The sequence below is a fragment of the Liquorilactobacillus hordei DSM 19519 genome, from assembly GCF_019443985.1.
GTDB lineage: Bacteria > Bacillota > Bacilli > Lactobacillales > Lactobacillaceae > Liquorilactobacillus > Liquorilactobacillus hordei.
The window spans coordinates 57,672-115,342 of the sequence record NZ_CP049303.1; the positions used below are offsets into that span (position 1 = coordinate 57,672).

Here is a 57,671-nt window from a genome sequence, read left to right on the forward strand (position 1 = left end):
CTGGCTCACAATTCCAAGTTTGGCAGCCATGTACTGCAGTAACATCGCGATCAAACTTGAGATTAAGATAACGGAAATTAGTAAATATTGAAAATTTTGTCCACCAGTAATAGATGTCGACCAGTTACCTGGATCCATATACCCAACAGCAACCAGTGCTCCAGGACCAGAATATGCAAATAGTGTTCGAATGAATCCCTTACCTTTTGGTACTTCAACAGTACCATTTATTTCTTCGAGTGAAGGACCATTAGCATATTCAACTAATTTATGCTTCTTCTCTTGAGTGTTATCATTGCTCAAAATTTTTACCACCTTTCAGATATTAAAGTAGAACCAGAATGTATTATACACCTCAGTTCACCTAATTTGAACTTTTTTTTAGGCTACCCATAAAAAATATTTTATTATAATGACTTTTTCCATTGATATTCGCTTAAAACTAACTTTTAAAAGCCTTAAAAAAAGTTCTGCAAATTAGTTGGTGAATTTCTTCGTAAGCCAATTTACAGAACTAATAAATAAATCTACACTTTCCACAGGTACTACCGAGTGAACAACATTTTTTGCAAGAACCTAGTAGTTAATTAATAACCCCCAATTCTATTTACTTAATTTTTAACATTTTTTAATGTCAGGTATACTAATGATAATTCTACCTTTATTTCTCACTTTCCCCCAGTTTTTAACTGCATATTCAACTTCGTCCAATGAAAGTTTTCCTACTGAAAAAGTTCCAGCAATATTCCAATCGGTCAATAATTGTTGCCACATGTTCTTTTTTTCTTCAAGCGTGATATTTACCGAATCGATTCCAATTAGTCGGATTCCCCTTAAAATAAAAGGAAGTATACTAATATTTAGATAATTACCAGCAATATTGCCACATGTTGTAACCACACCTCTATAACTAATCCATGGTAGTAAATTCTCCAACACTACACCACCGACACAATCCATTACATAATCAAATTTTTGATGAGTCATCGCTTTTTTTGTTTCAAGTTCTTTTCGCACATATATATGCTCGAATTTGTTGCTATAACTATCTCGTTGTTCTTTATTCCTAACAAGCACCGAAATATTTTCCATTTTCAATTTCTTCAAAATGGCCACAACTATGCTCCCTACACCCCCAGTAATGCCTGTAACAAGTATTTCGGAGTCTTTCTTTGCCCCTGCCAAAATGATTTCATTTACCGAAAGAGCAGCTGTCAAACCTGCTGTTCCAAGCGACATCACATATTCTAATAATGTATCTTGCTCTAGCTTTATTAACCATTTTGCAGGTACTCTTGCATATTCAGCTAATCCCCCAGTATGAGAAACACCAACATCGTAACCCGTACATAATACTTTATCTCCTACTTTGAATTGCTGATTACTGGTTTCAACAACTACACCGCAAAAATCCACTCCTGGAATCATAGGATATCTTCTAATTACGCCTGCATTACTTTGAAAGGCCAAAACATCCTTATAATTTAATGAAGAGTATGCAATTTTTACGATTACATCACCTTCAGACAGATCATCAAAGGAAATTCTTTTTAATTCTGATTGCACCTCCTGTGTATCAGCATTCTTACTAACGACTATTGCGCTAAATAATTCATTTTTCATTATTCAACCCCCTTTTGTAATAATTTCTGTTTGCTACTTAAATTATTTTTCTAATCTGTTCTTGTAATCTTGGAATTACATCGGTTAAGAACCAAGCATTTTTCTTGAGCCAAATATTGTTACGGGGTGACGGATGTACAATGGGAAAATATTCAGGTAAGTACGTCGCAAAGTTTTGCACTGTACTTGTTATCGTTGTTTTAGGTGTTAAGTCTAAATAATATCGTTGAGCATAGGCCCCTATCAAAACTGTGAGTTGAATATTTGGCATTTGTGCCAATAATTTTGGATGCCATTTTTCTGCAATTCCCTTTCTTGGTGGCTTATCACCAGACTTGGCTTTTCCAGGAAAATAAAAGTCCATTGGAATAACTGCAATCTTCCCTGAGTCATAAAATGTTCCTTTATCTACCCCTAACCACTCACGGAGTCGGTCACCAGAAGCATCATTCCACATAATACCTGAATCTTGGACCTTCTTTCCAGGTGCCTGACCAATAATTAATACCTTAGCTGATTTTGGTGCTGCGAAGATCGGATATAGACCTGCTGAAGTGTAATCCTTGTTCTGCTCGTCTTGAACAATATCATCATAAATACTCATTTTATTTCCCGCTCTCTTAGAATCTATATATTTAATTATACAATAGTTTCCAAAATAACTTATAGAATAACCCCACCATTACAACTTTTTTTGATTGAAATTATCGTATAAAAAATAGTGATATATCCATACTCTTTAATTCAAAACAATTTTTGTAACTTTTACCAAATATGATGAAACTTTAAAAATATAGTATAATATAATGTGCTTTTGTCTTTCATTTCTGTTTAATGGAAAGTAAATATTACTTATAAGCTTAGATATGAAGCTGCTGATGAGTATCCAAAAGCGATTCAATATAAAATATATTTTTTAAGAAGCTGTTATCTAACTACTGCATATAGTAGTTTAATTATGGAAAAAGAAGATCAAAAAAAGTTTTACAAGCATGCACCATTTTCAAACGTCCATCTAAGAATTTATCTAGCAATTATCTTAGGTCAATTTACAAGTGGTTACACTATTCAAGTTAGTGGTGCAGCGATTTCTGCTGCACAGAAATATTTGCCGCTTTCTAGTCTGTGGATTGGTTTGATTGGTTCTGGAACGCTAATTGGGCTTGCAGGTAGTCTCTTTGTAGGAAAAATATCTGACAACATTGGTCGAAGACGATTGCTTTTGATTAATATGTATGTCTTGACTGGGATTTCATTATGTCAGTTCTTTACTTCAAATCTCTGGTTAACATTTATCTTCAGAGTAATTGTCGGTTTAATGATTGCCATTGATTATACTGTTGGAAATACTTTGCTTATTGAATGGCTACCCTTTAAAGAAAGTGGAAAAATGCAAAGTCGCTTAGTAATTTATTGGACGTTAGGCTTCATTTTAGCTTATTTTTCTAGCTCTTTTATTCCCGATTTTGGAGCATTAACTTGGAAGATTATTATGGTTTCACCTGCTATTTTTCTGATAATCACTGCAATCTTCCGCTCATTCGCTAAATTACCATCATCACCTAGCTGGCTCGTTAATCAGGGTAAACCCAAAAAAGCACAAAAAGTCATTCAAAAGCATCTCGGAATTAAATGGGGAATCTCAAAAAAACAAAAACTGCATGCTGCTAAGGTTACTGAATCTTCTGCCAATTTCTCATGGACAATTCTTTTTTCAAAGAAATACATTAAACATACTCTAGTTGGTGGTGTCTTTTATGCTTCCCAAGCATTTTCGTTTTTTGGAATAAGTATCTTCTTACCCATCTTAATTTCTAAAATGGGCATATCTGATACCAATTTAGTAGGGTATTTATACAATGGTTGTATGCTTTTGGGTATTCTTTTAGGAATCAGAATTTTTGGTACTATTAGCCGAAGAAAATTCCTTGTCGGTGATTTTCTGCTATCCGCAGCCTGCCTCCTAATATTATCTTTATGGAGTTCTATTCCTAAAGAATTGGCACTATTTACTTTTTCTCTTTTCTCGCTCGCCTTATCAGCTGGTTTAGTAATGGACTACCCTTATACTTCTGAACTTTTTGATTCTCATATTCGTGGGACTGGAGTGGGAATGGTTGTAACGATAAGTAGGGTTGGCGCCGCCGCAGGAACTCTCTTACTTCCCGTTATTACCAATTCAGTGAGTGTTCAATTTTCAATGTTACTTTGTGGCCTAATTCTCCTATTCTCAGGAATTTTTTGCCTTGTTTTTGCCCCAGAAACATCAATCAAGTACAAGAAAAGTTAAGGCTATTGCCTTGAAAAATACATTTATTCGTAACAAATAGAGGCATTGAATCAAAAATTAACGTTTGACTCAATCCCCCTCAATAAAAATATTCTTCTCTTTGTCTTATTAATAATTTAGCTTCGCCCTGACTATTCGTTGAGGAATAAAAGAAAGTACAATAGCAACTATAATTAGCCAGCTTACGTCTCCTAGGCTTGGCAATGTTACATTACCTACTGCCATTTGTCGAATTAAATCTACTGCATGCGTTAATGGCGAAAACCAACCGATGTTTCGCAACCAAGGTGACACAGAGCTTAACGGGAAAAAAGTATTTGAGAACATATACATTGGTTGAATAATCAGCATACTAAAGTAATTAAGGTAATCTCTTGTGGGCGCTAATAAAGTAAATGTTAATCCCAAAAATCCAAATAGAGTACCTGTAATAAATAGAATAATTGGAATAAATATGACCAACCAGCTTTGTAAGATTCCCATAAATAGGGTCACTAATAAAAATAAAGTTCCAAAAATTGTACTTCGAACCCCCGCCCATAAAGCCTGACCTACAATAATTTCTTCTAGACTAATTGGTCCCGTACTCATCTCATAATATGTCTTGTCCAAATGCATCTGAATATAGGCATTGGTTGTGCTTTCAGCATTAGAAGCATTCATACCAGTCGCTGCTATTAGTCCAAGTGAAACAAAATTTAAATATGGCATTCCTCCTACATGACTAACAAAATGTCCAATTCCTAGCCCCATTGCTACCAAATATAAAATTGGATCAAATAAATTGAAGAAAATTGAAACCTTAATTAACTTCTTAAAACTCATCCAATTACGTTGTATAACATGCCAAATACCATTAACTGAAAGTCTGTTCAATTTCTTCACGCTCCTTCGTATATCCAGTTAGTCCAAGATACATCTCTTCGATACTTTTATACCCCTGCTGTGCAGGTAGTAACCTTGTTTGTCCGCTAACAATTATTTCCCCATGATTAATAATCATTACATCATCAGCCAATCGTTCAATTTCTTCACCATAATGTGATGTAATTAGTATCGCAACCCCATTTTTCTTTAGTTGTTCTAATTTATTCCAAAAAACATATCTTGATTGAATATCCAATCCTGTCGTTGGTTCATCCAGAATAATTAGTTCTGGATTGTTGACCAAGGCACGTGCTAGCACCAATCGTCTCCTCATTCCACCTGACAATTCATGAATTTCCTTTTTTTTATAATTTGAGAGACCTACAAATTTTAGTAAGCTCTCTACTTATTTAGACGGGCATCGAAATATGGAATTAATAAATATATATTTAAGGAGAATAAAAAATGAACGAGTTTCCTGACATTACAATAATCGCTAAAGCTCTCTCTAGTTCATCAAAGATGAAGATTCTCGACGAGCTGATGGATTATAAAGGTCACACAACAACCGAGCTTGCAAGAGCTAGTCAAATAACACCACAGACCGTAACTCATCATCTAAACGAATTTCTTAATAATAATTGGATTAGGATGGGAAAATCGGGCCGCTTTCATTATTTTTTTCTAACTAACACTGATGTTGCGCAATTGTTAGAACAGCTCAGTCCCATTTCACCACAAAAAAGAGCACGCTCATTACAGCGCACTCTTGATCTTGAAAAGGATGAATTATTCCGTACTTGTTACGACCATATGGCTGGTCACATTGGGGTACTCATTACTCGATCTCTCATTGATAAAAAATACTTAGACTCAACATTTCACCCCACCAAATCTGGGGGAACATTCTTAAAAGAAACCCTTGATATTGATATCCAAAACTTACATCATTTGAAGCGACAATTCACGACACGCTGTTTAGATTGGAGTGAAAGGCAACATCATGTAGGCGGTACACTTGGTCATGCACTATTTCTATCATTTGAGGAACAGAAGTTTGTTGTACCACATAAAAATATAAAGCGTGCACTAGTTTTAACCCCGACTGGTGATAACTTTTTACAAAAAGAACTGGATATAAAGTTATAAATAGTATAACTAGTTTTTGAAATTTTAAGCACTTTTTATTTAGATAATTTGCTCTTTTCTATTAAAAATTCTACTTAAACAAATAATAATTAAGACAAAAAATAACGTAATTATCCAACTAATTCTAATCCCAATAACCATTTTCTGAGATAACAGATTTATTATTGTTGATCCAATTGCTGTCCCACTAGCAATCGCAATATTTTTAACCATTCGTTGTAATGCACCCAAACTGCTCTGATTCTTATTATTACCAATCTGCATAATTGCAGCGATGCTTGCCGGTTGAAAAAAGCCCCCACCAATACCGTAAATAAATAAGAAAAATGTTATCAATATGGCTGGAGCCTGTTGACTTGAAAATGCTAAGCCTAATAGAGAAATTGCAATAATCCCTAAACCTAACAGACTAAACATTGAATTTTTATGTCCATCATTTAATTTGCCCGAAATTCTAGAAAAAATAACTAAACCCACAGGTGCACCCAAAACAAGTAATCCAGTTATCCCAACATTTAACCCCATCAACTCTTCAAAAATAAAAGGTGGTAACAAAAAAATCATAGCTGACGCAAAACAAAAGACTGAGGAACTTAATAATCTTGCGTTCGTAATTGAAAAAGTAGTAAACGAAAAAATACTAATCGGAAAACATGAGGACAACTATAAATCTATATATCTTCATCAAATTATTAGTATTCACACAGAGAGTAAAAAGATTATCTGCGAAGCCAAAGACGGTAATTTTAGTATTAAAAATAGAATCTATGAACTATCGACTTTGTGCCCAAACAAATATTTCTTCAAATCTCTAGTTCCGAAATTGTTAATATTACACAAATAAAGGAGTTTAGCTTGAGCCAGACTGGTGTTTATCAGGTCAATCTACTAAATGGTCGAAAAACTTATACATCTAGACGGTATGCACAAGCAATAAGAAAGGAATTTTTAAAATAAAAAAAATTATTCTGCAAATTTTATTTGGCATTACAGTGGGAATCTTTATCGGTTTTACAACGGCTTTAACTTTCTCTTTTATTTATCAAAGTAAGTATTTCTCCCCTTCAGCTCCTCGCTTTATTACATTTTTTTCTTCAAATACAATGGCAACAGCTATTTCAGCAATTTTATGGTCATTTATGGGAATTTTATTTAGTTTATCAAGTATGATTTTTGAAAAAGAAAACTGGAGTATCACTCGTCAGACAATCACTCATTTGATAGTTAGCTATCTTGGTTTTACTCCCTTGGCAATACTGGCGGGTTGGTTTCCGTTAACTGTTCTCTGGTTAATCAGCTATACAATCATCTTTTTAATCATTTATCTTATTATTTGGTCTATCTCAATGCTGACGGCAAAAAAAGAAATTGAAGAACTAAATCAATTAATTAGCAATAAAAAATAGTCACAGCTAACCACACTTTACTTCATTGTGTGGTTAATCGTGACTTTGGTAGATCAACAATTTATCCTAAAATCAAAATCTAGTTTATTTAAATACTTTTTGGTTAAAAGAACAACTATATTATCGCCATTAATCCGGCAGCCAAAATTCCTCCAACAAGCGGTCCAACCATTGGAACCCATGCGTATCCCCAATTAGGATTTGTTTTATTCGGTACTGGTAAGACTGTGTATGCCAATCGAGGTCCCCAATCACGTGCAGGATTGAGGGCAAAACCAGTTGTTCCACCTAATGCCTGACCAACAACTGTAATTAATAAACCAACTATTAATGGTTTCAGACCTTGCGTAAAATTGCCTAGATTTAATAAAGTAAAGATGAAAATAAATGTAGCGATAACCTCACTCAAAAAGTTGAAAGTAGGGTTGTTAATTGCAGGACCCGTGGCAAAAATTCCAACCGTATTTCCTTCTTCAACTGTCTTGGAATCCTTAAAATGAGGATAATATTGTAAAATAATAATAGCAGCGCCTAGAAATGCTCCTACGAATTGACCTAGTAAATAGGGTAGAACTTGATCCCAAGGAAAGAAACCAAACAATGCAAACCCAATCGTTACCGCAGGATTAAGATGTCCCAAAGAACCTAACGCTCCAGCAACATACACACCGAAAGCTACTGCTAGACCCCATGCAATCGAGATATACAACCAGCCTTGTCCATTAGCATAAGATTTTTTTAGATTAACGCCTGCGCCACACCCGACACCAAAAACAATTAAAACGGCTGTTCCGAATAACTCTCCCAAAAAACCATTCATTATGTTCCCCCCTTACTTAATCTTCAACGGAGCTAACTGTTGTTCGATATCTTTCAATGCAACATCTGCTTCTAATAGAGTAGCTGCAGTATAAGCACCTTCTATCAAAGCAACATCATAGATATTAACTTTTTTATCCGACATTTCGACAGCCAATTCTAAATTCATCTTAGAACTTCCTAAATCATAAAAAGCTAGTAATTCCTGAGCCTCATTTCGCTCAAATGCGTCCATAATTTTTCCTGCACTTGTACCTATCTCATTTTCATCAGTTCCCCCTGCAAATGTAATAGAGACATCCGCTGCAACTTGCTCCAACAACTTAGGTACTCCTACTGCCACTTCCGGTACATGTGAGACGATGACTATTCCAAATTTTTTTGTCATTTAATTCCCCCCGCTTCGATGAAACTCTCAAATAAATATTGGCTTGAAACAGCCCCTGGATCTAAATGACCAACCGAGCGTTCTCCTAAATATGAAGCTCTTCCTTTCTTTGCTACTAAATCTTTAGTCCCATTGGCTGCTTCTCTTATCTGCTCTACTGATAAACTGCTCTTTTCAAGAATATCAACAACTGGTGCCCATACATCAATCATTGTCTTATCACCAACAGTTGCCCCACCACGTTTTTTGATTCCTTCCAATGCATAACTAAATAACTCTACTGGTGCTTGTGTTTCGTCACATTTTTTAGCCATTTCTAAGAATGCCGTACCATATAATGGACCAGCAGCTCCACCAACTTTGCTGATTAAGGCCATCGCAATTGTCTTAAAAGTCGTTTTTAAATCTGGTTTTGTAAGTTTATCTAAGCTATCCTTGACCCCCTGCATCCCCCTCATCATGTTATTACCGTGATCACCATCACCGATTGGTGTATCGAGTTCACTCAAATATGCCTTTTGTTCACTAACTTTCAGGTAAAATAATTCCATCCACTTATCTACTATTTCAACTGTTATCATCATATCTCTCCTTCTACCATGCAATTGTTTCAACTGGATAATTTAAATAATCTAACCATTTATCATCAACAAGTTCAAAAATTGTCAAAGATATTCCTGCCATATCAATTGAAGTCATATAATTCCCGACTTTCATAAAAGCAGGTTCGATTTTTCTCTCAGCAAGCTCATTCAACAAATCATGACTAAACACATATTGTTCCATTAACGGAGTAGCACCCATTCCATTAACTAAAACAGCATACTTATGTGACCCATCAAGGTGTAGTTCACTATCAATTTTGGAGACTAATTCTTCAACTAGTTCATGTGATGTCTTAATCTTTTCTCGACGATACCCGGGTTCACTATGAATTCCAACCCCATACTCAATCTCATCATCAGCAAGTTCAAATCCAGGCTTCCCAACTTCAGGAACAGTTGCTGCAGATAATGCCACCGCAATTGTGCCAATATGAGGCAATACCTCTTTTGCAAGTTTTTCAATTTCTTCTAACGAAGCACCTTGATCTGCAGCAGCTCCAACTATCTTATGCATTAGTATCGTTCCTGCTACACCGCGTCTTCCTTGAGTATATAGGCTGTCTTCAACTGCGATATCATCATCAACAATGATTGACTTAACAGGAATATCGTCTAATTCTGCCATGTCACTTGCCATATCAAAATTCATAACATCTCCAGAATAATTTTTAATAACTAAAAAAACGCCTTTACCTGTGTTTACAGCTTTAATTGCCTCATAAATCTGATCTGGCGTCGGTGAAGTAAAAACCTGTCCTGCGACTGCCGCGCTCAGCATCCCCTTACCTACAAATCCAGGGTGAGCAGGTTCATGTCCGCTCCCACCGCCACTTACAATCCCAACTTTTCCATCCATTGAAGCCTTATTACTTCTCACAACAGCCTCAGTTTCAGGTATCTGTTTCACATACTGTGGATACGCTCTAACCAATCCATCGATCATTTCTGGCACGACATCTCCAGGATTATTAATTATCTTTTTCATCTAATTACTTCCCTTCAAAAATATCTTTCCATAATTAATGCACTTACAAGAATTTTAAGCACATCACTTATATACTCTTTTTTACCATATTCTCACTAATAATTGTAGTGAAAAGGCTTACCAAAGATCTCAAACTACACGACTTAGGTCACACTCTGTTATTCAATAAGCCATATCTGCTTAAATTTATATAAAATACAAAACAATTACATTTATCACACGATTCTTTTACAAGCGACAACTACACTTGACTTGTTCCTAATCAAAAATACTAAGGGGTAAGGCTATGTCTATTGAATTAATTAATATTTCGAAAACATATAATGGTTCGGATTTTATACTTTCAGATATTTCCGTCAAGATTGAAACAGGCGAATTCTTTGCCATTGTTGGCCCATCAGGCTGTGGTAAGAGCACACTTTTACGAATGATTGCAGGACTGATTCCCATTTCAAATGGTCAGCTAAAAATTGATGATAACGATGTTACCAACTTGCCTCCACAGGAACGTGCTTTAACTATGGTTTTTCAAAATTATGCTCTTTTTCCCTTTTTAAATGTTAAAGATAATGTAGCTTTCGGTCTAAAAGCACGAAAGATGGCTAGCTCTGAAATCAGTACACGTGTTGACCATGCTCTTGAACTTGTTAATTTAACCGATTTCAGTGATCGTAAACCAGGTGAGCTATCAGGAGGACAAAGGCAACGCGTGGCACTAGCACGTGCAATTGCCAGTGATGCTAAGATTTGCCTCATGGATGAGCCTCTTTCCAATCTTGATGCACAGTTACGTAATAAAATGCGTTCTGAAATTCGTGAATTGCAACAAAAATTAGGCTTAACACTCATTTATGTCACCCATGATCAAATTGAGGCAATGACCATGGCTGATAGAATTATGGTCCTCAATAATGCCAAAACTCAACAAATTGATTCCGCTTCAAATATTTATGACACTCCATCGAATACTTTTGTCGCAAGTTTCTTTGGCACACCACAAATGAATTTGCTTGCTCTAACCTTAAAAGGAAATAATGAGTTCTCTGATGTTGAACATAGTTTAAATTTTTCTGTAACAAATAGTCTAAAGGCTGGAAATTATCTGGTTGGTGTAAGGCCCAACTCCCTTTCAATCGATAATAATAGCAACAAAACAAATGCCGTAATAACCAACATTGAATACTTAGGAACGCGCTCAATTGTACATGCAAAACTAGACAATTCAATGGAAGTTCGAATTGAAACCAGTAACACAGAAACTCTATCAGTAACTGACAGAGTTTCTGTAAGGCTTACTGGAAATCATTATATTTTTAGTGCAGACGGTCAGAGACTTCTAAACACGAATGGAGGGTATACAGATGGAAACTCAAGTAAAAAACTCCAACTTCAACATAGTATCTAAAAAAAAGAAAAGTACCTCTTTGTCATTAGGGTATAATCCCTATGCAAAAGACAAACTTTACGCAGTATTATTTTTAGGCCCTTCACTTTTGGTCCTAACACTTTTTGTATTTTATCCAATGTTACGTACTATTTACCTAAGTTTTTTTCTAACAAATAACCTCGGGAAACCAACAGTCTTCGTTGGACTAAAGAATTATCTCTCGTTACTTTCTTCAAGTGCCTATCTCAATAGTCTGCTCGCAACACTTATTTACGTCGTTACAGTATCAATCTTCACAATTGCAATCGGTTTAGTCTTAGCACAAGCTGCCACCAGAAAAGTGGCTGGCATTAATTTTTTTAGAACTATCTTCTCTGCAACAATGGGTGTTTCTGTATCGGTTGCTGCAATCTTTTGGTTATTTATCTTCAATCCTTCAGTCGGTGTGTTGAGTCAGGTATTCACCGCTTTGAATCTGACACCTATTAATTGGTTAACCGAACCAGGTTGGGCAATGACATCAGTTGTAATTTCAACAGTTTGGATGAATCTCGGTTTTACTTTTCTGATATTCTTCGGAGCACTTCAATCTGTTCCGTACACACTCTATGAAGCTGCACAAATAGAGGGCGTTTCTAAAAATTATCAATTTTTTCATATTACAATACCCATGATTTCACCAACAATTTTCTTTGTCTCAATCATTACGCTGATTGAATCATTTAAAAGTTTTGGCTTAATTGATTTAATGACTGCTGGCGGTCCCAATAATGCTACAAATTTACTGGTATATCGTATATATCAAGATGCTTTCTTAAACGGAAACTATGGTTTAGCCAGTACTGAATCGGTAATTCTAGCGGTGATTATTGCAATTTTCACATTTATTCAGTTCAAAGTCCTTGAAAAGCGAGTGACCTACTAATGACACAATATAATAAGAAAGAAAAAACCCAACATATATTTCATTATTCACTACTAATTATTCTAACAATTTTTATTATTGTCCCCTTTTTATTAGGTTTTTGGACTAGTTTACTACCAACCGCCGATATCTCCAAAGGAGCACTTTGGAGTAATCATATTTCACTGGATAATTATGTAACTGCAATAACCCAGACACCAATTATCCGCTATCTCTTCAACAGCCTTTTAATCTCTTTATTAACAATGTTTGCTCAAATCATTTTCTGCTCAATGAGTGCTTATTCCTTTGTCTTTCTCAAGTTCAAAGGACGTGACTTACTATTTTATGTATTTCTTGCAACAATGATGCTTCCTTTCGAAGCTGAAGTAATTCCTAACTTTACAACAGTCCGTGATCTTGGCTTACTCAATCACTACGCAGTTATGATTATTCCATTTCTAACTTCTGCTTTTGGCACGTTTATGTTACGCCAAGCTTTCCTGCAAATTCCTGGAGAACTGAAAGAGGCTAGTGATATTGAAGGCTTATCGCACTGGCAGTATTACTATAAGGTCGTAATGCCCTACTCAAAAATCAGTGTATATACATTAGCAGCATACAGTTTTCTCTCAAGTTGGAATCAATATTTATGGCCTATGCTTACTACCTTTAGTGATAATTTTCGCCCTGTCCAAGATGGGCTTAGGCAGCTACAATCACAAGAAACATTCAATAACTGGGGCATGATTCAAGCAAGTGCGGCAATCATTATAATCCCTACTTTAATTGCTTTATTCTTTGGCCAACATTACTTTAAATCCGGGCTTAATGAAGGTGCAATCAAATGACAAGAAAAAAAACAATATTTGCTATCTTAACTATTATTTTTCTCGCAATAATAGGTTTCACTTTTTCACAAAAAAATAATGCAAAAGCTGACTCGCGTATTAAAATTGTCTTCTGGCATGAAATGACGGGTCCTGGACAAATACAGCTAAATAAATTCGTTAAAGAATTCAATGACTCGCAAAGTAAGTATGTCGTTGTTCCACAATTTGAAGGTAACTATAATGAAGCTGTACAAAAAATATTGAATACACACGGAACTGATGCTTCTCCCGCTCTCTTTCAATCAATGGATATTTCAACAAGCCAAATCTACCATTCTAGTTACACAACGCCAGTTCAAAAGTTTATTGACAAAGAAGGTTATGATACAAGCAAGATTTCCGCTGTAGCACGCGCATTTTATTCTAAGAATGGTACTCAGCTGTCAATGCCCTTCAATACTTCACAACCAGTATTATATTATAATGCAACACTGTTGAAGAAATATGGTATAACTCCTCCTCCAGTCAATCCAAGTTATAGTGATATTACTAGAGTAGCCACTGAACTCTATCAGAAGTCCGGGAAGAAGGTCAAGGGCTTAAGTGTTGAAATTTACGGTTGGCTCTTTGAACAATTTTTAGCTAATGGCGGTGAATCATTAGCCAACAACAACGATGGTCACTCTGGGGTACCGACTTCTGTTAACTTCTCAGGAAAAGTTGCCACTAAAACAATGCAATGGCTGCAAGAAAACATTAAAAGCGGCGCCTTTATGAACTTTGGTGCTGGCTCAAGCGCGTCTGCCAATGAAATGGCTGCATTTCTCTCGGGTAAACTTGGTATGTTTCTTCAATCCTCGGCTGATATCAGTCAATTAACAGCTGGTACCAAAAATAAACTAGGTGTCACATATTATCCTCATCCTGATGGGCAAAAATCCAATGGTGTTTCCATCGGGGGTGCTTCACTTTGGATTTCAAACGATAAGTCCAGTGAAGTACAACAAGGAGCGTGGAATTTTATCAAGTTTTTGATGACCGCTAAGAGCCAAGCCTCATGGCAAGTTGCCACTGGATATCTTGCATTAAATGAAGATTCACAAAACGAACCTGTACTCAAAAAGTTATATCAGAGTCAGCCAGAAGCTAAAATTCCAGGACAACAGTTGCGACGAACAAAACCTAACAACACAAACTCTGGTATTTTCATGCAAGGATTAATTCAAGAACGTACTCTAACTCAGACTGCCATGGAACAAATCTATAATGGCAGTAACATCAATAACTCGCTTGTTGAAGCCGAAAAAGCTATGAACAGTTATATAACTTCTAATAATCTGGCAAATAATGTCAAGCAAAAGTAATATTAAGGTAACATGATTAAAAGACACTCTAATATCGGAATAAAAAGAGATGGTGGGTCAAATTTAACTTTTGACCCACCATCTCTTTTTGCATCTTTGTGTTATCCCAAGAATTATTTTGGATTTCATTTCTATATTTTACAGACTCTTATATCCTATATGAAGGACAACTGCGCCTAAGCTAAATTGCTTATAAGTAACCTTCTGTAAACCTACTTCTTCAAACATCTCTTTCAACCTATTTGCAGAAACAAATTTTTTGGTTGTCTTCTGCAAATAATCATAATCAGCATAATTATTTCCCCGTACTTTAGCAATCACTGGAACCAGTTTAAAGAAAATATTCCACACACTCTTTACAAAAACATTTTGCGGTTGTGAAGTTTCCAAGCACGCCACAAAGCCACCAGGTTTCACAACCCTAGTCATTTCACTCAACACTTGACTTGCATCAGGAACATTTCTAAGTCCAAAACCAATTGTAGTTCCCGCAAATGAATTATCAGTAAATGGTAACTCCATTGCGTTTCCTTGTACTAAATCGATATTTTTTCTTTGTTCCACATCAATCAATTTTTTTTCAGCAAGTTTTAACATTTCTTTGCTGAAATCAAGCCCCGTAACATGCCCTTCATTACTCAATTCATTCGCTAAATCAGCTGTCCATGTTCCTGTGCCACAACAAACATCCAAGAGTTTCGAATCAACTTTTATATTGAGTCTCTTCATCGTTTCTCTACGCCAATTTTTTTCTAAGCCCATGCTAATCCAGTTATTCATTGAATCATATTCAGGAGCAACACGATCAAACAATGAATTAACTTTTTCTTCAGGTGTTTTATTTGTGAGTACCAAGTAATAGACCTCTCTTTTTCTGATATACTTTCCAGTTAATGCTATCACACTTTTGGAAGGCACAACATAATTAAGTAATATTATTTTCTAGATTTACTTGTATATTCAATCAATTTTATATCTATTTAAAATTGAATTAATACCATATATAAAGCAACACTTATTAACAACCATATCCTTGCTACTAATTTTTTTCGCTTTTTAATTTACTATTACGTATTAAGTTTTACGTTTTACCAACTTTTTTATTTATCGAAAAAGATATTGACATTTATTCATAAAGGATCTACGATAGTCTTGTGATAAAAAAAGTAACAAATATAGAGGGGTATTATGACAATCTTTAATGGATATGAGCAAAGTGATCGTGAACAAAAGCTGAATATTTTAAATTTACCATCACTTGAAGCAGAAGCAAAGAAAATTATTCCAACTGGCGGTTTTGGATATATTAGTGGTGGTTCAGAAGATGAATGGACATTACACGAAAACACAAGCGCATTCAACCATATACAAATTATTCCACGTGCCCTTACTAATGTTGATCAACCCTCAACTAATACTAAAGTTTTTGGATTAAACTTAAAAACACCTATTATGATGGCACCTGCAGCTGCCCAAGGCTTAGCACATTCTCGTGGTGAGAAAGCAACAGCTGAAGGATTAGCTGAAGTAGGTGGATTAATGGCACAAAGTACTTATTCCTCAACCTCAATTGCTGATACCGCAGCCGCTGGCAATGGCGCTCCACAATTTTTCCAACTATATATGAGTAAAGATTGGGAATTCAACTATAGTCTACTTGATGAGGCTGTTAAAGCTGGTGCTAAAGGCATTATTCTTACAGTAGATGCAACAGTAGATGGCTATAGAGAATCTGATATCATTAATAACTTCCAATTTCCAATTCCAATGGCTAACTTAGCTAAGTTTTCAGAGGGTGATGGTAAAGGAAAAGGAATTATGGAGATTTACGCAGCAGCAGCTCAAAAAATTAGTCCCGATGATGTTCGTCGTATCGTAAAATACACCAAATTACCTGTTATAGTTAAGGGCATAGAAAGTGCGGAAGATGCACTACTCGCAATTGGTGCCGGTGCGGAAGGAATTTATGTTTCAAATCATGGTGGTCGCCAGTTGAATGGTGGTCCAGCTTCTATCGATGTTTTACATGACGTAGCCAAAGCAGTTAATCATCAAGTGCCTGTTATCTTTGACAGTGGTGTTCGTCGTGGATCACATGTTTTCAAGGCTCTTGCAAGCGGTGCTGATCTAGTTGCTCTTGCTCGTCCCATCATCTATGGACTTGCTCTTGGTGGTGCAAAAGGAGTTTCTTCTGTCATCAATCACTTAAATGATGAACTAAAAATTGATATGCAATTAGCTGGAACCAAAACAATTGAGGATGTAAAAAAGGCAAAAATCCTCAGAAAATAGCTGATAAAGCAGTACTGATACATCTAGAATGTCGCAGACAAAACAATTTGCTAAATTTGTGCATATTGCATTTAAATACTGAATAATTAAATACAATCAATGATAAAGTTATGTCAAAAAATCAACTTTTGATCTAGCTTTTTTCTTTACATACACTTCCCACAAATATTAATACATAATTACTTTTCCTAGGAAACTTATATTTAATACTTAAATTCTAATCAATTACTTTATCTTCTCTTATTTTCTAACAAGATTTTTAAAAATAATTTAACTTGTTAATTGACAGGCAGTTCATAAACAAGTACGCTTAGTGCATATAAATAAGCATTTAGGAGGAGATTTCTATGATATTTCTTAGTAATGAAAAAATGAATATGTACTACACACGTTGCAAACACGTAAACATGCTTGTTTTATCATCAATCATGATTATAGAAAACTCTACCATCTAATTAATTCAAGTTGTTTAGAGTCCCTGATCATGATAAGATCAGTGGCTCTTTTACTTTACTATCGAAAACTACATCACTTGGGGGCTTATACATGAAAAAAGGGATTTTAGCATTATTCGGAACCATACTGGCTACTACGATTATACTGACCGCTTGTAGCAATAAACAATCATCTGCTAATCAACAAGATTTGACTGTTGCAACAAGTGCTGAAATGGCTACACTTAGTACAACCAAATACAGTGATACTACAAGTCTTGAAGCATTGCAAAACACTTTTGAAGGTCTTTATCGCTTTAACTCAAATAACAAACCCGTACTAGCTGGGGCTTCAAGCGTTAGTGTAAGCTCAGACAAGAAAACCTACACTTTTACTCTTAGAAAGAATGCAAAATGGTCAAATGGGGATGCTGTAACTGCGCAAGATTACGTCTTTGCATGGAGAAAGATGGTAGATCCTGCTTCAGCCTCTCCTAATTCACAGCGTTTCGCACCTATTAAAAACGGGGTTGACATTGCCGCAGGTAAAATGCCTGTCAACAAATTGGGAATCAAAGCCCTTAGTTCTTACAAGCTGCAAATTACACTTGAGTCACCTATCAGTTATTTTTCTGAACTTATGACAGGTGCACCTTTCTATCCACAAGATGAAAAAATTGTTAACAAATATGGTAGCCAGTACGGAACAAGTGCTTCCAAAACAGTTTTCAACGGGCCTTTCATCGTAACTAATTGGAACGGGACTAACTTAAAGTGGAACTATGTAAAGAATACTAAATACTGGAATAAAGATGCCGTTACTTTAAAAAAAGTTAAGGTTCAAGTTGTTAAGGATGCATCAACAGCTGCTAATCTGTATAAAACAAATAAATTGGATTATGCAATGTTAACAACAGATTACATTAAGCAATATCAGAAAACAGCAGGCTTTCATTCAAAAACAATTCCATTAATTGGTTATATGTCATTTAATACTCATCGCAAAACAACTGCCAATGTACATTTTAGAAAAGCTATTGCATTCGCTTATAATAAGGGTTCTTTAGTTAAAAACGTTCTGCACGCAGGCTCTGCACTAAATGGAATTGTTCCTAAAAATTTTGCTTTTAACACAAAAACTGGAAATGACTATCGTAAAGATGCTGGGAATATGTCCACGTATAATCTCAAGGAAGCTAAGAAGCAATGGGCTGAAGCGAAAAAAGAATTAGGCAAACAGAAAATTTCAATCGAACTGTTAACTTCTGATACAACTGATTCCAAACAAATTGGAGAGTATCTTCAAAGCCAACTTGAAACAAACTTACCAGGGCTATCAGTTAGTCTTCGTTCTATTCCATTGAAATCTCGTTTAGCAGCAACAACTGATTATGATTTCGATATCGTTTATGGAACATGGCAACCTGATTACGCTGATCCTGTCAACTTCATCAGTGATGGTGGTCAATACCACTTAGATGATGATTATAACAACAGTAATTTCCGTAGCTTATTAAATACAGCGGCAACAACATATGCAACTAATCCAACCAAACGCTGGTCAACTTTGATTAAAGCTGAGAAGCAACTGATTAAAACAGATGCATTCACTGCACCAGTATACCAAGGTGGGATGTCTTATTTGTTGAAGAACAAGGTTAAAGGACTACAAATTTCACCATACGGAACAGTATTATTCTATCGAAATGTCAAAATTAAATAATTAAAAAAACAGTTAATCAAATTAAAGTTAAGCTTTAAAAATTTGATTAACTGTTTTTTTATCTCAATACATTACAGTGTCTATTATATTATTCTTCAATATACTTAACAGCTGTCCCATATGCAGCTACTGACTGCATATCCTGTCCAATTGAGCCTGAGTCAAAACGCATCATTACTACAGCATCTGCACCCATTTCCGCAGCATTTCCCCGTAATCGTTCAACAGAAACTTGGCGTGATTCTTCAAGCATTTTTGTATAGTCCTTAATCTCACCACCAACAATATTTTTAAGACCAGCACCAATATTACGAAATACATTCTTCGATTGTGTCGTAACTCCAAAAACTTCTCCCAAAACTGTATATTCTTTTCCAGGAATATTCTCAGTAGTTACTACTAGCATTTTTCCCATTTTTTTACCCCTTCCCTATTCAATAGAATTGTAACATATTCTATATACTACGGGGTATCAAGAGAAGCCCGACAGTACAAATACAAAGTCGGGAAAATTTGAGGGCTAACTTGAAATCATGAATACAGCACCTGCTTTACTATAAGTAATTCAAAGTTAAACAAATCTTTTTGGCTTATGGAACAAATGTTTGTATGGGGTAAATAAAGAGGCTGAGTCAAAAGTAACTTTTGACGGCTCTAAAATATTGGGTGTTGATGAACTTCCATCAACACCCAATTTTCATGTACAATAAAAGGACAAGTTCCCAAATGCACCACCACATACCAACCAAAGTAAAAGTAAAGGCAAGTGAGAAAACATGTCCCAAGACTATTCTATCGAAAATATACTTCAAATCCAAGACCCAAATATTAAATGTATCAGTATTGACAATTCTGATCCCAAGAAACAAGTCATTCATGCCAAATTAACTTATTCGATAAAGCGCTGTCCACTTTGTGGCCAATCCCAAGTAGTCCGTTTTGGAACTAATTTGATCAACGTCAGGATGCCACCTATCAAAGAACGACCAGTTATCTTAAAACTGCTTAAACAACGTTATCTGTGCAAAAGAGGGCAACATACTTTTAGTGCTGAAACGTCGCTAGTTAAACCACACTGTCAAATCTCAGAAGATACCAAACAGATGATTATTCTACAGCTTACTAAAGATCGTAGTATTACTGATATTGCAGAGGAATTAAATGTTTCACCAGTGGCAGTTAATCGAGTACTTGATTCATTAGCGATTCAGACTAAGACCGCCTTGCTTACCTTACCAACTACGTTGTGTTTTGATGAATTTCGCTCCACTGGTCATCAGATGAGTTTTATTGCCATTGATGGTGATACACATCGGCTAGTTTCTGTTTTACCTAATCGCCTTAATCGAAGTATCCAAAATCACTTTGAAAGTAACTATTCCTTAGCTGAACGTAGGAAAGTTAAACAAGTAGTTATTGATTTCAATGCACAGTATCAATCCGTAATTCACATAATTTTTCCAGAAGCAAAAGTTATCGCCGATAACTTTCATCTAGTTCAAATGGGACTCCAAGCACTGAACCAGACACGCGTACAGTTAATGCATCGATTCACTCAAAATTCACGAGAATATCGAGTTCTCAAACATCACTGGCGTTTATTTTTAAAAACTTATTCTGGCTTAAATCAACGTAAACCACAATGGTTTGCGCATTTAAAGAACTGGTTCACCCAAGAACAATTAGTCTGGCAAGGTCTTGAGTTAGATTCAACCTACCAACACACTTACTTCGTTGCGCATTCCCTAGTTGATGCCTTAAGAAAGCGTGATTATTTAAAGTTCATTAAAACACTAAATCGAGCTGACAAAGTCAGCCCACAGCTTGAAACTACAATAAAGACCTATCGCAAATATCTACCATTAATTAAAAACATGATGGCAAGCAACTATTCAAATGGCCCACTAGAAGGTGTTAATCGCAAAATCAAACAAATTAAACGCACGGCATACGGCTATAGAAACTGGTCACATTTTTACACCCGGATTAGAATTGAATTTACGATTCGAATAAAAAAAAGAAAACCAATTCGAAAATGAATTGATTTTCTTTTAAAAATTTCCCATCAACAGCGGTTGACAAAGAGCCCTTTTGACCCAACCTCTTCTTCAATATATTATTTACTGTAATTAGGTGATTCCTTGGTAATCTGAACATCATGCGGATGAGATTCACGCAAGCCAGCATTTGAAATCTGAATAAATTGTGCATCATCCTGCAATTCTTGCAAGTGTGCAGCACCAACATATCCCATTCCTGCACGCAAGCCACCAACAATTTGGTACACAATATCCGCAAGTGATCCCTTGTATGCGACACGACCTTCAATGCCCTCTGGGACAAGTTTGTTAGCTTCATTTACACTACCTTGGAAATAGCGGTCTGATGAACCATGTTTACTATCCATTGCTCCAAGACTACCCATACCTCGATAGGTTTTGAATCGACGTCCTTGGTATATTTCTGTTTCTCCTGGTGCTTCGTCTGTCCCAGCCAGCATACTACCTAGCATAACAGCACTTCCACCTGCAGCCAAAGCCTTGACCACATCACCAGAATATTTAATTCCACCGTCGGCAATGATTGTTTTCCCATATTCACGAGCGACACTTGCTGCATCATAAATAGCTGTAAGTTGAGGTACTCCAACTCCGGCCACAATTCGAGTTGTACAAATCGATCCAGGCCCAATTCCGACTTTGACTACATCGACGCCAACATCATAGAGTGCGCGTGCAGCTGCTGCAGTTGCGACATTTCCTGCAATCAAAGTAGCCTTTGGAAAATGCTCACGAATCTCACTGATTTTGCGAATTACTCCTGCAGAATGACCATGAGCTGTATCAATTACAATCGCATCAACCCCTGCATCCAATAAAGCAGCAGCACGATCAAAAGTATCACTAGTAACACCGACTGCAGCTCCCACAAGTAAGCGACCATGCTCATCTTTTGCTGCATTCGGAAATTCAACAACTTTTTCAATATCTTTGATTGTTATTAGACCTGTTAACTTACCATCTTTATCAATCATTGGTAATTTTTCAATTTTGTGTTCTTGCAGAATTTCTTCTGCTTTTTTCAAAGATGTTCCCTCAGGTGCTGTTACAAGATTTTCTTTAGTCATTACACCATCGATCTCGACACTACGATCTGAAACAAATCTTAAATCACGGTTAGTAATAATTCCGACAAATTTTCGATTTTGCAATGTCTCAACAATTGGAACACCACTGATCCGGTATCTTCTCATTAAATCTTCTGCTTCTGCAACAGTATTCGATGGAGTTAGGAAGAATGGGTCAATAATTACTCCACTTTCAGAACGTTTAACCTTACGAACTTCGTCAGCTTGTTGTTCAATCGTCATATTCTTATGAATGACACCCAAGCCACCTTGGCGAGCCATTGCGATTGCGGTTGCCGACTCAGTAACTGTATCCATTCCTGCACTTATAATCGGGATATTTAACTTAATATTTTCTGCAAGTTGCACCTTCAAATCAACATCATTTGGTAAAACATGACTTTCAGCTGGAATTAATAAAACATCGTCAAACGTAAAACCTTTTTTCGCGAACTTGGTATCCCAATTAGACATTACAAAAACGCTCCTTTAAATTTATTTTTATTTTCTAAAATACAAAATATTCTTAATAAAATCAAGCATTCTCATGTATTTATTAGAATATTGTTGCTAAATAAACCTTCTTTAGCTTTTAACTTAGGAGTGAGTCATAAGTCAGGAAAGTTTGAGGATTAACTCAAAATTACGAACACAGCACGTACTTTGCTGTAAATAATTCGAAATTAAACGAATTATTTTGGTTTACAGAACATGTTTATACGAAAAAATAGAGAAAGGGGCTCAAAATTCAACTTTTGCCCCTATCTCAAGCTTAAACTTATATTCATTAATTAATACTATCCGTCAGACTTCTTAGCACATGATTTTCTTTACTAAAAAATAGTTCAGATAATTCACAGCCTACTTATCTAACTTCGAATGTTTCGATGTCTCAAGCATTCTGACATAAACAATCAAGCTAACAAAGACCGCTGCTGATACATAATAAAAGAACCAGCCTTCATGATTAATTGTTTTCAGCCATAAAGCAACATATTCAACTGTCCCACCAAAGATTGCTACTGTTAATCCATAAGGCAATCCAACGCCTAAAGCTCTGATTTCTGTTGGGAAAAGTTCAGCCTTAACAACAGCATTAATTGACGTATATCCACTTACAATCATGAGACCTGCCAGCATTAATACAAAGACACTGAATGGACTATCAAATAGCTGTAACCCCTTAAAAATCGGTACTGTTAACAATGTACCTAGAATTCCAAACCAGTATAGCAGTGGCTTGCGGCCTATCTTATCTGAAAGATGTCCAAATACTGGTTGCATGATCATAAAGATTAAAAGTGCCAAGAAATTAATCTCAGTAGTTAATCTTGTTGGTAGCCCTAAACTATTAATCATATATTTTTGCATATAAGTAGTATATGTGTAAAATGCAATTGTTCCACCAAATGTCAATCCAATAACAGTCAATACTTGACCTGGATATTTAGCCAATTGTTTTAAGGTCCCTTTCTTTTTACCACTCTTTGCTGCTGCCTTAAATTGATTGGTCTCATCCATTGACAATCTTAGATATAACACAATAACTGCACCTAAGGCTCCTACAACAAATGGTATTCTCCATGCCCATGCCGTCAATTGAGTATCATTGAAGAAATACTGTAATAAAATCTGGACAATCAATGCAAGCAGCTGACCACTAATCAAAGTAACATATTGAAAAGACGCATAGTAACCTCTCCGATTTGAACTTGCCATTTCTGAAAGATATGTTGCAGAAATCCCATATTCACCGCCTAGAGAGATTCCTTGTACTAGCCGAACCAGTACTAAAATAATAGGTGAAAGAATTCCGATTGTCTTATACGTTGGAACAATTGCAATAATAAGTGAGCCACAGGCCATAATCACGACAGACAGTGTTAAGGCCGACCGTCGACCATGCTGGTCTGCAAATTTTCCCATTATGAAGCTCCCAAATGGTCTCATCAAGAAACCTACAGCAAAGACCGCAGCAGCACTCAATAATTCAACTGTTTGGTTATTGCTTGGAAAAAACGAATTTGCAAAATAAATGGCAAAAGATGCATATATGTACCAATCAAACCATTCAATCATGTTGCCTAAAGAACCTTTGATTATATTACTTGCAATTTTCCTTTCTTTTTTCTTATCCAAAGTTATCCCCCCTATGTCAGCTCTGAAAAGCTTGTAATGGGACTAATTATCGCACTTATCATCCCTCTTTGCATCTGCTCAAGCTCTAAGTTAGTTTTACCATGTTATGTCAACAAATGCCGATTTTACAAGGATTTGCATAAAAAAGAGAGTTTTTTGAATATCCCCTTCTTTTCTTTTAAAACCCAACTAGCTTTTTTACTATCTTTTTCAACGATAAACATCCCAAAAAAGTTATTATATTAAATTAAAATTAGAAAAGATTTAAACGAAGACTGTACAAAAGTGGATGACATAAGTCGGGAAAACTTACGTGCTAACTCAAAATTACGTATGTAGCTAGAGCCTTGCTATGAGTAATTCGAAGTTAGACGGAAAATCTTGACTCATGTAAACATATTTATCCAGAATAAAAAGAAAGGTGGGATCAAAATTTAATTTTTTGCCCACCTCTATAAGTTTTTTATCCGACTTTCAATTTTTTACAATAGTTTAGCTTCTTCTAATAGCTCTGCAAGCCATGTTTTTTTCAATTTTGAGATCCCAACTTTTTTCACCAATCCAGGAATTGGTAAAGAAATCTCATCTAATCGTTTTTTATCATTCAAATAATATACTGCTTTTAGTAATTCACGAATATCATAGATTGAATTGAAGACTTCTGGTACACCTCTTTCAACATCTAAAAGCATGTACACTGCCTCCATTGCAGTTCTCACAGAATACTCTGTCGTGAAAACAGTATCTCTCGTTGGTGATTCAGCAAAATTACCAATAAAAGCCAAGTTTACTGATCCTTCTGGTACAACATCCGGTCGGTCGCCTTTTTGTCTTGGCATAAAGTAAGAAGTAATGAATGGCATGTATACAGGTACCGTATTGATTGACTCTTGTGCAGCCAATTCAGCTATTTTAAATTCTGGAACTCCTAGATGGTATAAGAACTCTTCTGTAATCTCTTTTCCTGAACAATCGACAATCCTCTTATGAACATAATTACCCTCAGTATCTGAATAAAGGCCATAAATCCAAACTGTAGTTTCATTTTCTGATTGCTCTTTAAAATGTGGCTGCCTATGAATCGCAAAACTCATGAGCCAATTAGAATCTGTAATTGTGATTATTCCACCAGTATTCACTTTATTATCATGTAAATCACGTTTTGTTAATCGTTCAATGTACGGTTCAACAGCTGCATTACTAATAGTAGCTGTTGCAGAAACAAACCAGCTTTTTTCTGGTAAGTCTTGATAAAACACTTTAGGATTTCCAAAATCTGCTGATTGTTCAGCTAAGCTTTCCCATAATTTCCAACTTCCACCTAACTTTGTTGTAATGGGTGCAGCAGTATTGTGATCCCCATAAGTTGTACTTTCTGTAATTGAACCATTCGTTACGAAGACTAAATCATTTTCAGTAAGAGATATTTCATTTTTTTGTCCAGCAACTGTTAACAATAATTTTTTAGCAGTTTTCTTTCCATCTGTAAAGTCAACTTGGATATTATCAACAGTCGTACTGTATTGTACATCCACATCATGTGACTTCAAATATGCAAGAATTGGTTTTACCATTGATTCATATTGATTGTACTTATTGAATTTAAGTGCCTTAAAATCTGGTAATCCGTCAATATGATGAATGAAACGCATCGTATATCTTCTCATTTCAACTGCTGAATGCCACTTTTCAAAAGCAAACATTGTGGCCCAATAAGTCCAAAAATTGCTTTCAAAAAATTTAGCTGAAAAGAAATCTTCAATTGTTTGTGTTCCTAACTTACTTTCAGGCGTCATGACTAGTTTAATTAGTTCATTCGATGATTTATCCAAAGTATATTCACCATCATTTGGAACTCGATTACCACGATCATATATCAATCTGCAGTTCGAGGAATTAGGATCATCTTTGTCTAACCAATAATACTCGTCTAAGTACGATGCCCCCTCTATCTCAAGAGATGGGATCGAACGATACATATCCCATAAACATTCAAAATGATTTTCCATTTCACGACCGCCACGAGTAATAAAGCCAACATTCGGGCGCTTAGCTCCATCCAAGGATCCACCCGCAAGTGGCAATTCTTCTAGCAAATGAATATGCTCACCTTTCATGTGTCCATCACGAATTAAGAAAACAGCAGCCGCTAGCCCCGCTAAACCTGCTCCAACGATATAAGCCTGTTTCTGATCAACATTAGCTGGTTTTCTTGGTCTGGCAAAAGCTTCATAATTCCCATTAGAATAATACATTGTAATCATCCCTTCTTATGAACTGGTATACAAGTAAAGAGTACTCCTTAACTACAATAATTCAAAATAGAAAGACTTTCAGGTGTTTACCGTAATCCAAGAGATCAATGTGATGCAATTATTTATGTAAAAATACAATTAGCTGCTTGCAAAGAAATCATTTACTAACATTCTTTATCTTAATCATATAGGCAAAAAAATACCCCCAAAGTTTTTACTTCAACTTTAGGAGTACTCATTACAGATATTTTTTAATTATCTAAATCTATAATTTTAATATTTTTATTTATGATTTTTTTCTAAATCTTTGAAAAAGAATTACCATTAAAAAAACAGGTGCAAATAAAATAAAAAGGATGCTCATAAATAAACATTTTGCTATGCTATATACCCAATTTAGCGAGCTATCATAAGATTGGGTGTACGGCGTTGTGTACTCCCACGGATTAACATAAACCCCATTAGAAGACCACTTTTTATCCTTTTGTTGATGTGCCATTTCTTGATGATATGTGTCTAATGCTTTTCCACGATACGATGAGTCATTCTCAGTAGAAATAAACCAACTATTATAATAAAGCCTAAGAAAAGGTAATACAGCTGTAGTTACAAAAAAGTACAGATCTAAGAAATTAAACTTGTAACGTAAAGTTGAAATATCCAAGTGTTCTAGATAAAACAAAACTATAAGAAGACATGCTCCACTAGTTATTGTATACCCTAGTAATCTAAAAACAATTTTGATTATTATAATTACCTGTTTCATAAATACTCACCCCTTGCCTAAGGAGCAGCTCACATTGCAGTAAAGGAATTCATCATCTTTATCTGATAAATCTCCAGCAATTGACAACAACCATAATCTCATCTTTTACAAATATTGAATAGCAACTACATTCAACATTATCCAATAACTAATTCGTTTAGATATTATTTTCCTGATCCAACATCTTCTTGATAACTGGGACCTGTCCCAAAGTCGTTACTTCATCTTTTGACATAACTACTAAATTAGTCTTTGATTGTGCTAATTCAGTAAATGCATGAATACTTTGATCCTTGAAATAATTCTCGCTAACGGCTGTCAAGCTTTCTTGAACTTTATTAATGCGATAATTCTCCGCATCAGCCTGTGTTCTAGTAGCCTGAGCTTGTGCTTGCGCTGTCTCTACAAGAGCACGATTGCGCGCATCTGTTGTCAACTTGATATTTTGTGCTTCCCCTTGAGCACGTGCAATTGTCGCAATTCTCTCACGGTCAGCGGTCAATTGCTTATCCATTGCTTCTTGGATAGAAGTTGATGGTGTCAACTCATCAATATTTACTCGATCAACATTAATTCCGTAAACATTAGTTAAATCACCAATTGCAGCTGCTAGATCTGCATTAATCTTGGATGTTGAACCTAGTGCATCTGTCAATTCGAGGCGTCCAATAATATCACGTAAATGACCTCTTACTAATTGTGCCATTGATTCAACTGAATCGGTATTCTCATAGACATACTTCTTTGCATCCGTAACATGATAGTTCAGTGTAACACTTGCTTGAATATCTGCATTATCCTTTGTAATCACAGAGTATTGTGACAATTGCAATGGACGCATTGCCAGATTAACTGTTTGAATTCTCTGAAAAATAGGAATATAAAAGTGTAGTCCTGCATCAACATTACGACTGTACTTTCCCAAAGTCTCCACAAGTCCTTGACAATTTTGTCGTACGATCTTTATTCCGAACATTTGAATTCCCCCTGTACTCGTAATTTAATGTACCATTGGGCGTAGTGTCAAAATATTCCCATTAGCCTCAATTACGATATAATTTATTTTCGAATCGAATTCCAGATTACTTTCAATCAAATAACGATAATAAATACCGTTGACCTGAACAAGTCCATTATCTGGATCAATTTGCCGATTTTCGACAACTTGTCCGATAAATTGCCGATTTTCTAATGAAACAGTTGACTGCCTCTTCCCATTTAAAAAATCTTCAATGATTGTCTGCAACAAGCTATTCACACTGCGGTTTTGTTCCTTCGCTTTTGCTTCAAGTCTGACTTTCAATTCCTTAGGTAACCTCAATAAAAAAGTCGCTATATCATCCACTGGACTCACCTCACAATCTTTCCATCTATCGATAACGCTATGATATCATATTAATATCACAAAGCAATAGTTTTTGTTACATTTTTGTAATATTTATAAAATGACTATATTTTATCGGTTCATCTAACTTCAAATTCATCGAAACAACAGCTTTAGGTCGGTTACTACCTCGGCTAATCATTTGTTCTTTTACAGAATCTAAGACAACTTGAGCGCTGCCTAGATAGTAGAATTTCTTGCCCTCTGCATCATTTTTCTTAAGAAATAACTGTATTTGCACCTTAAACTTATCATTTTCATCTCGCTCCAGTAATTGCTGAACCTCTTTTGAATCAATGTGTCTTGGGCTTCTCGTGTACCATTTAATTAATCCAGTATTAAAGAATTCATTCTCGTAACGCGCACTTCGATTCTTTGCGGGATCATCCTTTTCATAGGTGATAAAGATAGGACATACATCCGTTCCCACCCGGTAACCATACATTGGAGCACTGACATCTTTTTTCCAATTTAAAAGTCGACAAACATCTTTGCGAGAATACTTCTGATAGTATGTGAAGGGTTGTTCAGATTTAAAATTGGTTGCTTTATAAAGTCCAGTTGCAATGACATCCACAAATAAATTCTTAAAATCATTTGATTTTTGTAAACTTTCGCTAATTGCAGAATTTAACATGTACTCTCCATGTGAATGCTCCACAATAGCTTTTTTTCCATATTTCTCAGCCTTATTCTCCCTCCCAGATTTAATATCAAAAAAGTTCAGGCTCAAAATATCCTCAACCGATTGCATTACAGCTGCATCTAAATAGCAATTATTTTGTTGTAGGCTTTCTATGAAGTCCTCATCTTTCACCTTTTTTTCTAACAGCATCTTTAATAATAAGAGTTCATGTTTCCTCATCCCGTTAACTAATTCCTTAGTTACAAAGCTCAATACTTGATCTTCGTACTCAGTTAATTCAACTTGTTCTTTCATTTTATACAAAAAGCTTGCGTAATTGTCGAGCTGGTTGTTTTCAGCAAAAACTTCTGCATCAATGCCACCGTATTTTTGGAAATCCAGTAATAAAGGAATTCTGCCCAACTTTTGTTTAAGATCCTGATAGTCTGAACGTAAAGTTGCGAAAGCATCTAGTTTCGCAACTTGAATTGCATCATATATTTGTTGTCTTGCAACTTCTGTAAAATTAATAGTAGACAAGCCTAGAACTGGTTGTAATGTCAGGTCTGAACGGGCATTATCTTTGCTGCGTGAAATGTCTCCCGTTAATGCTGTAGGAATTAAATAATTATTCTTATAGTTTCCGATGAAATCAATAATTGTTAAAAACTCTTTACCAGCATACTTACGTAGTCCTCGGCCTAATTGTTGAATAAAGACAATACTAGATTGCGTGTTTCTGAGCATCACAACTTGATTTAGACAGGGAATATCAATTCCTTCATTGAATATATCTACTGTCACGATATATTCGATTTGATCATGCTCAAGCTGAGCAACAACCTGATTGCGCCGCGCAATTGAATCACTTCCATCTAAACTAATTGCTGGATGTCCATTCTTCGTCAAAAGCAGAGCGATTTCTTTTGACTCAAGTACATTACTACAAAAAACAAGTCCATGAACTTGTTTACCTGAATATCCATAATATTCAAGTTGTTTTAGCACATAAGCAATACGTTCTTTTGCAACTAATAATCTTAGCGGTGCTTTATCATCGATTAACTTACCATCATATTCATAATCTTGCAGTCCCACGTAATGAAATGGTGTCAGCATCCGCTCTTTCAAAGCATCTCGCAACCTAATCTCATAAGCAATATTATAATCAAACAGTTGATAAATACTGAAGTCGTCTGTTCTCTCAGGTGTCGCTGTCATTCCTAAACAAAAAGCTGGGGTAAAATAATCTAAGATGCGACGATATGTCTCAGACCCACTCCGATGTGCCTCATCAATCAATAGATAATCAAATTGATTTGGAGCAAAACTATTTAAAATATCTGTCTTGGAGAGTGTTTGCAAAGTCGCAAATAAATATTTGGCTTGTCTTTCATTCCGATTACCCGATAAGATTCCATAGTCACTATCTTTCCCACCCAATACACGCTTAAAACTATCAAGTGCCTTTTGTAGAATTTGTTCACGGTGAACTACAAATAACATCTTATTTGGATTAACTTGTTTTACATCAAGTGCAGCTAAAAATGTTTTCCCTGTACCAGTTGCAGAAATTACCAAACCTCTTCTTTCGTTTGTTGCACGCAACTTTGCTAATTCAATTAGTGCTTCTGTCTGCATCCTGTTAGGAACAATCTTTGATTTTTTTCTAACATCAATTGAGTCAATCATTGTGTGCGTTTTCTGGGCATCTTTATAGACATAACGGTATTCTTCAATCCATTGATTAGTGAGCTTGACTGCTTGTTGCCACTCAACATCAAATTGTTTCATAATCTGTTTAGTTACCGCACCCTCTTTGAGTGCTGAAAAATGCAGATTCCATTCGACGTTGCGCAGTAATGCCGCCCGTGTCAAATTTGAGCTACCAATGATCATCGAATAGTAGTTATCATGTTCAAAAAGATAACCTTTAGCATGAAAGCCTTCTTGCGTAACAATTTTAACTGTGATATTTGGAATCTTAAGTAGTTCCTCAAAGGCCTTCGGCTGATTAAATGCCAAATAATTTGAAGTCAGAATTTTTCCCGAGATTCCCTTAATCGCCAAATCAGCTAAAATTACCTTCAGCGGCGTTAATGCATCTTCAGTAATGAATGCCAGTGCAAAAGAAAAACTCCGACAAGTCTGTAATTCATACCTAATATGTTCCCACATCGTGTCATTGGGTTGATTACTTACCAGTTGCGGTAGCAATTCACTAGTAGCCCCGGCTTGACTATCATCTAAGAATCCAACTGTTGCTGCCAGCAAAACATTCTGTTTGATCTCTTCATTATTCATTAAATTCCACCTTGTTTAAATCCCATTGATTTAATCCATTGAGTACTTTTTGATTTGCAGGTAACCATTTTTTACTTGCTAATTGCGAAAATGATAGCCATGCGTATTCCTCGTAAATCTTAGGACTAATCATCTTATCTTTTAATTGTGCAAAGTAAAAATGCAATTTTACATTACCAAATTCATATTGATATGTATACGCTGGTACTACCATTGGACCAATAGCAGCTTCTGCTCCAATTTCCTCCGTTACTTCTCGCTTTAGTGCTTGTTTTACTTCTTCGTTTTTTTCAACCTTACCACCTGGAAATTCCCAGTAACCTGCAAGACTCTTAGACCTTCTTTTACCGATAAGCATCTGCTTTTTCTCATTTAAAATCACTGCGCAGACAACCTCTATACTCATTTATTCTCACCTTAAATTCTGATAGTTTCTAATTGAATTACGTCTCTTTTTCCTAAACATAAAGATATTCTAATTTCATATTGCATAATATCATATTCCAAATAACAGTAGTTACAATAATAGTTTTCCCGTAACTAGACAAACAGACAGAATGTAGCCTAGAATTAAAGAAAGAACTCGTGCATTTAATATTTTTCTATAAAGCTTAAAATTACATGAAAAATTTGAATTTAGAACCCTAATTTATCCAGTCGTAAGGAGGAAAAAGTCAGTGTCTGCTTTTAAAAGTATTATGAGTTGGGTATGGCCTATCTTAGTTGGCTTGCTCATTGCTTTTGTCGTTAAGACCTTTTTATTTAGCTTTGCCAATGTTGTTGGAGACTCCATGGCTCCTAATCTACAAGCAGGGGAACGAACTGCTTTATTAAAAGTCGCAAAAATCAAACGCGATTCAATCATTATTTTCAATGCTTATGGTGTCGATACTCAGGAGCCTAATGTTACTCCTAAAACTAAATATGTTAAGCGGGTGATTGGGTTACCAGGTGATAAAATCGAGTATAAAAATAATGGCAAATTATATGTAAATAATAAACTGGTTTCACAGTCATATATCTCTAAAAAGCAACAAAAAAGTGGGACATTAACACTTTCGACCGCTTTATCACCTGCTTCAGGAGTAACCTTAGGCACAAATAAGAGCTTTTTTGTTCCAAAAGGTAAGTATTTTGTTCTCGGTGATAATCGCAAAATCTCAAACGATAGCCGCTATTATGGCTTTGTCCCAAAAGAAAAAGTTCTTGGTGTAGTAAAAGCTTTTATTTGGAATAAACACCATAAGTTAATCAACTCTTTCAATAGTAATTAACCAGCTAAGATTTCTTATAACTATCTTGCAACTGTGCATAATATCTTTTTTTATTCTGTAAGAAGTCAATGTGTGTCTGAATTTCCTGTTGCTGTGCATGCAATATTTGTTCTTGTTGTTCCAAGATACTTATTCTTTCCTTAACTGTTTCATCTCCTTGTTCTCGTAGCTTAGAATATTCAATAATTTTTGCCAATGGCATTCCAGTTGCCTTTGCGCGGCTAATAAATTCAATCCATCGCAAGTCTTTGTCCTTAAAAACACGGTAGTTATTATCATTGCGTGCAGGTTTCAGAAGACCTAAGTCCTCATAATAGCGTAATATTGGAATTGAAAGCCCCGTTATACTTGAAATTTCAGAGATTTTATATGTTTTAATCATCTTATAACTTCCTTTTAAAAATTCTACTTGCTATCAAGTCAACTTGATAGTTTATAGTGATTTTATCACATAGAAGGAGGAATTATTTTGGATAAATATGAAAATGGATTACAGATACGCGAGGAAGTTATTGGACGAAAAGCAAGCCAGTTAGTAACGGACAGCTTAGCAGACATTGCTCCTATTCTAAACCAAAAAACACTTTTGGCTTTTGATGAAGCAAAAACCCGAGGTATCTTAGATATGAAGCAGCGAGAAATGATTACAATTACTACATTACTGACACAAGGTGATACACCCAGCCAGCTTCGCATCCATATTCAAGGTGCCCTAAATGTAGGAATGACACGTGATGAAATAATCGAAACTTTCGTTCATTGCTTACCTTATGTTGGTTTTCCGAGAGTACTAAATGCAGTTTCAGTTGCTAGAGAGGTTTTTAATAAAGATTAAAAAAGTGATAAAAGACTGAACCAAAGTGAAACACCCCATAATATCTAGATCTCAAAAAATCTAATTATTATGGGGTGTTTTTTATAAGCAAATATATAAATAAATTTAAAGTTCATGCTATTTTTTTGAATTTCAAATAGATCTTTAGATTATGAAAATGTTACTACTAATGGACTAGATTGAAATGATTCAATTAAAGCCGAGTGAATAGTTAATTTGATAATAACATTATTCTTGAGATCTTCGGATAGTTCTTTTATCTCTGGATGGATAGCCATTTCGGTAAGCATTTCATTACCCTCAATAATTTCTGGCTTAATATTATTTGAGCTAATTCTTATTCCTGTTTTCCTATCAAACCAAGTTGTGATTGCTGCGGCTTTATTTTGAATAATATTCCTAACACGGTTTGTCTTACTATCAGTCATGATATAGAAAATATTATCCTCTGTTCTTGACTGCTTAAAAGTAATGACACTTGAAGTTACTCTATTATTTTCGGAAACCGTGGATAAAACAATGATATTATCCAATTTACTCAAAGCATTATTAAATTCACTATTACTTTTAGAATTTCCATTCTTACTAAACTTTTTACGTTGTTTAAGAATTGTCAGTAAAGTTAGAGGGATTACTAAAATAATATAACCTACCACAGATAAGGCAAGGGATTGTACGAAGTATCCTTTAATGTCCAAGTAAGAAACCACCAACATTGCTATAAAAATTGTCAGTAAAAATATTAAAAATAACTGGATAAATCTTTTGGCGTACATCTTATATCACCTCCCATTTTTTAATTGGACTCAAACTTATCAGAATTAAATATAGAAAATATCGAAGTATCTTTGTCTATTTTAACATCAATTATGTTCAATAAATTAATTGTATTTAAACAAAGAGTCATTCCTTATTTAATGGTGAAAATTTAGCCCCTACCCCTGTTAAAGTTCGCAAACTACCTGCCAATAAAATAACTGTAAACATTGATTGACCATGTGCCAGTAACATCCCACCAAACCATGACCCAACAGGAATTGAAGCATATGAAACCATGCGTGTAACTGAAACAACTCTTCCCAAAATCTGTTTTGGAACTGTCCTTTGTCTTAAAGTAAAGTAAGTAATGACATTAATTGTTCCAAAAAAGCTAATAATACCTAAGATAATACCAATATAAAGATAGTTAGTACTTGCTAGTAAGAGTAAAGTGCTCAAACCAGCAAAAATAGTGCTAAATGATAATAAAACACCCGCTTTAAAATGATTGACAATCCTGCTGCCAACCATTCCAGCAATTAAAGAACCAATGCCTCCGATTGACATCGTTAGAGTTGCCTCAAAAAGTGGATAATTCAATAGCTTAGTCATATAGTAAATAAAGTTTGCTTCAAACATATTCAATGCAAAGTTAGTAAAAAGAAACATAACTGAACCACTAAAAATTACTTTTTCGCGCAAACTATAGCTAGCTCCTTCAATAACATCAGTAATTAACTGCTTAATTACAAGTCCATTCTGAACTGTTTTACCTGTAATTCTTGGAAGTCGCGTCAATATTACTGCAGTTAGTAAAAACGAAAAAAGATCAATCCACAAGGCATTATAGTCACCCAATAATGTTACCAGTGATCCACCCATTAATGGGCCCATGATTGATAATGTATTATCAATTGTCTGAATAGTTGCATTGGCTTCAGCGAATTTTTTATCTTCCACTATTTCTGGAATGATACTCTGAAAGCTCGGATGGATTAATGGATCAATGGACGATAAAACAAAAACTGCCGAGTATAAGAGAACAAAATTAATCTGTTTTTCCATTAAAATGAACAACAATACTGGCACAACCAATGCAGCAAACATATTTCCAATTATCAGAATTTTCTTTTTAGCATAATTGTCAGCCAGACTACCACCCAATAATGAAAAAATAATCCACGGAATAAACGAGACACCAAAGGTAGTAGCCGCATGATAAGCAGAACCCGTTTTGGAAAGAATAATAATAGGTAATGCTAGCCGATATAACCAATCTCCAATCGACGAAATTAAAAAGGCTATACAAAGATAATTAAAATTAACCCGAATTGCTAGTTAATTTCATTGGAAAATAACTAGCAATTCGGGTTTAATAAGGCATATACATTAGTCAATCATCTGGAAAATTATTTTGGTAATCGTAATAAAGATTACTACCACAAAACACGTCTTTTTAATTTAAAAGAACTAACCTTGTATTTACTAGGACAAAAAGAAGCTGGTCTTAAATTACTAAAAAAAGCTAATTTAATTACTTTCTTAACGGATCACGAGGTAAGTTTCCTAAAAAATGAAAAAATATACCTTGCGAAGTATCTAACTGCACAAGAACTAACTGAAGTTTTTGACTTCTCACAGATTTCTTACCTGAAAGAGTAGTTACTACTTATTCATCTGAAATGCAATTTCCTTCAATGCACCATTTAGCGCTTCACTGATTTGCTGTGGATTCTCAGGCAAGTTGTCCTTAAAAAGGGTATCTAAGAGTACACAAAATCCACCAATTGAGTAGATAATTGCGTAATAATATTGACTATCTGACTTTTTTGTCTCCACGGAACTCTGATGTCCAAAAGCATATCTGCAATCTTTGAAATATGACGAGTTAGTAGTGGAACAAGTAAATTATTGCGGGCTAGTATCACTACTCTCTGGCGATGTGGCCAAAGAAAGTTGATAACACGTCTAGAGATATCTTCTGGTTTCATTGGTAACCCTAATAAATACTTCTGATAACTATTTAAATATTTTGCTAACATTTCATCCAAAATAGATGTCTTACTACCAAAATATCGATAATAGGTTCTTCGTGAATATCCCGATTCCAAAGTTAACTGCTTGATTGTAGTGTCTTCGAATTGTTCATGCTCAAGCAAACAAAATAATGCATCAACGAACGCGTTTTTTGATTGCTCAATCATCTTATCTCTAGTCATGGCACAATCTCCCTTTTTTATGGCACATACGTTACTTATATTTATTATGCATGAAAATCATAATACACTACAAGTATAGGAGGTTAACAAAATGACAATCTGGTCTTCGTACTGGTTATTACCATTATTATTTATGTTTCATGATTTTGAAAAATTGGTTTTTGTACCCTATTGGCTGCAAAGAAACGATCCTACTATTTATGGTCGAACCTTATTTGGTGGAGTTAAACGTTCAGACATCTTATCTGCTGGGATTTGGGAAGAGTTATGTATTTACTTAGCACTCTCTGCCAGCGCGTACTGGTTCAATTATCCGCTCTTAATAATTGCTGCCAACGCTACCATATCTCTTTCATCTCATAATGCACATCGGCTTTTCGCTGATTAAACACACATATGTCCCTGGCGTTGTAACAGCCCTTATTGAAATTCCTGTGACCATTGCCTATTTACTTATTCTAATTGAACTAACATACTCACCGTTTTGGCAATGGCTACTTGTTATCTTTATAATGTTTGGTTTCTTCATAGGTAATCTCAAACTTATCCATCGGCTAATGGCCAAAGTAAATAAGTGATGTGTTTTAAAAAACTTGGGCATGCAAACTGGTTCTTAGAACTCTCGCCTAAATTCAAGTTGTTCATCGTAAAAATCGAATATAAATAAAGGCAGTATTAATGTCCTTCCTTTTTTACCTAAAAAAGATATAATTACTAAAAAGGGGGATTTGCCGTTATGAGTGAAATTATTAACTTAATTGGTTCTTTAATCGGTTCCTTTGCGAGTGGCTTGATGACTAAAATACATGGTGAAGAAAAATAAAGGGGAGTGTGATATAAGTCGAGAAAATTTGAGTACCAACTCGAAATTAGACGGAGAATTTTGACTTATGGAACACGTTTATACGAAATAATTAGCGAGGTTGAGTTAAAATTTAACTTTTGGCACAGCCCCAGCCACATTTTTCTTAACCATCCTATTTATGGTGTCCTTCAATGAAACAAAAAAACTTTCTTTGATAATTTTTCTGGTTGTAACCAAGAGATGTTATCATTGGAAGTTTTTTTACCTAAGAATAATTTAGCAATTCTATCCATCCATAAAAAATTATCTATTCAAACCATCTCTCAGAAAGAATATACTTGATCTAACTATTATCTTATCAATTAGGAGGTTATGAATAATGATTATTCAACGGATTTTCAAGGAGACAGATGCCACTGCAGTTGCTGCTCTGGTCAAAAAAACTATGTTAACCACTAATATTAAAGACTATACCAAGGAGTACTTGGAAAATGATTTAAAAAAGCTGACTGCTTTAGCATTTATTGAAAGGGCTAAATATTTTCATTGCTACGTATTCTCAGATAGTACTGCTGAAAATAAAATTGTCGGTGTGGGGTCAATTGGAGCTTACTGGGGTAAAAAAGATGAAAGTAGTCTCTTCAATATTTTCGTGTTACCAGAATATCAAGGCCAGGGAATTGGCAAACAAATCATTCAAACATTAGAACAAGATATATTCTTTAAAAGGGCTAAAAGAATTGAGATTCCAGCTTCAATTACAGGACTAAAATTCTATCAGAAACTGGGGTATTCCTTTAAAAATGGGATTGATACAATTGATGACGAAGGATTATATCGACTTGAGAAATTTAATCGGACTAAATAAGTTAAATACTTCTTATATTTTGTTGTACGATTGATCAACGAGACCTACCAATTTTAAATCAAATTTAGGGAGAGGTTCAATTATGGATATTAAAATACTAGATTCAAATGATTTTTTATCTTGGCAGATTGCAAGAAATAACTTGAACAAATTTAGTAACGCAGATTACGCAAAAAGATCTCAATCGGTGTTCGCCAATTTAAACATTTGAGTGGTCGGGAATTCAAATACCAGTTAATTTGAATCAATTCATCATCGGTAATCTCATCAATCGGTTGACCTTTGGGAATGAAGCGGCGTAGTACTCGGTTGCGATTTTCATTACTGCCTCGTTCATGTGGCGAATAAGCGTGCGCAAAGTACAGCGGAACACCGGCCTGTTCTTCAATCAAATTGTAGTTGGCGAATTCTTTCCCATGGTCAACAGTAAGGGTCTTGAGATTATCTCCTAACTGGTTAGCCAATTCTAAAATAGCCTTGGTCATTGAAGTACTATCTCGTCCATTAAGCCGTTTAACGATGGTAAGCCGACTCTTACGCTCGACAAACGTAGCTACTGCTTGACCTTTACGTTTTCCAGATAAAACTGTATCAGCTTCGAAGTGACCTGAAGTATTACGATCAGAAATTTCAGCTGGACGATCTTCGATGGAACGTCCATGACTAAAACTACCACGGGTTTCTTTAGCTCGTTTGCGACGAATACCATGGTCAGGTAAATCAGTCACATTAATATCCAGTAGTCCCTGATCAATCCAGTTATAGATGGTTTTGTAGGCAATTCTAACTACATGAGCCACTTGTTCAATTGACCATTTTTGGATCTTGATTTTTTCTTCAATCAAGCGCTTTAGGTTAGTCGTTAAGATGGTTTTACGACCACGATGACTAAGTTTAACTTCATGGTCAGTTTGAGCCTTAACTGCGTGATACTCACCAGCTAAGCGATGAACCTCATTAAAGATAGTGGTTTTACTAAGGCCTAAATAATCGGCAATATATTGAAGTGAGTGCTTTTCATGATGAAGTGTTTCGATGACAACGCGGTCTTCAAATGATAAAATAGTGGTGCCCATAAAGGTCCTTCTTTCTAGTGGAATGTTGTGGTGACACCATTGAAGACCTTTATGGGTTTTTCTGTCCACTAATATGTTCAACTTAAATTTTACAATCTACCTACATTAAACAAATTTCCTAGTAAAACTACAAGTAAGATTAAATCAATTAATATGAGATTACGGCGAACTGGTCTCAGTTCTTCTGAAACTTCTTTCTTCTCTAAGCTTTCACGCATCCCTACATCCTCCTTCAATAAAATATCTAAAGAAATATGGTAATAATCGCTTAATTTGATAAGACTCGAAATATCAGGATAAGTCTTCTCATTCTCCCAGCTAGAAATAGTTTGTCTTGTAATAAAAAAATCATTTGCGACTTGTCCTTGGGTCAAATCCATTTCTATCCTTGCTTGTTTTAATCGCTCACCAAATTTCATTAAATCTCCTCCTATATTCACTCTTAATTGTGCCTATACAAAAAGAAAAGGGCAAGCAAAGATTCATTGCTTCTCCTTTTCTTCTTGTTAAACTTCTAATTATCACTAAGCTTAAGAATTTTTTCTTACAATCCCACTTTCTATAAAAGCAACTAAATTGTTCAAATTGGTATTAAATGAATACTTGGCAATTGGTACTAATAATTTTAAAGGCAAGAAAATATCTGTTTGCTTTTCTACATAGACATCTTCTTGAATTGTTGTTTGCCCAGCTTGACCTGACAACAAAAAGACAATTTGATACTCAAGTCTGCCACCCTTACTATCATATATCACACTATTATTACCTTTTTCTACTGTAATAGTTTCTTGTTGATTCAAAGCAGGTTTTGCTCGCGTAATACTAAAATCATGCTTTTTCTTATCAACTGTTGTGATTTCTGGAATCCATTTCAGCAAGTTCTCAGGTTCTTCTAACAACCGCTTGACCTCTTCTATCTCTGCGCTAACTAAAACAACATTTGAAAATAATTTTTGATCCATAATCAAGACCTCCTCATAAGTATGGTCTTAATTTAGCGTATCTTGATAATTTTTAAAAATCAGAATACTGATATTTAGAAATCATCAAAGACTTTTTCAGCAAAAAGATGCTTGAAAAGATTACTCCGTTTCTGTGCTTCCAACTCTTGATCCAAGTCTTCACTTTTTTTCGCAATTTGTGCGAGAAGTCTATAACAATTAGCGAGCATATAATGAGAATTATGGCTAGTGCTGAATTTAATACCTGCTTGAATCCACTTTAAAGACTCCTTGGTATCATCTAACTCTAAATAAATTAATGCCGCAAGGTAAAAAACAATATTTAGATTTTCCTCATAAAATGCCTTATCAATTTTTTCAGTTGCTTGTTTCAAAAAATCTAGTGCTCGTGTTTTTTGGCCGGCTTTTGCTTCTGTCAAAGCTAAGGAAATAAGAGCCACTCGAGTTAGCGTTGTTACAGTCAACTGTTCTTCGCCACTGGCAATCGCTAATTGCAGATTTTGTCTAGCTTTATCCCAAGTTGTATCCACATGCAAACAAGCAACACCCAGATAATAGTAATATGCTTGTGTTTGAGTGGCGGTTTGAACTTGATCAAAAGTTGCAGAATTCACTAAAAAAGTCTTTAGTTCAACATATCGATGTTGATTACATAAATAAGAAAGTTTATCATTAAAATTTTGACTGCTAGAAATATTAAAATCACTCGCTAAGCTGATATCATTCAGACTAATTGACAATTTCTCACAAAGCGCTAGTAATAATGCTGCATTCGGAATATATTTTCCATGCTCAATTGCAGATAACATTGATTGTGAGCAAATATTATCTGCAACCTCTTTTTGAGAAAGTTTTTGTTCTCTGCGAATTTTCTTCAAAGAGATTCCAAGTTGACTAATCATATCTGCCTCCAACTATAATTGAAACTCATTATCTTTTTCGAAATCATTGTACCATACCTCTCCTCGCAATCATTTAGAAGCTACACCAAAATAATTGCAAATGTAACATGATAATTGCGTTACATTTAAGTAATTTGGTATTAATTTAAATCTATCAAGGAGGTTATATCTGTGGAATTCCATAATATTTTACGCAATAAAAGAAAAGAAGCTAATCTAACTCAACAAGAACTTGCAGATCAATTACACGTCACACGGCAAACTCTCTCTCGCTGGGAGAACAACTTAAGTTATCCAAATCTTGACACGCTCATCCAACTCGGTGAAATTCTTGATATTCCTCTTGATAATTTACTTAAAGGTGGAGAAAATCAAATGGTTACAAAACTTAGTAATGATGTTAGGAACAAGAGAAAATACGGGCTTTATTTGCAAATAATTTTTATTTTCTTAATTTTATTAATTACCTGGCTTGCAATCTTAGGATATGGTCGAGCTACCCAAAATCAGTGGATTGATTTCTCTAATCCATTCTTGAAAACCCAATATGGCTATGCAATATTACCCGGGAAAGTTCCTGAGAAAAAGCAATGGTCAGATGTCATTGATGCAGGAAGTAAGCATAGTCACAAGGAACTTATTTCTGTTCCGCAAAAAGTTGACGCCTTTGTTTCCGATGATCCTTTTGGAAGCGGAGGTTGGCTCAAGTTCAACACTGGCAGGTACAATAAAAATGAACGTTGGGCACTCGTTGCTCATAAGGGTTCTTATGTCTATTCTATTCGCTTATTGTCTTATAAACAGATTCCTCTTTTGATGCGTGAACAAATAGGCACTTCATATCTTTCATATGATTCAAAAAACGAACCCCGTCTAGCCAAAAGATTCACTTGGTGGCCCTTTAATTAATCATTCTTATTTGTTTTTTAATAAAAGCTCTACTAAAATAACCATAAAATTTCAAAAAAATAGGCTAAACTTGGAGTGAAGATTTATATTAGAGTATATTTTTATTTTCTAATCCTAACTAAGGTGGTTTTGCCGTTGAATAAATATCTCTTTAAGTTAACTCATTTTTCTTTACTTCAATTTTTCATATTATTTTTACGTAAACTTTCATTTAAAAATCAGCAAATTTGTACATTATTAAAAAAGTTCAGTCTCCAAAATAAAAAGTTACCCTCTTACGAACAAGCTGTTCACAAATAAACAAAATTGCATAATTATTATCTTTATCAACTCTCTCTCGCAAAAATTGTTTCATCATAACTCCTTTTAGTCCACATTTCAGTATTAGTTTTAATGTATGAAAATATCTTAGTTGAACTTTTACACCTAAAAGTTGAGTATTTCATTACATTTCTACATTGTAACGTACCTCGCAAAAATTAAATTCTTAAAAACAACAATACAAATAAAACTAATAAATTATACGACATTATGGGTTTCATTATAATATATCTAGATATCCGCAAATTCAAAGTACATATTCTTTGTTTGTCACCCATAATTAATAATTTTCCTTTCATTGAACTTAAACTACTAATTAGGTCTTTTATTTCTAATATACATAAGATAGAATCTAGTAAGCATAACTTTTTTAGATAGCGAATAGCACATAAAATAGTTTTGATGACATTTAAAAAATTATCAATACCAAAAGTTATTCTAAATCCAATTCACAATAAAGCACCAATTTATTAGAAAGGTGATATAGATAATGTACTTTCTTGCTAGACTTGCTCCTATCCTAGTATTTGGTACATAAATTTCTGAACAGTTATGCCATAATTAATAAAACAAGATAGGAGCATTCCAATGAAACGATATCAAGATGATTTTAAAGCCAGCATTGTGAAGATGCATCGTGAAGAGAAAAGATCTATTCGCTCGCTTTCCGAGGAATACGGTGTTTCTCCAGCCGCAATTCATAACTGGGTTAAAGGCGCTAAATCAGTTGAGCTAGAAGACGGTACTGAAGTAACGTCCAAAGAATTCAAACAACTTCAAAAGGAAAATCAGCGATTAAAGGAGGAACTTGAAATTTTAAAAGCTGCGGCGGTGTTACTGGGAAAGCATTAGGACGAATTAATTGCCTTGTCTTCATAGAAGATCAGTTATTGCGACACCGCTTATCAATTATTCTTTCGGCACTGAAATTACCGCGTAGCACCTATTACCATTGGAAAAGATATCAACCTAGTCAACACGAACGTGTTGATAATCAGCTCAAAGAAAAAATTAAATTGATTTGGGAAAATAATTATCGTGCCTATGGTTATCCACGAATAACGATGGTGCTTCGCAAGTCAGGCATCCGTGTTGGGTCAAAACGAATTTTACGATTAATGAGGGAAATGGAGATTCACTCTTTAATGAATCGGCGATTTAAAAAACCTGGCACTCATGTGGATCATTCACAACGCCCCAATTTAATCAAGCACCAGCCCAATGCAAGGATATGGCGTGCTGACATTACTTATTTGGAATTACGTCCAGGAACCTGGGTTTATCTCAGTTCTATTTACGAACCAAAGGTTCATCAAGTTCTTGCTTTCAAGATTGGTCGTCAGATGGAGGCGCCGTTAGTTGTAGAAACGATTAATCAGGCGCTTGAATGTCATCAAAAGCCACAATATTTTCACTCTGACATGGGTTCACAGTACACCAGCAACGAAGTTGAAACTTTACTTGAACGGCATCAGATTAGCCACTCATACTCAAAACAAGGTTATCCTTATGATAATGGGCCAATTGAAGCTTTTCACTCATTGTTGAAGAGAGAGTTTGCCTTTCAAACAACTTTTTCCAATTTTGAGGACTTGGTAATCCGAACCTCAAATTACATCAGTTGGTTTAATTCCGACAGAATTAGAACGAGTGTTTAGAAAAAGATGTGCCATTTATTGACATAGGAGCAACTAACCATACTTATATTGGTTACAATAATTATATTTTTTATCGTGCATAATGGTTCTAAGGAAAAGGGAGAGGCCAAATATTTATACGGGGCGGCAACACTTATAATCTTATATTCAATTTTTATGATGTATAAAATCAATAATTTTCCAAACGTTTTTTTAGATGAGGGTAACGGAATGTATGATAGTTGGAGTCTTACACACTATGGAGTAGACAGCAACTTAATTAAAAATCCCGTATACCTTGAAGGATTTCAGGGACAAGGACAGTCCATATTGTACTCACTTTTAGCAAAACCATTTTTAAAGTTGCTAGGTTACGAGCTCTATGCTTTCAGGCTTCCTTTAGTAATTGCTAGTATAATAAATTTATTACTGATTTTTTATGTTTCCTCAAAATATTTCAGTCGCAAGAAAACATTTTGGACTGTCGTCGTTTTTTCATCATCTCCTTGGGTTTTAGCTGTTTCACGTTTTGGTATGGATTGTAATATTGCTCCTTTTATGGTGTCAATAGGATCTTTAATATTTTTTTTAGGAGTAATGATGAAGAAAAAAATATTAAAAACCGTATTAGTAACTATCGGGATGCTAATAATAGGATTGACTGCTTACGCATATAATGTAGGCTGGATTTTTTTGGCTGTCTACCTACCCGTATTATTAATTTATCTACTACATAGAAAAGCATTAAAAATTAACGAACTCATCATCCCCTTGTTTTTATTAGTTATTGAAATTACTCCTATACTGATTTTTGCAGTTAGAAGTAACTACGCTCCTTTAAATAATACTATTAAGATATTATTTTGGACATCCCCTGAATTACAAATAGGAAGGGTAAATGCCTCGTTTATAAACTTCCATGGAAATATGTTTGTACAAATATATAATAATATATGCTCTGGATTACTTATGTATATTAATGGTACAGATGGACTCTCTTGGAATAGTGTGGGAAACTTTGGTCCGTACTACATGTTCACTCTTCCTTTTTTTATTGTAGGGATATTAACTATATTAAAGAGAAGAACTATATGGGACAGTATTATCCTAGCGCAATTAACTGGAATGTTAATAATTATCTGTGTCGTTTTACCGAATTATAATCATTGGATTTTTATTCATTTTCCTGTGTTAGAAGTTATTTCAATAGGACTAATTGAAGTATCAAAAAATACTAAACAAATGGGGAAAGCATTGCTGGTGACTTATGTGGTATTTACGGTTGCCTTTGTCGAACAATACTTTAATAATTCCAGATATACTGGTTGGGAAACCAGTGCAATTTCTGAAGTGAAAAAACTTGACCTACTTAGTTATAAACGAGTTTTTTTTGCCTCAGATGACCCCAATTTTGTATATGAAATGAGATTTATCTTGCCAGTATCCCCCTATGAATTCCAAAAAACAAAAGATAATCCTTACTCTAAAAAAGACTTGGCAACCAAAAATAAATACGCAAATTTTGTAGTTTTGTCACCAGATAGTAAGATAAATATAGATACAATTATTATTATACAACAGGGAAAAGAAAAACAATTCAGTACCATGCTAAATAAAATGAAATTGCACAACACATTTACTATTAATAGCCTTAATTATAATGTATACAAAAAAAGATAAGTTCATGAACTATCCGCTTGCTTATATAAATAGAACTAATAATTTCTTTTAACAAGTACAGCCTTAAAATTAATTTTTATTCATTTTTATGCTATAATAACAACATCATATGAATATAAAGGATGATTTGGTGATTGAAAATGGATAAAAAAACAAAAATTGAAATTCTAAAAAACATTTTGGCAATTGAATCCGTTAATGACAATGAAACAGCGGTTGCTGACTATATTGCTTCCTTATTTACTAACTACCAAAATGTAAGTATCGAAAAAGTTGCTTATGCTTCTAACCGTGATAATTTAGTGATTACTATCGGTAATTCGGGACCCATCTTGGGATATTCTGGTCACATGGATGTTGTTGCTCCTGGCAATCTAGCTGACTGGTCAACTCCACCTTTTGAGCCAACTATCATAGATAGTCGAATTTTCGGTCGTGGTGCAACTGACATGAAAGGTGGTTTGTCAGCCTTAGTAGTTGCACTGCTCGAACTGCTCGAAAAAAAGGCTGAGCTTCCGGGGCAAATTCGGTTACTAGCAACTGTTGGCGAAGAAACGGGTGAATACGGGGCTGCTCAGTTGACAAAATTAGGTTACGCAGATAATCTAGCTGGCTTATTAATTGCAGAACCAACAGACAATATGCAGCGGATTGTTTATACAGCCCGTGGGGTAATTGACTATAAGGTCACCTCTAAAGGGAAATCTGCACACAGTGCCCGTCCGCAATACGGCATCAATGCGATTGATAATTTAATTGAATTCTACAAGCTTGCAAAGATTCGTCTAGCAACCTTCACTGCAACCGATGAAGTTCTTGGCGGCGTTACACATAATATTACGGTTATTAATGGCGGTGAACAAGTCAATAATATTCCTTCATATGCAGAACTTTTAGGCAATATTCGAACAATTCCACAATATCCAAATAAATTATTTTATGCTGAACTCGAAAAAATTATTACTGAATTAAATAAAAAGACAGGCTTCAACCTAGCCATCACTTACAGTTTCCCCGAAGAAGCTATTCCTGGAAGTCCAGACTCTCCAGTAATTCAAATTGCTAAAGAGGTTCATTCAAAATATTGGGAACAACCAGCTGCTATTACCGGTAGTCTGGGTGCTAATGATGGCGCTGAATTCTTACAGGCGAAAGGTTCATTCAACAGTATCGTAATTGGACCAGGGTCTAATACCTCACATCAAAGTAATGAATATATGGATATAGATTCCTACTTAAAAGCGATTGATTTTTATCAAGATTTCGCATTGACTTTCTTAAGTAAACAATCAGCAAAATAGCTAGGCATTTATTTTGTTTAAGACCTCTTGCTGCGATATGGTTATATTAACTAGTAACTATTCGTTTAAGCAAGGAGGTCTTTTTATGTCTACAAATTCTTATGACTATGATGTTTTATATCTCGGGAGTGGTCATGGTACATTTGATGGTGCAATTCCACTAGCTGCACAAGGGATTAATGTTGCAGTTGTTGAAAGCGGTCTGGTAGGTGGCACTTGCCCTAACAGGGGGTGTAATGCAAAAATTACACTTGAAGCCCCTGTTGCTCTTGCAAATCAGGTAAGTGAAATGCATGGACTGGTTAACCCATTATTAGATTTGAATTGGCAAAACACAGTTGCGCACAAGCACGAGGTAATTGACGCTTTACCTGAATTTATCACTAATTTGATGCAAGACAATGGCATTACCTTGATTAAAGGACGCGGACATTTCGTTGATTCCCATACTATTATCGTAAATGGCAAGAAAATCTCAGCTGAGAAATTCGTTATTGCAACAGGGATGCACCCTCACCAGTTAGATTTACCTGGACGCCAAATTGTGAACGACAGCAGTGCTTTTATGAATTTAAAGAAACTGCCTAAACGAATCACTATTATCGGTGCAGGCTATATTGGAATGGAATTTGCAACTATTGCATCCGGGTTTGGATCCCAAGTCACGGTAATGATGCGCGGCGATAAGGCATTAAGGAAATTTCATCAACCTTTTGTAGAAAAAGTAATTAATAAGTTAAGCCTAGCGGGTGTAACTGTTATCAAAAATGCAACTATTGAATCATTTTCAGATGATTTTGGAAGTAAAACTGTGCATTACAATAAAGACCAAAAAGTTGAAGCTGATTGGATTTTGGATGCAACTGGTCGTACACCCAACACAACAAGTCTTGGTCTAGAAGCAATTGGCGTAGACTACGATGCAGATGGAATTATTGTAAATGATTACTTGCAAACATCTGTTTCTCATATCTATGCAAGTGGTGACGTAATAAAGAAAACTCAACCTAAACTTACACCAACTGCTATCTTTGAATCACTTTATCTCATGAAAACTTTTACTGGTGAAACAGATCAACCCATTGTCTATCCAGCAATTCCTTCAACTGTTTTTACCACACCTCGAATTGCAAAAGTTGGTATTACACCTGAAGAAGCAAAACAGAAAGCTGATTTAACTATTTCAACAAATAATGTTTTAGATAATTGGTATCGTAATGTTGAAAAAGAAACTTTTGGAGAAAATAAATTGATCTACACTCAATCACATCAACTCGTGGGTGCAACAGAAATAAGTAATCATGCCGAAGATGTTATTAATGCCTTGTTGCCGGCAATTGAGCTTAAGTTAACACCTGAGCAAATTGAAAGAATTATCCCTATTTTTCCAACAATTGGATCAGCTGCCTGGGAAAATCTGTAATATATCTGCTAAGTTTTGCTGATTCGTAAAACTAGAATATACAAAGAAATAAGGGAGTATAAATTTGAATACTAATTCGAAATTATACGTAGAATTAGTACTTATAAAACACTTTTATACGCAACAAATAGAGAGGTTGAGCCAAACTTTTGGCCCAACCTCTTATTTTATTATCTAGAAAAAAATTGATCCTCAAATTATATCTTTACTGACTTCTAAATTAAAGGTATAATAATGAAATAAATCATATAGGAGGAGTGTATATGGACAACAGCCAAAAACTAACATTCGATTGGAAATATGCACTCCATGCCAATTTAATCCTTGCATTTTTTGTTTTTGTACTGAACTTTTCAACAAATAATACAGCACTCTTATTATCATTGATTCCGATAGTTTTCCTACTCTTCCTACGTCACTTATTCGAGAAAAAACATGATACCTATAGATTAAATAATCGGATTTTCTATAAGCCTATCTCCATTACTTGCCTCTTTTTCTTCATCATTGGTGAATTAATACTCGCCTTTAACTATCAGACTTCCCAGAATTTGGTGTTGTTATTTTCGTATGCCTTTTCCTGCGCTTTTATTAGGGATGGATTCTCCAAGAAAAAGTTGTAAAACATTACTAAAAACCATATTTATTTGAATTTAATTGAATTATATGTCGTAACTGATTAAAGTCATCTTTAATATCATACTTATGCGTTTCAACTCTCTTTAGCTTGTTGATTTGACTTTGAATCCGCTCAAAATCATCCTCATCAGTGTAGCTCACCCAATTAATGTGCTCCAGCCAATCAAAATAGGCATGTTTTCCTTTACCATAACTATTTCCAAATAACAGGCAAGGGGTTCCAGTCAACACAGAAAATACCATTGCATGCCATCTATCAGTCACAATAATCTCTTGCTTTGCAAAAAGCTCTAACTCATCTTTAAATAATTTTTCTCGATTAACTGGAGTAATTCGTTCAACCGTATCAAGAACTGTATCTGTTTCAGCAACACTTTTATTCTTGCTTAGCAACTTCTTTATCGCATCAACAGTCTCTTGCTTAACTACTTTCTCACTATCATGACGCAATACAATTAATGTGCTTTCTTTTTTTACATTGTGCTCTACAGGTTTCATGTACAGAACCATATCTGGTGTAAATAAGACTTTATTTTCAAAAGTTGTCTGCATCCGATGATAACTCTGCGCATCTCTAGCAACTAAAAAAAGATGTGAATTTTTTGCGTATGCTTCTTGGCTTAACTTTTCCTCTGCCTTACCGTGTTCATTATCTTCAAAATGTATTGATTGTGGAAATGAAATTGTTAAATTATCAACAAATGTAGAAAACACTTTGCGTCGAGCTTCTTCATGATCAGTGTACAAACTGCCCATATTGCCTCCACCAACAAACGAAACAATATCTCCTGATTTAATAACTCTTTTAACAATCTCAATTGCCTCATCATTATCATCTTCCAGAATCTCAATAAATTGATATTCTGGAAACTCATGTTCAATATATTTTTTTTGTGCTAAAGATACTGCTTGATCCCCCAAGTTAGTATATGTAGGCACACCAAACGAATAAAACTTGGGTAGATTATTGACAGGCAAATCATGAACTGCTTTATATTTAATATAGAATTCAACCATATTATCTCCTACTTTCTTTGTTATCGTAACTATCTTATTTTTTTCCATCTTCATATGCTTCTCGTAACTTGTTATGCTTTAATACAAACGTTGAAAAGATGATGCTTACACCGTTTGAAACTGCAAATACAAAGAAAACGACCGCAATACCTACTACAGATATGAGAATTGGAAAAATTAAACTAATCACAAAATTAGACAGCCAGACAGTTGCCGTTGAAACAGACATCAAGCGAGCCTTAATCTTATTTGGAAAGATTTCAGTTAAAATTAGCCACGTAACCGGACTAACTATTCCCTGATGACATGCAAGAAATAGTGCCAAGAACACCAGTACTAAAGCATTAGTAATCAACTGTGAAAACAAGGCTATTTTCATTGTCATTCCAAGCAAAAATAAGAATAAAACATTGCCTATCAAACCGATTGCAAGCATCTTACTATGATTGTATTGATCGATCATTCGCGTTCCTACAATACTTGAGATAAGTGAAACAAAACCTATTAAAATATTTGCATACAAGGAGCCCCCCTGACCCATTCCAACTTTTTCCATCAATATTGTTCCATAGTACATTACTGCATTAACACCTGATATTTGTTGAATCAATGCAATTAGCATTCCACAAATTAATAAGTACCGTAGACTTTTATTCTTGAGAATAGTTTTCCAAGAAACTCTACTTTCATCATCTTCCCCAACATCCTCTTTTAACTTAGTATAGGCTAACTTATTAAATCCTAGTTTCTTAAAAATTCCTTTAGCCTTCTTGTATTGTTTCTCAGCTAATACCCAGATTGGGCTATTAGCAATTTTGAATGACCCAATCCAGAGAACTATTGCAGGGATACTTGCTGAAAAAATCATTACCCGCCAAATTGGAGCCCAATTGCCCCAAACATTACCCAAAACTGCATTAACAATAAAAGCTACCAGCTGTCCTAAAACAATTGCAACCGCGTTTTTATTAACATTAACCGTTCTAACAGCTTTAGGAGAAATCTCTGCCAGATACATTGGAGAAATACCTGATGCTGCACCAACAGCGATACCTAGAACAAATCTAAAGAATGCCATTAGCCAAAAATTCGGTGCAATCGCACATAAAATCGTGGAGATTGTAAATATAATAGCAATAAGCCTTAATGTACGCCGTCTACCAATATGATCTGCCACCTGCCCACAACCTAATGCCCCAATACAAGCTCCCAAAATTAATGAACTCGAAACAATCCCTTGTAAGGTTGGACTTAAATTAAGTTCAGTAGTTTTACTCATAAATGCTAAAGCGCCATTAATAACTCCAGTATCATATCCAAACAAGAAACCGCCTAGCGAGATAACATAGACACAATATTTTAAAAAACTCGTCTGACTTTTATCCTGACTCCTACTATCCATCAATAATCGCCTCTCTACTCTCTCTAAATTTAACCTATACAATATATGATGAAGCCTACAACTTTAATTCTAGGACAAATAATTTTCTTTGTACATAATTATGGAATCTATTAAATTTATATAAAAAATAAGTCTAATATTTTTCACATTAGACTTATTTTCATTCATCTTTATTAACCTCTTATGAACACTTTAAAATTACACTTTCTCTACCTTAATCTGGATCTTTATTTTATTTGGATCCATCAACCATAGATTGCCTGCCGCATCTTTGTCAAAAACATATCCGATTACACGCAAGTGTTCTTCAATTCGTGCAATCTCTGTTTCATCAGGTACAAAGAACGTATAGTAATCAAGTCCAAGATCATTTTCTTCCATCCCAGGAATATTACGTCCATTCCAAATATTTGAGCCGATATGATGATGGTATCCACCTGTTGCGAAGAATTTAGCTTGTCGTCCAAAATCCATTTTCAACGATAAGCCCAAAACATCAGTATAAAAATCCTGCGTTTTATCCAAATCAGCAACTGTTAAATGAACATGCCCTACAATTGTTCCGCTCGGAAAACCTTGCCACTTCTGATCAGCTGCACCGATTACCCCTTCAGCATCCATCTCAATTGTAATTCCACGAATTTCCCCGTCTGCTCGAATATCCCAGACATCGCGTGGTTTATCATGATAAACTTCAATTCCATTACCTTCAGGATCTGTTAAGTAAAGAGCTTCACTGTATCCGTGATCACTAGCCCCAATAATTGGTGCTTTATTAGTTATATATTTGATAAGTGCATTCCCTAAGTCCTTGCGCGTTGGTAAATGAAATGCTACATGATATAATCCTGTTTTGCGCGTCAATGGTAACGGATTATCAATCTCTTTAAGTATCAACAAAGGTGTCTTATCATCATTTGCCCCTAGAATACTTTTTTGCTGATCTTTTGATAATACATTCAAGCCAATAATACTTGTATAAAATTCCGTTTGTTTTTCAAGATTTGCAACTTTCAGCGCAATTGTTCCTGTATGTGTTTTCTCTGATAACTGAAATTTTGGAATAATAGCTGTCATAATTACTTCCTCCTAAGTTTTACTCTAAATAATAAGATTCTTAAATTACTAAGTCATCTTCATTATACATACTTATTAAAAGTAAGCAATATTTTATTCTTTTATTTTTTCAGTCAAAAGTAAGTTTCTCCATTATAAATATTAGTCAAATAACGGTAATCTCTCTAAATATAAAATATCTTTACGTTCACTAGCTTCACCCTCAGCCAAAATAGCAGCTTGTAAGATTACTTGTCCACCTGCGTCTTCAACTAACTTCTTTGCAGTAATCATTGAGCCGCCACTACTGATTACGTCATCCAAAAGTAAGATTTTCTTTCCTGCAATTATTTGTGCATCCTCACCGTCTAATACCAGAACCTGATCTTGACTAGAAGTGATAGCATTAACTGATAAAACACGCGGATTTTTCATATAATCCTTAACTTTTTTTCTGAGTACGATATATCGCTTTTTTCCCATACAATAACTTAACTCCTGTGCTAATGGAACTCCCTTGCTTTCCATTGTTACTATATAATCAAAGGGCTCTGTAATCTGTTCACTTAGCTTTTGAGCAGCATAGTGCGTCAATTCTGCATCTCCTAACAATACAAAAGATGCAATAGTAAGAGTTGGATTTAATCTAATTAATGGTAATTTACGTGTGAGTTCTCCTAATTTTAATTCATAATATTCTGACATCTGCTATATCCCCAATCCAATCAATGGCAACAAGAATTTTAAGAATGCTCCAGTTGTTATCCCGACAAATGGATCAAAAATCGCGGTTACAACTAACGTTATTCCAGCTACAAGACTATTTGCACCACTCAATGCTGCCGCTGCATTTTCAGGGAAAATAACAACCGCACCTAAAATAAATAAAAAACCTGCAATTGATGAACTTGGAACAAATTTTCCAATTTTAGGTAACCAACCAGCAAATAAGATAACTGCCATAATAAGCATCATCATTATTCCTGCAATTACAGGTTCAGGTGCACTTGCTGTTGCAGAAATGATTGTCTCTACCGGCGCTCCTCCCAAAAGACTGGTCCCCATATCCGCAAGTGATTGTGTAATTGTTAATAAATTCAAGTCTACTGGGTTTGGTTTAATTCCGGTCATCTGACCAGTTATCAGGCCATACGAAAGATTCGCTCCGATATTAAGACAGGCTAGTCCAAGTGCTCCACGAACAATTCGTACATTAACGGTTGGTTTCAAAAATCTAAATCGACGTTCTGTCACACTAGTTGGTAATTCTTTACGATAATGTTCTACAAAAACTGCAAATACACTAGAAACGACTACTGATAAGACAATTGTCCATACTAAGTCTTTTGAAATTATGTATGTAATAGCTGCAATCAGAATCGAGATCCATCCAGTCTTACTTTTACTTCCTTTATTCATATCGACAGCTATCTTAGCAAGCATTAACCCTACACCTGCCATCATCCCATCAATGATATTGTTACCTAATACTGAAACAATCTTAGGTAGTAACCCTGTGAAACCAATAATAGCCATAATTATTGATCCACCAAAAATTATAGATGTTCGTTCGCGCAAGTCTTTCCCCAAATTTCCGGTCAGAGCTAATGATTCAGCTTGAAATGAGAGTGGTGCAACCGAACCAAAGACTCCATTAACTGCCGAAGCAAAAACAAATGAAAAAGTCGTTGGAAAAACAGCAAATCCTAATCCCATTGCCATAATTCCCTGTGGAATACCATTCAGTACTACTCCAATGGCAGCCATTAAATCTGATAACAAGTGCATAAGCTTCCTCCAATAAACATATATTATCCACACATAGGCCGGATATAATTCGTATAACATGAAAATCTTATAATAAAAAACATCTTTTTTCAATATATTTTCAAAAAAACAAAAACTTTAAGACTAAAATCAGTAAAAATAAAATAAAGCTTTCTTTTAGTGAGTAAAAACTATATTATTATGTTTGTGTCATTATTTTTTTGGAGGGAGCGTTTCATCTGTGAGAAGTTTTAATTTTAGGGCAACTGTCCTTATTTTAATTGCCTTTGTTTTAGGATGTAGTGAATTCATTGTTGTTGGTATCTTGAATGATCTCGCACATCAATTCGATAAATCAGTAACCTCCGTTGGTTACCTAGTAACAATTTTTGCTTTTGTCTATGCCTTCTCTACTCCCATATTGACTGCTTTAATTGGAAAATTCCGTTACTTTTGGTCGTTATTTTGGTTTATGATTATCTTTATTTTAAGTAATCTAATGAGTCTTTTCGCACCAAGTTACGATTGGTTACTTGCTTCACGAATTATAACTGGAACTGTTTCAGGTATTATTATTTCACTTGCCCTAACTTTTGCTAATCTAATTGCACCGCTCGAAAAACGTGCATGGTTGGTTTCGTGGGTCTTTTCAGGATTCAGTATTGCTTCAGTTTTTGGTGTTCCATTGAGCACCTGGATTAGTACTACTTTCAATTGGCGAATTTCTTTTGCCGTAATTACGGTTATCAGTATCATTACATTAATCCTATTTACGTTGAGCATGCCTAAATCACCAATTGCCAAGAGTAGCAAATTGCTTGCACAAATCAGTCTTGTCCGTGATTCACGTGTCTGGTTAGGATCTTTACTTGTGATGCTAAGTGCAAGTGGTATTTATGTATTCTATACCTATTTGCGTTCCATTCTAACAACTGAATTAGGGTTCTCAACTAGCAGTCTAAGTATCCTATTGTTTGTCTTTGGACTGATGTCAATCATTAGTAATCAGGCAAGCGGGTATCTTGCAGAAAATAACGGACTTTTGCGGATGCCATTCGTTTATTTCTCTCAGGTAGTTTTGTTTATTTTGATGATATTTTTGCCTCATGTAAAATGGCTGGGACTCCTATTAATTCTTATTTTGGGAATCACAATGTATCTATTGAATGCTCCTGTTCAAGTCCATTTTTTTAGTGTTGCAGAAAAAGAATATCCTCAGTCACTAGTTCTCTCGTCCTCCCTAAACTCCATCTTCTTTAACTTCGGGATTTCACTTGGTTCCGCAACTGGTGGAATTTTGGTTGCAAATCATGGATTAATTGCAATTGGCCCTGGAGCAAGTGGTTTTGCATTTTTAGCAATCATAACTTCAATTCTTCTAAACAAAGAAATTGCCCGGCATAATAAGCTAAGAAACGAGGTCAAAAGTTAAAATTTACTGACCTGTTTCTTATAAAACATTCAACGTGTGACATAGGTCGGGAAAATTTGAGTACTAATTCGAAATTAGACAGAGAATTTTGAATATATATATATATCCGAAATAAATAAAGCGAGTGGGTCAAAAGTTAACTTTTGATTCACTCGTTTTTTGCGTTTTTTGATGAAAATATTGCACAAGACAGATTATTTTTAATTTGTTGAAACTTTTCATATCATTAAAACGTCTAATATATTAAGAACCGCGAAAGTTGGTGAACATTATCTTTAACAGACTGCAGACAAGAAAGAAACTAAAAAATAATGTTAATGCACTTGAACAACTTGTTACACATGAATATGAGAAAATGTACCGTATCGCATTAAGTTATACACATCATCATCATGATGCACTTGATCTTATTCAAACAAGCTTCAATAAAGCATTACTATCATTGCAAAAAAATAGTGATATTCAAAATATTCAGGGATGGTACTATCGCATTTTAATTAATACCTGCAAAGATGCATGGCGAAAGAAGCAACATGAACCAACTAGCATCGATATTTCGGTAGAAAAAGTTACTCAAAGCAATGCCACGATAACAAGACTGGAACTTAATGAAGTCATTGCAAAATTAGATTCTCCTGAAAAGGAAATCATTTTATTGAAGTTTTTTGAAGGCTTCACACTAGAAGAAACTGCAATTATTTTGGATATGAATGTGAATACCGTTAAAACAAAAATGTATCGTGCATTGAATCGATTACGACAAATTCTCGAAAATAAGGAGGGAACTCTTTGAAAACAACAAAGGATATACTTAGTTCATTTAGGAAGACATATGTTTCAGTTCCTGTTTCTGAAGACACTAAGAACCATATTATTAAGACTTTTGCTTCCGAAGAAAAGAAATTCTTCCGTAAACTTCGGCTCATATTCTGGGAACGTTTTGCGGCTGGAACAATCGGCGTTTTCGCAATCTGTTTACTTCTGGCAATCACAATTCCACCTATCCGTAGTTTTGCAGCTGAATTGCCAGTCATTGGCAAATTTGTCAGAATACTGAGCGGGACAAATTATCATAATAATAACAGCCACCATAGTATTAATATTAAGACTCCTTACATTGATTCAAAAAACAAGGCACTTGCATCCTTAAACAAAAAGTATCTTGCAGATTCGAAGAAAAAATATCAGATACTTGAAAAGGATATCAAGATTAACAAAAATAAGAAAATTAGTGTCACAAGTAGCTACCAAAAACTTGTAGACGATCGCCGCTTCTTAGTACTTGAGCGTCAGTCAACTAAGACAATGGCAGATTCAGAAACAACCTTACTATACGATACAATTGATAAACAAGCAGGAACAGTTGTAACCCTGCCATTACTCTTTAAATCCAAACACTATATCACAGTAATCAGTGATCAAATTGAAAAGCAGATTAAAAAACAGGTAAAATCTTCAGCCAATAAATATTATTGGACAAAAAAAGACCTATCTGAGGGAGTGGGTACAAAGGGACTTATCTTAAACGCTAAACATAGCTTTTACATCAATCAGAATCATCAATTGGTCATTGTTTTTCAACAATTTTCAATTGCTCCCGGTTACATGGGAACACCAAAATTCACGATACCAACTGACTCAATTAAACATTTGCTCATAAATCCTAATTATTTGAATAAATAAAAAAGCTTCCACTTAATCAAGATTTGGTAATTAAC

The 57,671-nt window shown here is 35.0% G+C and carries 56 protein-coding genes and 2 pseudogenes (1 of these 58 only partly in view); 25 read left to right on the top strand and 33 right to left on the bottom strand.

Annotated elements, in window-relative coordinates:
• The 3 genes from G6O70_RS01510 to G6O70_RS01520 form a co-directional block, all read right to left on the bottom strand.
• Positions 1 to 303, bottom strand: the 5' portion of a protein-coding gene (locus G6O70_RS01510) for an Nramp family divalent metal transporter (RefSeq protein WP_057869266.1). The gene continues 1,272 nt to the left of window position 1, outside the view; 303 of the gene's 1,575 nt are visible here — the first part of the coding sequence; its start codon is at positions 301 to 303; its stop codon lies beyond the left edge, outside the window.
• A gap of 315 nt (positions 304 to 618) precedes the next feature.
• Entirely contained in the window at positions 619 to 1,623 is a 1,005-nt protein-coding gene (locus G6O70_RS01515; RefSeq protein WP_057869267.1) for a YhdH/YhfP family quinone oxidoreductase, read from the bottom strand.
• 37 nt (positions 1,624 to 1,660) lie between these two features.
• On the bottom strand, positions 1,661 to 2,227 hold the full coding sequence (locus G6O70_RS01520) for a uracil-DNA glycosylase family protein (protein ID WP_057869268.1): 567 nt from the start codon (positions 2,225 to 2,227) through the stop codon (positions 1,661 to 1,663).
• A gap of 354 nt (positions 2,228 to 2,581) precedes the next feature.
• Here G6O70_RS01520 and G6O70_RS01525 point away from each other — a divergent pair, with 354 nt between their 5' ends.
• Positions 2,582 to 3,913 (top strand): MFS transporter, encoded by a 1,332-nt coding sequence (locus tag G6O70_RS01525; RefSeq protein WP_057869269.1) that lies wholly within the window; start codon positions 2,582 to 2,584, stop codon positions 3,911 to 3,913.
• 108 nt (positions 3,914 to 4,021) lie between these two features.
• Here the strand turns inward: G6O70_RS01525 and G6O70_RS01530 are convergent, their stop codons facing one another.
• The gene (locus G6O70_RS01530) at positions 4,022 to 4,789 is read right to left on the bottom strand and encodes an ABC transporter permease (RefSeq protein ID WP_057869270.1); all 768 of its coding nucleotides are present in this window, start codon (positions 4,787 to 4,789) and stop codon (positions 4,022 to 4,024) included.
• Positions 4,770 to 5,171: pseudogene (locus G6O70_RS01535) on the bottom strand (ATP-binding cassette domain-containing protein); the annotation flags it as partial. The pseudogene G6O70_RS01535 and the gene G6O70_RS01530, both read right to left, overlap by 20 nt.
• Before the next feature lie 74 nt (positions 5,172 to 5,245).
• On the opposite strand from G6O70_RS01535, the gene G6O70_RS01540 reads away from it, so the two are divergent.
• Entirely contained in the window at positions 5,246 to 5,929 is a 684-nt protein-coding gene (locus tag G6O70_RS01540) for an ArsR/SmtB family transcription factor (RefSeq protein WP_057869271.1), read from the top strand.
• A gap of 39 nt (positions 5,930 to 5,968) precedes the next feature.
• Here G6O70_RS01540 and G6O70_RS01545 read toward each other — a convergent pair whose 3' ends face one another.
• A complete protein-coding gene (locus G6O70_RS01545; RefSeq protein WP_373566397.1) occupies positions 5,969 to 6,592 on the bottom strand; it encodes an MFS transporter in 624 nt (207 codons plus the stop codon).
• Positions 6,593 to 6,712: 120 nt separating this feature from the next.
• Here G6O70_RS01545 and G6O70_RS01550 point away from each other — a divergent pair, with 120 nt between their 5' ends.
• Both G6O70_RS01550 and G6O70_RS01555 read left to right on the top strand, forming a co-directional pair.
• Positions 6,713 to 6,886, top strand: a complete 174-nt coding sequence (locus G6O70_RS01550; protein ID WP_233419138.1) for a LytTR family DNA-binding domain-containing protein — start codon at positions 6,713 to 6,715, stop codon at positions 6,884 to 6,886.
• Positions 6,887 to 6,903: 17 nt separating this feature from the next.
• A complete protein-coding gene (locus G6O70_RS01555; protein WP_258236173.1) occupies positions 6,904 to 7,335 on the top strand; it encodes a DUF3021 domain-containing protein in 432 nt (143 codons plus the stop codon).
• Positions 7,336 to 7,450: 115 nt separating this feature from the next.
• Here the strand turns inward: G6O70_RS01555 and G6O70_RS01560 are convergent, their stop codons facing one another.
• The 4 genes from G6O70_RS01560 to dhaK are packed head-to-tail and all read right to left on the bottom strand — an operon-like array spanning position 7,451 to position 10,132.
• A complete protein-coding gene (locus G6O70_RS01560; RefSeq protein ID WP_057869273.1) occupies positions 7,451 to 8,155 on the bottom strand; it encodes an MIP/aquaporin family protein in 705 nt (234 codons plus the stop codon).
• 12 nt (positions 8,156 to 8,167) lie between these two features.
• Positions 8,168 to 8,542 carry a dihydroxyacetone kinase phosphoryl donor subunit DhaM gene (dhaM, locus tag G6O70_RS01565; protein ID WP_057869274.1) on the bottom strand — a complete coding sequence of 125 codons (375 nt, stop codon included), beginning with the start codon at positions 8,540 to 8,542 and terminating at the stop codon, positions 8,168 to 8,170.
• Entirely contained in the window at positions 8,539 to 9,126 is a 588-nt protein-coding gene (dhaL, locus tag G6O70_RS01570) for a dihydroxyacetone kinase subunit DhaL (protein WP_057869275.1), read from the bottom strand. Before dhaL ends, dhaM begins: the two co-directional genes overlap by 4 nt.
• A 10-nt stretch (positions 9,127 to 9,136) precedes the next feature.
• Positions 9,137 to 10,132, bottom strand: coding sequence for a dihydroxyacetone kinase subunit DhaK (gene dhaK / locus G6O70_RS01575; protein WP_057869276.1), 996 nt, complete (start codon positions 10,130 to 10,132; stop codon positions 9,137 to 9,139).
• A 286-nt stretch (positions 10,133 to 10,418) separates the two neighbouring features.
• On the opposite strand from dhaK, the gene G6O70_RS01580 reads away from it, so the two are divergent.
• From G6O70_RS01580 to G6O70_RS01595, 4 genes are read left to right on the top strand one after another with little or no spacing between them, the layout of a single operon-like run.
• Positions 10,419 to 11,537, top strand: coding sequence for an ABC transporter ATP-binding protein (locus G6O70_RS01580; RefSeq protein WP_057869277.1), 1,119 nt, complete (start codon positions 10,419 to 10,421; stop codon positions 11,535 to 11,537).
• Complete coding sequence (locus G6O70_RS01585; RefSeq protein WP_057869278.1) at positions 11,494 to 12,444, top strand: carbohydrate ABC transporter permease; 951 nt, start codon at positions 11,494 to 11,496, stop codon at positions 12,442 to 12,444. The genes G6O70_RS01580 and G6O70_RS01585 overlap by 44 nt, the downstream gene beginning before the upstream one ends.
• Positions 12,444 to 13,274, top strand: coding sequence for a carbohydrate ABC transporter permease (locus G6O70_RS01590; RefSeq protein WP_057869279.1), 831 nt, complete (start codon positions 12,444 to 12,446; stop codon positions 13,272 to 13,274). The genes G6O70_RS01585 and G6O70_RS01590 overlap by 1 nt, the downstream gene beginning before the upstream one ends.
• Positions 13,271 to 14,620, top strand: a complete 1,350-nt coding sequence (locus tag G6O70_RS01595; protein ID WP_057869280.1) for an ABC transporter substrate-binding protein — start codon at positions 13,271 to 13,273, stop codon at positions 14,618 to 14,620. Before G6O70_RS01590 ends, G6O70_RS01595 begins: the two co-directional genes overlap by 4 nt.
• Before the next feature lie 138 nt (positions 14,621 to 14,758).
• Here G6O70_RS01595 and G6O70_RS01600 read toward each other — a convergent pair whose 3' ends face one another.
• Positions 14,759 to 15,475 carry a demethylmenaquinone methyltransferase gene (locus tag G6O70_RS01600; RefSeq protein WP_057869281.1) on the bottom strand — a complete coding sequence of 239 codons (717 nt, stop codon included), beginning with the start codon at positions 15,473 to 15,475 and terminating at the stop codon, positions 14,759 to 14,761.
• 333 nt (positions 15,476 to 15,808) lie between these two features.
• Between G6O70_RS01600 and G6O70_RS01605 the strand changes: the two genes are divergently transcribed.
• Together G6O70_RS01605 and G6O70_RS01610 are read left to right on the top strand one after the other, a co-directional pair.
• Complete coding sequence (locus G6O70_RS01605) at positions 15,809 to 16,912, top strand: lactate oxidase (protein ID WP_057869282.1); 1,104 nt, start codon at positions 15,809 to 15,811, stop codon at positions 16,910 to 16,912.
• Between the two features lie 546 nt (positions 16,913 to 17,458).
• Entirely contained in the window at positions 17,459 to 19,069 is a 1,611-nt protein-coding gene (locus tag G6O70_RS01610; protein ID WP_057869283.1) for a peptide ABC transporter substrate-binding protein, read from the top strand.
• A gap of 88 nt (positions 19,070 to 19,157) precedes the next feature.
• Here G6O70_RS01610 and G6O70_RS01615 read toward each other — a convergent pair whose 3' ends face one another.
• Complete coding sequence (locus tag G6O70_RS01615) at positions 19,158 to 19,475, bottom strand: heavy metal-binding domain-containing protein (protein WP_157047950.1); 318 nt, start codon at positions 19,473 to 19,475, stop codon at positions 19,158 to 19,160.
• A gap of 370 nt (positions 19,476 to 19,845) precedes the next feature.
• On the opposite strand from G6O70_RS01615, the gene G6O70_RS01620 reads away from it, so the two are divergent.
• Positions 19,846 to 21,108, top strand: coding sequence for an ISL3 family transposase (locus tag G6O70_RS01620; protein ID WP_219934280.1), 1,263 nt, complete (start codon positions 19,846 to 19,848; stop codon positions 21,106 to 21,108).
• Between the two features lie 77 nt (positions 21,109 to 21,185).
• Here the strand turns inward: G6O70_RS01620 and guaB are convergent, their stop codons facing one another.
• From guaB to G6O70_RS01660, 8 genes are all read right to left on the bottom strand, one after another.
• Positions 21,186 to 22,670 carry an IMP dehydrogenase gene (gene guaB / locus G6O70_RS01625; RefSeq protein ID WP_057870080.1) on the bottom strand — a complete coding sequence of 495 codons (1,485 nt, stop codon included), beginning with the start codon at positions 22,668 to 22,670 and terminating at the stop codon, positions 21,186 to 21,188.
• 387 nt (positions 22,671 to 23,057) lie between these two features.
• Positions 23,058 to 24,275, bottom strand: a complete 1,218-nt coding sequence (locus G6O70_RS01630; protein WP_373566427.1) for an MFS transporter — start codon at positions 24,273 to 24,275, stop codon at positions 23,058 to 23,060.
• Between the two features lie 542 nt (positions 24,276 to 24,817).
• A complete protein-coding gene (locus G6O70_RS01635; protein WP_057870078.1) occupies positions 24,818 to 26,590 on the bottom strand; it encodes an oleate hydratase in 1,773 nt (590 codons plus the stop codon).
• Between the two features lie 286 nt (positions 26,591 to 26,876).
• Positions 26,877 to 27,356: a hypothetical protein gene (locus tag G6O70_RS01640; protein WP_233419175.1), complete on the bottom strand. Its 480-nt coding sequence runs from the start codon at positions 27,354 to 27,356 to the stop codon at positions 26,877 to 26,879.
• A 157-nt stretch (positions 27,357 to 27,513) separates the two neighbouring features.
• A complete protein-coding gene (locus tag G6O70_RS01645; RefSeq protein ID WP_057870077.1) occupies positions 27,514 to 28,332 on the bottom strand; it encodes an SPFH domain-containing protein in 819 nt (272 codons plus the stop codon).
• Positions 28,333 to 28,356: 24 nt separating this feature from the next.
• A complete protein-coding gene (locus tag G6O70_RS01650) occupies positions 28,357 to 28,701 on the bottom strand; it encodes an Arc family DNA-binding protein (RefSeq protein WP_057870076.1) in 345 nt (114 codons plus the stop codon).
• Between the two features lie 76 nt (positions 28,702 to 28,777).
• Positions 28,778 to 31,669, bottom strand: a complete 2,892-nt coding sequence (locus G6O70_RS01655; protein WP_057870075.1) for a DEAD/DEAH box helicase — start codon at positions 31,667 to 31,669, stop codon at positions 28,778 to 28,780.
• A complete protein-coding gene (locus G6O70_RS01660) occupies positions 31,662 to 32,075 on the bottom strand; it encodes a (deoxy)nucleoside triphosphate pyrophosphohydrolase (RefSeq protein ID WP_057870074.1) in 414 nt (137 codons plus the stop codon). Before G6O70_RS01660 ends, G6O70_RS01655 begins: the two co-directional genes overlap by 8 nt.
• 271 nt (positions 32,076 to 32,346) lie before the next feature.
• Here G6O70_RS01660 and lepB point away from each other — a divergent pair, with 271 nt between their 5' ends.
• Positions 32,347 to 32,943: a signal peptidase I gene (gene lepB, locus G6O70_RS01665; RefSeq protein WP_057870073.1), complete on the top strand. Its 597-nt coding sequence runs from the start codon at positions 32,347 to 32,349 to the stop codon at positions 32,941 to 32,943.
• A gap of 4 nt (positions 32,944 to 32,947) precedes the next feature.
• On the opposite strand, the gene G6O70_RS01670 is transcribed toward lepB, so the two are convergent.
• On the bottom strand, positions 32,948 to 33,325 hold the full coding sequence (locus G6O70_RS01670) for a MerR family transcriptional regulator (RefSeq protein ID WP_057870072.1): 378 nt from the start codon (positions 33,323 to 33,325) through the stop codon (positions 32,948 to 32,950).
• Between the two features lie 87 nt (positions 33,326 to 33,412).
• Here G6O70_RS01670 and G6O70_RS01675 point away from each other — a divergent pair, with 87 nt between their 5' ends.
• Positions 33,413 to 33,778: a carboxymuconolactone decarboxylase family protein gene (locus tag G6O70_RS01675; RefSeq protein WP_057870071.1), complete on the top strand. Its 366-nt coding sequence runs from the start codon at positions 33,413 to 33,415 to the stop codon at positions 33,776 to 33,778.
• Between the two features lie 149 nt (positions 33,779 to 33,927).
• Here G6O70_RS01675 and G6O70_RS01680 read toward each other — a convergent pair whose 3' ends face one another.
• Positions 33,928 to 34,554, bottom strand: a complete 627-nt coding sequence (locus tag G6O70_RS01680; protein WP_057870070.1) for a pyridoxamine 5'-phosphate oxidase family protein — start codon at positions 34,552 to 34,554, stop codon at positions 33,928 to 33,930.
• 127 nt (positions 34,555 to 34,681) lie between these two features.
• On the bottom strand, positions 34,682 to 35,869 hold the full coding sequence (locus G6O70_RS01685; protein ID WP_057870069.1) for an MFS transporter: 1,188 nt from the start codon (positions 35,867 to 35,869) through the stop codon (positions 34,682 to 34,684).
• A gap of 144 nt (positions 35,870 to 36,013) precedes the next feature.
• On the opposite strand from G6O70_RS01685, the gene G6O70_RS01690 reads away from it, so the two are divergent.
• Positions 36,014 to 36,199 carry a hypothetical protein gene (locus G6O70_RS01690; protein ID WP_057870068.1) on the top strand — a complete coding sequence of 62 codons (186 nt, stop codon included), beginning with the start codon at positions 36,014 to 36,016 and terminating at the stop codon, positions 36,197 to 36,199.
• Between the two features lie 101 nt (positions 36,200 to 36,300).
• Here the strand turns inward: G6O70_RS01690 and G6O70_RS01695 are convergent, their stop codons facing one another.
• The gene (locus tag G6O70_RS01695) at positions 36,301 to 36,756 is read right to left on the bottom strand and encodes a TetR/AcrR family transcriptional regulator (RefSeq protein WP_057870067.1); all 456 of its coding nucleotides are present in this window, start codon (positions 36,754 to 36,756) and stop codon (positions 36,301 to 36,303) included.
• Between the two features lie 133 nt (positions 36,757 to 36,889).
• On the opposite strand from G6O70_RS01695, the pseudogene G6O70_RS12415 reads away from it, so the two are divergent.
• Positions 36,890 to 37,334, top strand: a pseudogene (locus G6O70_RS12415) (HXXEE domain-containing protein).
• A gap of 606 nt (positions 37,335 to 37,940) precedes the next feature.
• Complete coding sequence (locus G6O70_RS01705) at positions 37,941 to 38,429, top strand: GNAT family N-acetyltransferase (RefSeq protein WP_057870066.1); 489 nt, start codon at positions 37,941 to 37,943, stop codon at positions 38,427 to 38,429.
• Positions 38,430 to 38,581: 152 nt separating this feature from the next.
• Here the strand turns inward: G6O70_RS01705 and G6O70_RS01710 are convergent, their stop codons facing one another.
• The 4 genes from G6O70_RS01710 to G6O70_RS01725 all read right to left on the bottom strand — a co-directional run bounded on the left by G6O70_RS01710 (position 38,582) and on the right by G6O70_RS01725 (position 41,369).
• Entirely contained in the window at positions 38,582 to 39,505 is a 924-nt protein-coding gene (locus G6O70_RS01710; RefSeq protein WP_219934279.1) for an IS30 family transposase, read from the bottom strand.
• A gap of 89 nt (positions 39,506 to 39,594) precedes the next feature.
• Complete coding sequence (locus G6O70_RS01715) at positions 39,595 to 39,924, bottom strand: helix-turn-helix domain-containing protein (protein WP_083481964.1); 330 nt, start codon at positions 39,922 to 39,924, stop codon at positions 39,595 to 39,597.
• A 111-nt stretch (positions 39,925 to 40,035) separates the two neighbouring features.
• Positions 40,036 to 40,467: a hypothetical protein gene (locus G6O70_RS01720; RefSeq protein ID WP_057870469.1), complete on the bottom strand. Its 432-nt coding sequence runs from the start codon at positions 40,465 to 40,467 to the stop codon at positions 40,036 to 40,038.
• 74 nt (positions 40,468 to 40,541) lie between these two features.
• On the bottom strand, positions 40,542 to 41,369 hold the full coding sequence (locus G6O70_RS01725; RefSeq protein ID WP_057870468.1) for a helix-turn-helix domain-containing protein: 828 nt from the start codon (positions 41,367 to 41,369) through the stop codon (positions 40,542 to 40,544).
• 171 nt (positions 41,370 to 41,540) lie between these two features.
• Here G6O70_RS01725 and G6O70_RS01730 point away from each other — a divergent pair, with 171 nt between their 5' ends.
• The 6 genes from G6O70_RS01730 (at position 41,541) to G6O70_RS01755 (ending at position 49,263) form a co-directional block, all read left to right on the top strand.
• Positions 41,541 to 42,278, top strand: a complete 738-nt coding sequence (locus G6O70_RS01730; protein ID WP_057870467.1) for a helix-turn-helix domain-containing protein — start codon at positions 41,541 to 41,543, stop codon at positions 42,276 to 42,278.
• 909 nt (positions 42,279 to 43,187) lie between these two features.
• A protein-coding gene (locus G6O70_RS01735; protein ID WP_219934255.1) for an IS3-like element IS1163 family transposase occupies positions 43,188 to 44,257 on the top strand; the annotation gives its coding sequence in 2 pieces (ribosomal slippage) (positions 43,188 to 43,416 and positions 43,416 to 44,257; 1,071 coding nt in all).
• Positions 44,258 to 44,467: 210 nt separating this feature from the next.
• Positions 44,468 to 45,916 (top strand): ArnT family glycosyltransferase, encoded by a 1,449-nt coding sequence (locus G6O70_RS01740; RefSeq protein ID WP_157047961.1) that lies wholly within the window; start codon positions 44,468 to 44,470, stop codon positions 45,914 to 45,916.
• A gap of 140 nt (positions 45,917 to 46,056) precedes the next feature.
• On the top strand, positions 46,057 to 47,217 hold the full coding sequence (locus G6O70_RS01745; RefSeq protein ID WP_057869801.1) for an ArgE/DapE family deacylase: 1,161 nt from the start codon (positions 46,057 to 46,059) through the stop codon (positions 47,215 to 47,217).
• 85 nt (positions 47,218 to 47,302) lie between these two features.
• A complete protein-coding gene (locus G6O70_RS01750) occupies positions 47,303 to 48,640 on the top strand; it encodes a dihydrolipoyl dehydrogenase family protein (RefSeq protein WP_057869800.1) in 1,338 nt (445 codons plus the stop codon).
• Between the two features lie 263 nt (positions 48,641 to 48,903).
• Positions 48,904 to 49,263 carry a hypothetical protein gene (locus G6O70_RS01755; RefSeq protein ID WP_057869799.1) on the top strand — a complete coding sequence of 120 codons (360 nt, stop codon included), beginning with the start codon at positions 48,904 to 48,906 and terminating at the stop codon, positions 49,261 to 49,263.
• Positions 49,264 to 49,270: 7 nt separating this feature from the next.
• Here G6O70_RS01755 and G6O70_RS01760 read toward each other — a convergent pair whose 3' ends face one another.
• From G6O70_RS01760 to G6O70_RS01780, 5 genes are all read right to left on the bottom strand, one after another.
• Positions 49,271 to 50,296, bottom strand: coding sequence for a polysaccharide pyruvyl transferase family protein (locus G6O70_RS01760; protein WP_057869804.1), 1,026 nt, complete (start codon positions 50,294 to 50,296; stop codon positions 49,271 to 49,273).
• Between the two features lie 34 nt (positions 50,297 to 50,330).
• Complete coding sequence (locus G6O70_RS01765) at positions 50,331 to 51,698, bottom strand: sugar porter family MFS transporter (protein ID WP_057869798.1); 1,368 nt, start codon at positions 51,696 to 51,698, stop codon at positions 50,331 to 50,333.
• A 198-nt stretch (positions 51,699 to 51,896) separates the two neighbouring features.
• Positions 51,897 to 52,775 (bottom strand): VOC family protein, encoded by an 879-nt coding sequence (locus tag G6O70_RS01770; RefSeq protein WP_057869797.1) that lies wholly within the window; start codon positions 52,773 to 52,775, stop codon positions 51,897 to 51,899.
• 141 nt (positions 52,776 to 52,916) lie between these two features.
• Positions 52,917 to 53,459 (bottom strand): phosphoribosyltransferase family protein, encoded by a 543-nt coding sequence (locus G6O70_RS01775; protein ID WP_057869796.1) that lies wholly within the window; start codon positions 53,457 to 53,459, stop codon positions 52,917 to 52,919.
• Between the two features lie 3 nt (positions 53,460 to 53,462).
• A complete protein-coding gene (locus tag G6O70_RS01780; RefSeq protein WP_057869795.1) occupies positions 53,463 to 54,542 on the bottom strand; it encodes a hypothetical protein in 1,080 nt (359 codons plus the stop codon).
• 220 nt (positions 54,543 to 54,762) lie between these two features.
• On the opposite strand from G6O70_RS01780, the gene G6O70_RS01785 reads away from it, so the two are divergent.
• The 3 genes from G6O70_RS01785 (at position 54,763) to G6O70_RS01795 (ending at position 57,636) form a co-directional block, all read left to right on the top strand.
• The gene (locus tag G6O70_RS01785; protein ID WP_057869794.1) at positions 54,763 to 55,953 is read left to right on the top strand and encodes an MFS transporter; all 1,191 of its coding nucleotides are present in this window, start codon (positions 54,763 to 54,765) and stop codon (positions 55,951 to 55,953) included.
• 262 nt (positions 55,954 to 56,215) lie between these two features.
• Entirely contained in the window at positions 56,216 to 56,746 is a 531-nt protein-coding gene (locus tag G6O70_RS01790; RefSeq protein WP_233419158.1) for an RNA polymerase sigma factor, read from the top strand.
• On the top strand, positions 56,743 to 57,636 hold the full coding sequence (locus G6O70_RS01795; protein ID WP_057869793.1) for an RsiV family protein: 894 nt from the start codon (positions 56,743 to 56,745) through the stop codon (positions 57,634 to 57,636). Before G6O70_RS01790 ends, G6O70_RS01795 begins: the two co-directional genes overlap by 4 nt.
• The last annotated feature ends 35 nt before the right edge of the window (positions 57,637 to 57,671 follow it).

Bases quoted from the DNA above. Each gene is read 5' to 3' on its own strand.
- G6O70_RS01515 (WP_057869267.1), bottom strand. From the start codon at position 1,623: ATGAAAAATGAATTATTTAGCGCAATAGTCGTTAGTAAGAATGCTGAT.
- G6O70_RS01520 (WP_057869268.1), bottom strand. From the start codon at position 2,227: ATGAGTATTTATGATGATATTGTTCAAGACGAGCAGAACAAGGATTAC.
- G6O70_RS01525 (WP_057869269.1), top strand. From the start codon at position 2,582: ATGGAAAAAGAAGATCAAAAAAAGTTTTACAAGCATGCACCATTTTCA.
- G6O70_RS01540 (WP_057869271.1), top strand. From the start codon at position 5,246: ATGAACGAGTTTCCTGACATTACAATAATCGCTAAAGCTCTCTCTAGT.
- G6O70_RS01560 (WP_057869273.1), bottom strand. From the start codon at position 8,155: ATGAATGGTTTTTTGGGAGAGTTATTCGGAACAGCCGTTTTAATTGTT.
- dhaM (WP_057869274.1), bottom strand. From the start codon at position 8,542: ATGACAAAAAAATTTGGAATAGTCATCGTCTCACATGTACCGGAAGTG.
- dhaL (WP_057869275.1), bottom strand. From the start codon at position 9,126: ATGATGATAACAGTTGAAATAGTAGATAAGTGGATGGAATTATTTTAC.
- dhaK (WP_057869276.1), bottom strand. From the start codon at position 10,132: ATGAAAAAGATAATTAATAATCCTGGAGATGTCGTGCCAGAAATGATC.
- G6O70_RS01580 (WP_057869277.1), top strand. From the start codon at position 10,419: ATGTCTATTGAATTAATTAATATTTCGAAAACATATAATGGTTCGGAT.
- G6O70_RS01585 (WP_057869278.1), top strand. From the start codon at position 11,494: ATGGAAACTCAAGTAAAAAACTCCAACTTCAACATAGTATCTAAAAAA.
- G6O70_RS01590 (WP_057869279.1), top strand. From the start codon at position 12,444: ATGACACAATATAATAAGAAAGAAAAAACCCAACATATATTTCATTAT.
- G6O70_RS01595 (WP_057869280.1), top strand. From the start codon at position 13,271: ATGACAAGAAAAAAAACAATATTTGCTATCTTAACTATTATTTTTCTC.
- G6O70_RS01605 (WP_057869282.1), top strand. From the start codon at position 15,809: ATGACAATCTTTAATGGATATGAGCAAAGTGATCGTGAACAAAAGCTG.
- G6O70_RS01610 (WP_057869283.1), top strand. From the start codon at position 17,459: ATGAAAAAAGGGATTTTAGCATTATTCGGAACCATACTGGCTACTACG.
- G6O70_RS01615 (WP_157047950.1), bottom strand. From the start codon at position 19,475: ATGCTAGTAGTAACTACTGAGAATATTCCTGGAAAAGAATATACAGTT.
- G6O70_RS01620 (WP_219934280.1), top strand. From the start codon at position 19,846: ATGTCCCAAGACTATTCTATCGAAAATATACTTCAAATCCAAGACCCA.
- guaB (WP_057870080.1), bottom strand. From the start codon at position 22,670: ATGTCTAATTGGGATACCAAGTTCGCGAAAAAAGGTTTTACGTTTGAC.
- G6O70_RS01630 (WP_373566427.1), bottom strand. From the start codon at position 24,275: ATGATTGAATGGTTTGATTGGTACATATATGCATCTTTTGCCATTTAT.
- G6O70_RS01635 (WP_057870078.1), bottom strand. From the start codon at position 26,590: ATGTATTATTCTAATGGGAATTATGAAGCTTTTGCCAGACCAAGAAAA.
- G6O70_RS01640 (WP_233419175.1), bottom strand. From the start codon at position 27,356: ATGAAACAGGTAATTATAATAATCAAAATTGTTTTTAGATTACTAGGG.
- G6O70_RS01645 (WP_057870077.1), bottom strand. From the start codon at position 28,332: ATGTTCGGAATAAAGATCGTACGACAAAATTGTCAAGGACTTGTGGAG.
- G6O70_RS01655 (WP_057870075.1), bottom strand. From the start codon at position 31,669: ATGAATAATGAAGAGATCAAACAGAATGTTTTGCTGGCAGCAACAGTT.
- G6O70_RS01660 (WP_057870074.1), bottom strand. From the start codon at position 32,075: ATGAGTATAGAGGTTGTCTGCGCAGTGATTTTAAATGAGAAAAAGCAG.
- G6O70_RS01670 (WP_057870072.1), bottom strand. From the start codon at position 33,325: ATGATTAAAACATATAAAATCTCTGAAATTTCAAGTATAACGGGGCTT.
- G6O70_RS01680 (WP_057870070.1), bottom strand. From the start codon at position 34,554: ATGTACGCCAAAAGATTTATCCAGTTATTTTTAATATTTTTACTGACA.
- G6O70_RS01695 (WP_057870067.1), bottom strand. From the start codon at position 36,756: ATGACTAGAGATAAGATGATTGAGCAATCAAAAAACGCGTTCGTTGAT.
- G6O70_RS01705 (WP_057870066.1), top strand. From the start codon at position 37,941: ATGATTATTCAACGGATTTTCAAGGAGACAGATGCCACTGCAGTTGCT.
- G6O70_RS01710 (WP_219934279.1), bottom strand. From the start codon at position 39,505: ATGGGCACCACTATTTTATCATTTGAAGACCGCGTTGTCATCGAAACA.
- G6O70_RS01715 (WP_083481964.1), bottom strand. From the start codon at position 39,924: ATGAAATTTGGTGAGCGATTAAAACAAGCAAGGATAGAAATGGATTTG.
- G6O70_RS01720 (WP_057870469.1), bottom strand. From the start codon at position 40,467: ATGGATCAAAAATTATTTTCAAATGTTGTTTTAGTTAGCGCAGAGATA.
- G6O70_RS01725 (WP_057870468.1), bottom strand. From the start codon at position 41,369: ATGATTAGTCAACTTGGAATCTCTTTGAAGAAAATTCGCAGAGAACAA.
- G6O70_RS01740 (WP_157047961.1), top strand. From the start codon at position 44,468: ATGTATGATAGTTGGAGTCTTACACACTATGGAGTAGACAGCAACTTA.
- G6O70_RS01745 (WP_057869801.1), top strand. From the start codon at position 46,057: ATGGATAAAAAAACAAAAATTGAAATTCTAAAAAACATTTTGGCAATT.
- G6O70_RS01750 (WP_057869800.1), top strand. From the start codon at position 47,303: ATGTCTACAAATTCTTATGACTATGATGTTTTATATCTCGGGAGTGGT.
- G6O70_RS01755 (WP_057869799.1), top strand. From the start codon at position 48,904: ATGGACAACAGCCAAAAACTAACATTCGATTGGAAATATGCACTCCAT.
- G6O70_RS01760 (WP_057869804.1), bottom strand. From the start codon at position 50,296: ATGGTTGAATTCTATATTAAATATAAAGCAGTTCATGATTTGCCTGTC.
- G6O70_RS01765 (WP_057869798.1), bottom strand. From the start codon at position 51,698: ATGGATAGTAGGAGTCAGGATAAAAGTCAGACGAGTTTTTTAAAATAT.
- G6O70_RS01770 (WP_057869797.1), bottom strand. From the start codon at position 52,775: ATGACAGCTATTATTCCAAAATTTCAGTTATCAGAGAAAACACATACA.
- G6O70_RS01775 (WP_057869796.1), bottom strand. From the start codon at position 53,459: ATGTCAGAATATTATGAATTAAAATTAGGAGAACTCACACGTAAATTA.
- G6O70_RS01780 (WP_057869795.1), bottom strand. From the start codon at position 54,542: ATGCACTTGTTATCAGATTTAATGGCTGCCATTGGAGTAGTACTGAAT.